General features: G+C 69.3%; 54 protein-coding genes, 3 tRNA genes and 2 pseudogenes (2 of these 59 cut by a window edge). 15 read left to right on the forward strand and 44 right to left on the reverse strand.

Going from position 1 to position 55,285, the window contains the following annotated elements; all coding sequences use genetic code 11:
- Positions 1-1,262: the 5' portion of a glycosyl hydrolase family 18 protein gene (locus ACFYMC_RS06335; RefSeq protein ID WP_388519627.1), read on the reverse strand. 421 nt of this gene lie to the left of the window's left edge; 1,262 of the gene's 1,683 nt are visible here — the first part of the coding sequence; the start codon lies at positions 1,260-1,262; its stop codon lies beyond the left edge, outside the window.
- 509 nt (positions 1,263-1,771) lie between these two features.
- Here ACFYMC_RS06335 and ACFYMC_RS06340 point away from each other — a divergent pair.
- On the forward strand, positions 1,772-2,530 hold the full coding sequence (locus tag ACFYMC_RS06340; protein WP_388519629.1) for an IclR family transcriptional regulator: 759 nt from the start codon (positions 1,772-1,774) through the stop codon (positions 2,528-2,530).
- Positions 2,531-2,736: 206 nt separating this feature from the next.
- Here the strand turns inward: ACFYMC_RS06340 and ACFYMC_RS06345 are convergent.
- The 4 genes from ACFYMC_RS06345 to ACFYMC_RS06360 all read right to left on the reverse strand — a co-directional run bounded on the left by ACFYMC_RS06345 (position 2,737) and on the right by ACFYMC_RS06360 (position 7,100).
- Positions 2,737-2,810: transfer RNA gene (locus ACFYMC_RS06345), tRNA-Lys, on the reverse strand.
- 262 nt (positions 2,811-3,072) lie between these two features.
- Positions 3,073-3,675 (reverse strand): lytic polysaccharide monooxygenase, encoded by a 603-nt coding sequence (locus tag ACFYMC_RS06350; RefSeq protein ID WP_388519632.1) that lies wholly within the window; start codon positions 3,673-3,675, stop codon positions 3,073-3,075.
- A gap of 189 nt (positions 3,676-3,864) precedes the next feature.
- Entirely contained in the window at positions 3,865-5,682 is a 1,818-nt protein-coding gene (locus tag ACFYMC_RS06355) for an SPFH domain-containing protein (protein WP_388519634.1), read from the reverse strand.
- Positions 5,683-5,693: 11 nt separating this feature from the next.
- On the reverse strand, positions 5,694-7,100 hold the full coding sequence (locus ACFYMC_RS06360) for a peptidoglycan-binding protein (RefSeq protein ID WP_388519637.1): 1,407 nt from the start codon (positions 7,098-7,100) through the stop codon (positions 5,694-5,696).
- 199 nt (positions 7,101-7,299) lie between these two features.
- On the opposite strand from ACFYMC_RS06360, the gene ACFYMC_RS06365 reads away from it, so the two are divergent.
- Positions 7,300-7,373 (forward strand) — tRNA-Lys (locus ACFYMC_RS06365).
- Positions 7,374-7,440: 67 nt separating this feature from the next.
- On the opposite strand, the gene ACFYMC_RS06370 is transcribed toward ACFYMC_RS06365, so the two are convergent.
- The 11 genes and pseudogenes from ACFYMC_RS06370 to ACFYMC_RS06420 form a co-directional block, all read right to left on the reverse strand.
- Positions 7,441-8,109 (reverse strand): class F sortase, encoded by a 669-nt coding sequence (locus ACFYMC_RS06370; protein WP_388519639.1) that lies wholly within the window; start codon positions 8,107-8,109, stop codon positions 7,441-7,443.
- Positions 8,106-8,693: a hypothetical protein gene (locus ACFYMC_RS06375; RefSeq protein WP_388519641.1), complete on the reverse strand. Its 588-nt coding sequence runs from the start codon at positions 8,691-8,693 to the stop codon at positions 8,106-8,108. The genes ACFYMC_RS06370 and ACFYMC_RS06375 overlap by 4 nt, the downstream gene beginning before the upstream one ends.
- A 116-nt stretch (positions 8,694-8,809) precedes the next feature.
- On the reverse strand, positions 8,810-9,589 hold the full coding sequence (locus tag ACFYMC_RS06380; protein WP_388519643.1) for an HAD-IIA family hydrolase: 780 nt from the start codon (positions 9,587-9,589) through the stop codon (positions 8,810-8,812).
- Positions 9,590-9,745: 156 nt separating this feature from the next.
- On the reverse strand, positions 9,746-11,290 hold the full coding sequence (locus tag ACFYMC_RS06385) for an alkaline phosphatase family protein (protein ID WP_388519645.1): 1,545 nt from the start codon (positions 11,288-11,290) through the stop codon (positions 9,746-9,748).
- 186 nt (positions 11,291-11,476) lie between these two features.
- Positions 11,477-11,731, reverse strand: a pseudogene (locus tag ACFYMC_RS06390) (2-aminoethylphosphonate ABC transporter substrate-binding protein); the annotation flags it as partial.
- Between the two features lie 2 nt (positions 11,732-11,733).
- Positions 11,734-12,523 (reverse strand): annotated as a pseudogene (locus ACFYMC_RS06395) (ABC transporter ATP-binding protein); the annotation flags it as partial.
- Entirely contained in the window at positions 12,520-13,233 is a 714-nt protein-coding gene (locus ACFYMC_RS06400; protein WP_388519821.1) for a phosphonatase-like hydrolase, read from the reverse strand. The gene ACFYMC_RS06400 and the pseudogene ACFYMC_RS06395, both read right to left, overlap by 4 nt.
- Positions 13,234-13,241: 8 nt before the next feature.
- Entirely contained in the window at positions 13,242-14,366 is a 1,125-nt protein-coding gene (locus ACFYMC_RS06405) for a TIGR03364 family FAD-dependent oxidoreductase (protein WP_388519648.1), read from the reverse strand.
- A 281-nt stretch (positions 14,367-14,647) separates the two neighbouring features.
- Positions 14,648-15,439, reverse strand: coding sequence for a GntR family transcriptional regulator (locus tag ACFYMC_RS06410; protein ID WP_388519651.1), 792 nt, complete (start codon positions 15,437-15,439; stop codon positions 14,648-14,650).
- 170 nt (positions 15,440-15,609) lie between these two features.
- Positions 15,610-16,584, reverse strand: coding sequence for a hypothetical protein (locus ACFYMC_RS06415; RefSeq protein ID WP_388519655.1), 975 nt, complete (start codon positions 16,582-16,584; stop codon positions 15,610-15,612).
- Between the two features lie 150 nt (positions 16,585-16,734).
- Positions 16,735-17,997, reverse strand: a complete 1,263-nt coding sequence (locus ACFYMC_RS06420; protein WP_388519657.1) for an ROK family protein — start codon at positions 17,995-17,997, stop codon at positions 16,735-16,737.
- A 55-nt stretch (positions 17,998-18,052) separates the two neighbouring features.
- Here ACFYMC_RS06420 and ACFYMC_RS06425 point away from each other — a divergent pair, with 55 nt between their 5' ends.
- The gene (locus tag ACFYMC_RS06425) at positions 18,053-19,150 is read left to right on the forward strand and encodes a Gfo/Idh/MocA family oxidoreductase (RefSeq protein WP_388519660.1); all 1,098 of its coding nucleotides are present in this window, start codon (positions 18,053-18,055) and stop codon (positions 19,148-19,150) included.
- 159 nt (positions 19,151-19,309) lie between these two features.
- Here ACFYMC_RS06425 and ACFYMC_RS06430 read toward each other — a convergent pair whose 3' ends face one another.
- The 3 genes from ACFYMC_RS06430 to ACFYMC_RS06440 all read right to left on the reverse strand — a co-directional run bounded on the left by ACFYMC_RS06430 (position 19,310) and on the right by ACFYMC_RS06440 (position 21,538).
- Positions 19,310-20,167 carry a fumarylacetoacetate hydrolase family protein gene (locus ACFYMC_RS06430; protein ID WP_388519824.1) on the reverse strand — a complete coding sequence of 286 codons (858 nt, stop codon included), beginning with the start codon at positions 20,165-20,167 and terminating at the stop codon, positions 19,310-19,312.
- Positions 20,168-20,290: 123 nt separating this feature from the next.
- Positions 20,291-21,097 carry a YidC/Oxa1 family membrane protein insertase gene (locus ACFYMC_RS06435; RefSeq protein WP_388519663.1) on the reverse strand — a complete coding sequence of 269 codons (807 nt, stop codon included), beginning with the start codon at positions 21,095-21,097 and terminating at the stop codon, positions 20,291-20,293.
- 159 nt (positions 21,098-21,256) lie between these two features.
- Entirely contained in the window at positions 21,257-21,538 is a 282-nt protein-coding gene (locus ACFYMC_RS06440; protein WP_388519827.1) for a DUF6412 domain-containing protein, read from the reverse strand.
- 271 nt (positions 21,539-21,809) lie between these two features.
- Between ACFYMC_RS06440 and ACFYMC_RS06445 the strand changes: the two genes are divergently transcribed.
- Positions 21,810-22,817 (forward strand): SEC-C metal-binding domain-containing protein, encoded by a 1,008-nt coding sequence (locus ACFYMC_RS06445; RefSeq protein WP_388519666.1) that lies wholly within the window; start codon positions 21,810-21,812, stop codon positions 22,815-22,817.
- Between the two features lie 303 nt (positions 22,818-23,120).
- Here the strand turns inward: ACFYMC_RS06445 and ACFYMC_RS06450 are convergent, their stop codons facing one another.
- Entirely contained in the window at positions 23,121-23,666 is a 546-nt protein-coding gene (locus ACFYMC_RS06450) for a GNAT family N-acetyltransferase (RefSeq protein WP_388519669.1), read from the reverse strand.
- 316 nt (positions 23,667-23,982) lie between these two features.
- Here ACFYMC_RS06450 and ACFYMC_RS06455 point away from each other — a divergent pair, with 316 nt between their 5' ends.
- Together ACFYMC_RS06455 and ACFYMC_RS06460 are read left to right on the forward strand one after the other, a co-directional pair.
- Complete coding sequence (locus ACFYMC_RS06455) at positions 23,983-24,423, forward strand: hypothetical protein (RefSeq protein WP_388519672.1); 441 nt, start codon at positions 23,983-23,985, stop codon at positions 24,421-24,423.
- Between the two features lie 12 nt (positions 24,424-24,435).
- Positions 24,436-24,705, forward strand: a complete 270-nt coding sequence (locus ACFYMC_RS06460; protein WP_388519674.1) for a hypothetical protein — start codon at positions 24,436-24,438, stop codon at positions 24,703-24,705.
- Positions 24,706-24,810: 105 nt separating this feature from the next.
- Here ACFYMC_RS06460 and ACFYMC_RS06465 read toward each other — a convergent pair whose 3' ends face one another.
- The 5 genes from ACFYMC_RS06465 to ACFYMC_RS06485 form a co-directional block, all read right to left on the reverse strand.
- A complete protein-coding gene (locus ACFYMC_RS06465) occupies positions 24,811-26,169 on the reverse strand; it encodes a DUF445 domain-containing protein (protein ID WP_388519830.1) in 1,359 nt (452 codons plus the stop codon).
- 129 nt (positions 26,170-26,298) lie between these two features.
- Positions 26,299-26,973 (reverse strand): DUF1707 domain-containing protein, encoded by a 675-nt coding sequence (locus ACFYMC_RS06470; RefSeq protein WP_388519677.1) that lies wholly within the window; start codon positions 26,971-26,973, stop codon positions 26,299-26,301.
- Between the two features lie 10 nt (positions 26,974-26,983).
- Positions 26,984-28,111 (reverse strand): ATP-binding cassette domain-containing protein, encoded by a 1,128-nt coding sequence (locus ACFYMC_RS06475; protein WP_388519679.1) that lies wholly within the window; start codon positions 28,109-28,111, stop codon positions 26,984-26,986.
- 25 nt (positions 28,112-28,136) lie between these two features.
- A complete protein-coding gene (locus ACFYMC_RS06480) occupies positions 28,137-28,901 on the reverse strand; it encodes an ABC transporter permease (RefSeq protein WP_388519832.1) in 765 nt (254 codons plus the stop codon).
- Between the two features lie 70 nt (positions 28,902-28,971).
- A complete protein-coding gene (locus ACFYMC_RS06485; protein WP_388519681.1) occupies positions 28,972-29,778 on the reverse strand; it encodes an ABC transporter permease in 807 nt (268 codons plus the stop codon).
- A 183-nt stretch (positions 29,779-29,961) separates the two neighbouring features.
- Here ACFYMC_RS06485 and ACFYMC_RS06490 point away from each other — a divergent pair, with 183 nt between their 5' ends.
- Positions 29,962-32,322, forward strand: coding sequence for a transglycosylase domain-containing protein (locus tag ACFYMC_RS06490; RefSeq protein ID WP_388519684.1), 2,361 nt, complete (start codon positions 29,962-29,964; stop codon positions 32,320-32,322).
- 253 nt (positions 32,323-32,575) lie between these two features.
- On the opposite strand, the gene ACFYMC_RS06495 is transcribed toward ACFYMC_RS06490, so the two are convergent.
- Together ACFYMC_RS06495 and ACFYMC_RS06500 are read right to left on the reverse strand one after the other, a co-directional pair.
- A complete protein-coding gene (locus ACFYMC_RS06495; protein WP_388519686.1) occupies positions 32,576-32,917 on the reverse strand; it encodes a GroES family chaperonin in 342 nt (113 codons plus the stop codon).
- 143 nt (positions 32,918-33,060) lie between these two features.
- Positions 33,061-33,378 carry a DUF3618 domain-containing protein gene (locus tag ACFYMC_RS06500; protein ID WP_388519689.1) on the reverse strand — a complete coding sequence of 106 codons (318 nt, stop codon included), beginning with the start codon at positions 33,376-33,378 and terminating at the stop codon, positions 33,061-33,063.
- A 123-nt stretch (positions 33,379-33,501) separates the two neighbouring features.
- Here ACFYMC_RS06500 and bcp point away from each other — a divergent pair, with 123 nt between their 5' ends.
- Both bcp and ACFYMC_RS06510 read left to right on the forward strand, forming a co-directional pair.
- Positions 33,502-33,969 (forward strand): thioredoxin-dependent thiol peroxidase, encoded by a 468-nt coding sequence (bcp, locus tag ACFYMC_RS06505; RefSeq protein ID WP_388519692.1) that lies wholly within the window; start codon positions 33,502-33,504, stop codon positions 33,967-33,969.
- A 417-nt stretch (positions 33,970-34,386) separates the two neighbouring features.
- Positions 34,387-34,459 (forward strand) — tRNA-Leu (locus tag ACFYMC_RS06510).
- A gap of 69 nt (positions 34,460-34,528) precedes the next feature.
- Here ACFYMC_RS06510 and rdgB read toward each other — a convergent pair.
- From rdgB to ACFYMC_RS06530, 4 genes are all read right to left on the reverse strand, one after another.
- Positions 34,529-35,131 carry an RdgB/HAM1 family non-canonical purine NTP pyrophosphatase gene (gene rdgB, locus ACFYMC_RS06515; protein ID WP_388519695.1) on the reverse strand — a complete coding sequence of 201 codons (603 nt, stop codon included), beginning with the start codon at positions 35,129-35,131 and terminating at the stop codon, positions 34,529-34,531.
- Between the two features lie 84 nt (positions 35,132-35,215).
- Positions 35,216-35,602 carry a hypothetical protein gene (locus ACFYMC_RS06520; protein ID WP_388519698.1) on the reverse strand — a complete coding sequence of 129 codons (387 nt, stop codon included), beginning with the start codon at positions 35,600-35,602 and terminating at the stop codon, positions 35,216-35,218.
- Positions 35,603-35,794: 192 nt separating this feature from the next.
- On the reverse strand, positions 35,795-36,520 hold the full coding sequence (gene rph, locus ACFYMC_RS06525; RefSeq protein WP_388519701.1) for a ribonuclease PH: 726 nt from the start codon (positions 36,518-36,520) through the stop codon (positions 35,795-35,797).
- A 110-nt stretch (positions 36,521-36,630) separates the two neighbouring features.
- The gene (locus tag ACFYMC_RS06530) at positions 36,631-36,864 is read right to left on the reverse strand and encodes a glucose PTS transporter subunit EIIB (protein WP_388519703.1); all 234 of its coding nucleotides are present in this window, start codon (positions 36,862-36,864) and stop codon (positions 36,631-36,633) included.
- A gap of 203 nt (positions 36,865-37,067) precedes the next feature.
- Here ACFYMC_RS06530 and ACFYMC_RS06535 point away from each other — a divergent pair, with 203 nt between their 5' ends.
- Both ACFYMC_RS06535 and ACFYMC_RS06540 read left to right on the forward strand, forming a co-directional pair.
- Positions 37,068-38,369 carry a PTS transporter subunit EIIC gene (locus ACFYMC_RS06535; RefSeq protein ID WP_388519705.1) on the forward strand — a complete coding sequence of 434 codons (1,302 nt, stop codon included), beginning with the start codon at positions 37,068-37,070 and terminating at the stop codon, positions 38,367-38,369.
- 319 nt (positions 38,370-38,688) lie between these two features.
- On the forward strand, positions 38,689-39,963 hold the full coding sequence (locus ACFYMC_RS06540; protein ID WP_388519708.1) for a PTS transporter subunit EIIC: 1,275 nt from the start codon (positions 38,689-38,691) through the stop codon (positions 39,961-39,963).
- 92 nt (positions 39,964-40,055) lie between these two features.
- Here ACFYMC_RS06540 and ACFYMC_RS06545 read toward each other — a convergent pair whose 3' ends face one another.
- The 8 genes from ACFYMC_RS06545 to clpS form a co-directional block, all read right to left on the reverse strand.
- Positions 40,056-40,808, reverse strand: a complete 753-nt coding sequence (locus ACFYMC_RS06545; protein WP_388519711.1) for an MBL fold metallo-hydrolase — start codon at positions 40,806-40,808, stop codon at positions 40,056-40,058.
- A gap of 441 nt (positions 40,809-41,249) precedes the next feature.
- Positions 41,250-42,200 (reverse strand): PLP-dependent cysteine synthase family protein, encoded by a 951-nt coding sequence (locus ACFYMC_RS06550; RefSeq protein WP_388519714.1) that lies wholly within the window; start codon positions 42,198-42,200, stop codon positions 41,250-41,252.
- Positions 42,200-42,487 carry a MoaD/ThiS family protein gene (locus ACFYMC_RS06555; protein WP_388519716.1) on the reverse strand — a complete coding sequence of 96 codons (288 nt, stop codon included), beginning with the start codon at positions 42,485-42,487 and terminating at the stop codon, positions 42,200-42,202. Before ACFYMC_RS06555 ends, ACFYMC_RS06550 begins: the two co-directional genes overlap by 1 nt.
- Positions 42,488-42,596: 109 nt before the next feature.
- A complete protein-coding gene (locus tag ACFYMC_RS06560; protein ID WP_388519719.1) occupies positions 42,597-42,704 on the reverse strand; it encodes a putative leader peptide in 108 nt (35 codons plus the stop codon).
- A gap of 88 nt (positions 42,705-42,792) precedes the next feature.
- Positions 42,793-43,215, reverse strand: a complete 423-nt coding sequence (locus tag ACFYMC_RS06565; protein WP_388519722.1) for a Mov34/MPN/PAD-1 family protein — start codon at positions 43,213-43,215, stop codon at positions 42,793-42,795.
- A gap of 114 nt (positions 43,216-43,329) precedes the next feature.
- Positions 43,330-44,775 carry an amino acid permease gene (locus ACFYMC_RS06570; protein ID WP_388519725.1) on the reverse strand — a complete coding sequence of 482 codons (1,446 nt, stop codon included), beginning with the start codon at positions 44,773-44,775 and terminating at the stop codon, positions 43,330-43,332.
- A gap of 475 nt (positions 44,776-45,250) precedes the next feature.
- Positions 45,251-45,862, reverse strand: a complete 612-nt coding sequence (locus tag ACFYMC_RS06575; protein ID WP_388519727.1) for a DUF2017 domain-containing protein — start codon at positions 45,860-45,862, stop codon at positions 45,251-45,253.
- Positions 45,862-46,176 (reverse strand): ATP-dependent Clp protease adapter ClpS, encoded by a 315-nt coding sequence (gene clpS, locus ACFYMC_RS06580; RefSeq protein WP_388519730.1) that lies wholly within the window; start codon positions 46,174-46,176, stop codon positions 45,862-45,864. The genes ACFYMC_RS06575 and clpS overlap by 1 nt, the downstream gene beginning before the upstream one ends.
- Before the next feature lie 79 nt (positions 46,177-46,255).
- On the opposite strand from clpS, the gene ACFYMC_RS06585 reads away from it, so the two are divergent.
- Complete coding sequence (locus tag ACFYMC_RS06585; protein WP_388519733.1) at positions 46,256-47,584, forward strand: nicotinate phosphoribosyltransferase; 1,329 nt, start codon at positions 46,256-46,258, stop codon at positions 47,582-47,584.
- Positions 47,585-47,777: 193 nt separating this feature from the next.
- Positions 47,778-48,377, forward strand: coding sequence for a nicotinamidase (locus ACFYMC_RS06590; RefSeq protein WP_388519736.1), 600 nt, complete (start codon positions 47,778-47,780; stop codon positions 48,375-48,377).
- A gap of 85 nt (positions 48,378-48,462) precedes the next feature.
- Here ACFYMC_RS06590 and ACFYMC_RS06595 read toward each other — a convergent pair whose 3' ends face one another.
- Positions 48,463-48,774 (reverse strand): hypothetical protein, encoded by a 312-nt coding sequence (locus tag ACFYMC_RS06595; RefSeq protein WP_388519739.1) that lies wholly within the window; start codon positions 48,772-48,774, stop codon positions 48,463-48,465.
- 136 nt (positions 48,775-48,910) lie between these two features.
- A complete protein-coding gene (locus tag ACFYMC_RS06600) occupies positions 48,911-51,310 on the reverse strand; it encodes an immune inhibitor A domain-containing protein (protein WP_388519742.1) in 2,400 nt (799 codons plus the stop codon).
- A 379-nt stretch (positions 51,311-51,689) separates the two neighbouring features.
- Between ACFYMC_RS06600 and ACFYMC_RS06605 the strand changes: the two genes are divergently transcribed.
- Positions 51,690-51,953, forward strand: coding sequence for a hypothetical protein (locus ACFYMC_RS06605; protein WP_388519745.1), 264 nt, complete (start codon positions 51,690-51,692; stop codon positions 51,951-51,953).
- 217 nt (positions 51,954-52,170) lie between these two features.
- Here ACFYMC_RS06605 and ACFYMC_RS06610 read toward each other — a convergent pair whose 3' ends face one another.
- On the reverse strand, positions 52,171-52,926 hold the full coding sequence (locus ACFYMC_RS06610) for an RDD family protein (protein ID WP_388519748.1): 756 nt from the start codon (positions 52,924-52,926) through the stop codon (positions 52,171-52,173).
- 159 nt (positions 52,927-53,085) lie between these two features.
- Positions 53,086-54,351: an RDD family protein gene (locus ACFYMC_RS06615; RefSeq protein WP_388519751.1), complete on the reverse strand. Its 1,266-nt coding sequence runs from the start codon at positions 54,349-54,351 to the stop codon at positions 53,086-53,088.
- A gap of 260 nt (positions 54,352-54,611) precedes the next feature.
- Here ACFYMC_RS06615 and ACFYMC_RS06620 point away from each other — a divergent pair, with 260 nt between their 5' ends.
- On the forward strand, positions 54,612-55,091 hold the full coding sequence (locus tag ACFYMC_RS06620) for an SsgA family sporulation/cell division regulator (RefSeq protein WP_388519754.1): 480 nt from the start codon (positions 54,612-54,614) through the stop codon (positions 55,089-55,091).
- 78 nt (positions 55,092-55,169) lie between these two features.
- Here the strand turns inward: ACFYMC_RS06620 and ACFYMC_RS06625 are convergent, their stop codons facing one another.
- Positions 55,170-55,285, reverse strand: partial view of an FAD-binding oxidoreductase gene (locus ACFYMC_RS06625; RefSeq protein WP_388519757.1) — the final stretch only. Its footprint extends 1,348 nt past the window's final position; only the last 116 of its 1,464 coding nucleotides appear in the window; its start codon lies beyond the right edge, outside the window; it ends in the stop codon at positions 55,170-55,172.

The following is a 55,285-nucleotide window of genomic DNA, read 5'->3' on the forward strand; positions in this document are numbered from 1 at the left end:
TCGTCGTCCCAGAAGGTGGTGGCGGGGTTGTCGACGATCCCGCCGAGCTCCTTGTAGTGGGCGATGCCGGCCTGCTGGCTGAGCGGGCGGGCGCCGGAGGCACCGGTGGCGGGCTGGGCCAGACCGTGCGAGGCACCCGCCGGGACCCCCTTCCAGCCGCGGTAGTAGAACTCGTACCCCAAGGTCAGCTTGTCCGCCGGGAAGCCGCCCGTGATGCCGTACGCGGGGTTGCCGTCGATCCAGGAGTCGATGGCACTGTCGATGCTGTACTTCTCGGTGCCGGGCGCGATCGGATCCGTCGGGTCGCCCGCCGACGGCTGGAGCGGCGACTGGTGGTAGGTCGGGCCGTCGCTGTCCCAGGCTCCGTGCATGTCGTACGTCATGATGTTCGCGTAGTCGAGGTACGCGCCGATCTTGTCCGTCTCGATGTACTTGATCTTGTCCTGTCCGGCCGGGAGCGCCGCGGTCAGCAGGTACTTCTTACCGCCGTTGGCCAGGCCCTCCGCGTCGAGCTGCTTGCGGAACTCCTTCAGCAGGAGGGTGAAGTTGGCCTTGTCCTCGGGACCGTAGTGGTTGCCGAGGTGACCACCGGAGGAACCGGGGTACTCCCAGTCGATGTCGATGCCGTCGAAGATGCCAGCGGCGCTGCCCGGGCCTCCGAAACCGCCCTCGACCGGCAGATCGCCCTTGATGTACTGCTTGATGCAGGAGGCGACGAGCTTCTTGCGCGAGGCGTCGGTCTTGGCCGCGTCATGGAAGTACTTCGAGTACGTCCACCCGCCCAGAGAGATGTTGATCTTCAGGTGCGGGTACTTCGCCTTCAGTTCCTTGAACTGGTTGAAGACACCGACGATCGGCTGGTCCCACTTGTCGGCGATGCCGTCCACGCTGTCCGCCGCGCCGAAGGACTTCTGGTAGTCGGCGAACGAGTCGCCCGCGCCGTCGCCGGCATTGGGGTTGTTGTCGTCACCGGCCGCCTTGTTGGCCTCGAAGCAGGTCAGGTCCGTGGGGTGGATGTTGCCGAACGAGTAGTTGAGGATGTCCAGTTTGCTGGCTATGCCTCGGGTGTCGAGGTGCTTGGGGTAGAAGGCGTTGCCGTACACGCTCCACTGGTCGTAGTAGGCGATCCTCACACCGCCGGAGGCGGGGGCGGTGGCGGCATCGGCCGCCTGGGCGGTACCGAGGCCGGCGAATGCGGCCAGCGCTCCGGCGGCGAGCGCGGCGGTCGTGACGGCCGCGATCAGCGGTTTACGGGTGGGCATGTACTGCCTCCGGATGTGGGAGGGATGGAGGTGCACCGGGGATGGTGAAGTGATAGCGATCTTTCAGACGTCGCGTCAATACTCTGTACACAATCAGGACTAGACCAATTTCCCGGTAATTTGCCTAGTCAGAGCCATGAGGCGCCATCAGCTCCCCGCGCCGACCCACGGTGACAAGCGGTTTCGGAGCCACCCCGGGTCACCCCGGGCGCCCATTGTTAAAGGAACCAGCCAATCTCGATTCCACGCCCCTTCACCCCCGAAGCGTGATTCACCGACCCCCCGCGCCCCACCGCGCCACCAGTGGCCAGACTCTCGAGCACCTCGACGAATGGCGCGAATGCGATGCCATCGGGCGCCCAGCCCGTGACAACGGCATATGCCCCTGGCCTGCCCCCTGGACAGGGGCATGATTCACGCCACCAATCTCCATAACAGCCGCCCCCACCAAGCTCCTTGATGGCTATCGTGGTAAGCGCAAGCGGTGACAACCTGGCTAGGGAGAGACCGTGGCGCTGAAGCCCGAGCCGACCGCGCCGTTCCACTCGGTGCAGTACGCCCTGCGCGTGCTGGAGGCGATCTCGCGGTATACCGGCGGCGTCACCGACGCCCAGATCACCCGCGAGACCGGCCTGCCGCTCGCCCATCTGACCCCATTGCTGATCATGCTGCGCCGCGAGGGATACGTGGTGCAGGTGTCCGACGGCGCCTACGCGATAGGCGACTCCCTGGTGTTGCTCGGCTCCGGCCTGGACCGCCAGCAGGCACTCCAGGCCAAGCTCCAGGACACCTTGGACCGTCTGCGCGACTCGGTCGGCGCAGCGGTCTACATCAGCCGCTACGTCGACGGTGAAGTGAGGATCACCCAGTGCGCCGACGGCCCCCGCACCCCCAAGGTGCACGAGTGGGTCGACTTCAGGTCTGCCGCACACGCCAGCGCCGTGGGCAAGTGCCTGCTCACCCAACTGGACCTGAACGGACGCCGCGACCACCTCTCGCGACACAAGACCGCACGGCTCACCTCCCGCACGATCACCAGCGAGCGCGTCCTGTTCTCCAAACTGGACGCCCAGCCGGCGACCGTTCCCGTACTCGACCTCCAGGAGTACGCCCTCGGTACGGTCTGTGCCGCCGTCCCGATCACGGCCGGCGCCGCGGTCGGCTGCCTCGCGCTCTCCCTCCCGATCGAGCACGCCCACCGCCTGCGCGCCGCCGCGGACACGCTGAACCGCAAGGCCGCACCGGTTCTGCTCTCCCTCGCGATCTGAGGGCCGCTTCGGGGGCGGTGCGCATGCTCGGCCCGCACCGGCTGGTGGGTTGGAGGCGGGGCCCCGCCGTGGCCGGCGTGCCCGGGCTCGCCAGGGGTGATCGCCCCCACTCAGCTCCCGCCCTGGTCGTCGAGCGTCATGTTCGACGACGGCGGCACCTGACATGACGGAAGCCCCCGCTTTCGCGAGGGCTTCCGTGGTGTCTGTGCGCCGCCAGGGACTCGAACCCCGGACCCGCTGATTAAGAGTCAGCTACTCTAACCAACTGAGCTAGCGGCGCCTGCTGACAGAGAAAATAGTACCTGGTCCGGTGGTGTGCTCGTGACCACCACCCGGCCGGGACGAAAGGGTCCCGACACGCCCTGGGGCCCACCCGCGGCAGGAGTCCACGAGTGGGCCCCGACGGGGCGGGTTCCGGTTCCGGAGCCCGACGGCGGCAGGGCGGACAGGGCCCGACCGCCGTCGGTCCAGAAGGGGTCGCATCCGTTCCCGGACCTCGCCGGACAAGGAGGTGGGGGCTCCGCCGCCCCCCGGTCGGGCGCTCAGAAGCGAACGTCCGAGCAGGCGTAGAAGGCCATCGGGGTGTCGTTGACCGTCCACACGGAGAGGATCAGGTGCCGGCCGGTCTTGCCGGCGGGCATGGTGCCCTGGTGGACGGTCGTCATGGACGGGCGGGCGCCGTTGTAGGCGACCGTCATGAAGGGCTGCGACTCCAGGTCAGCCCTGGTCAGCGGCTTCGTGGGGTCCCAGCCGTCACGGGTGATGTAGTACTTGAAGTCGGTGGTGGAGTGGTTGGCGGTGAACTGCCAGCGGAAGCTGTAGCTCTGGCCACTGGTGACGGCGGTGGCGGGCCAGGCGCCTCCACGGGGGTCGTCGAGCTGTGCGAACTGACTCAGGCCGCCGGAGCAGATCTTCCCGTCGGCCGGGCCGGCTGCGGGGAAGCCCTTGTACCCCTCCACGCTCTGCGGCTCCCACATGATGGGTCCGCAGTTGGAGACCGTCCGGTTTGCGCAGAGCTTCTGGCGGCTGATCGGGCTGTCCGTGTAGCCATGGCTGCTGGCAGTGGAGGAGCCGAGTAGGGATGCGCCGGCGACGAGGCCGAGGCCGACTACGGCCGCGCCGAGGCGGTGACGCGAAGTACGCATGGTGCGCTCCTTGGTGGGGGGAGTCCTGGGGTCAGTGCGCGCGCGAGAGCCCGGCGTCGGGTGAACGCCGTCAAGAGATCAGGTCTAGACCAAGTCCCAGGTTATTGACGGCAATTGGCCATGTCCAGACCAATGTGCGAACGGACGGTGGGCAGGGCCCACCGTCCGTCGACTCCGTCGAGGTGACCGTCAGCGCGTCGCGGCCTCTGCACGCCCCGTATAGAAGGCGACCGTGAGGTCCTTGACCAAGGCCCGACGCTCGTAGTCGTCGAGTTCCACCAGTCCTCGCGAGGTCAACCGCTGCACGGTGTCGTCGACCGCGTCGACCACCGCGGTCAGCACGCTGTCTCGGTGCTTGGCGTCCAGGGCGGCCACGCGCCGGCGCTGCATGGCCGCAGCGACCTCGGGGGCGTACTCGATCCGGGTCGGCTGGGCCGAGAACACCTGGACGCCCACCGGTTCGGCCTCCGCGCACAGCATCCGGGTGAGGGCGTCCCCGACCGCCTCGGCATTGCGCAGTGTGGGGGCGTCCTCGTGGAACGCGTCCGCGGGAAGCCGCGACAGGACCCGGGCCATCGCCGATTCCACCTGCTCGGCCAGGTACGTCCGGTGATCCTCGACGGCGAGGGCGGCCCGGGCCGTGTCCTTGATCCGCCACACCACGTGAACGACCACCTGTAGGGCGACGCCGTTGGCGTCCACGGCGGGCATCGGCTCACTGCGCCAATGCCGAAGGCGGACATCGACGCGTCGGCGCAGCAGCAGCGGGCTCACCCACACCAAGCCGGTGCGGCGGACACTGCCGCGGTACCGGCCGAACAGGGTCAACACCCAGGCATGGCCCACCCTGCCGCGGCCGAGCCCTCCGAAGGCGAACACCGCAAAGGCCGCGCCCAGCGCGAGGACCGGCCAGTCCTGGGCGCCGATCCCGCGATGGGGGCGCGGCGCCAGGCCGAGAGGGTGCAGCACTCGCTCCGGCAGGACTCCGGAACGCCACACCACCACGCCGCAGACGACCAACGCACATACGCCGAGCACGATCGCGATCCAGCCGGGGAGCGCCGGCCCTGGGCGCTCACTCAAGGCGGGGTCGACCGGGGGCGCGGGGCGCTGTCGGACGGTCGGGGCGGCGGGCGGTGCGGGGCTCCGGGGCCCGGACGGGGGGCGCACCGACCCTGCCGGGGCTACTGCCTGCGCCCGCTGCAACAGGCCCGCCGGGATCTCGGCGGGGCCGCGCCCGGGGCCGGATGTAGGCACGCTCTGGGGTCCGGGCACCCCGGCGGGTCGGGGACCCGGGGGCAGCGGGGTTCGTACACCGGCGGTCGGGACGCCACCGGAACCGGCTACCGGCAGGAGCCCGTTGTCGGACCGGTCGGCCAGCGGCGGGGCACCGTCCCGGGCCGCGGGCAGGAGGTCGCCGGGGCCGGTCGGCTGCGCTGCCGCGCTCTGGTCGGCCCGCTCCTTCGCCCCAGCGGACGCCGGATGAGGGAGGACCGAGGCCACGCCCTGCACCGATACCGGTGGCCGGTCGACCGCCGCCGGGGCCTCGTCGGTGATCGCCGGCGCGGTCCCGATCAGTACCGTCGCGTCTGCGGGCGGTCCGGGGCAGACCCCCTCCTGGCCGGAACCATGTGGCAGGGCCGGTGCCGGCAGGGACACCTCGCCCCGAGGTGGGGCGCAGCGGTCCGCCCCGGGCAGTAGCGGAGACCCCTGCGCCCCCGCGCGCGGGTCCGCGGTTCCCGGCTTCGGGTCGCCCGGTCCGGCTTCCCCTCTCGGCGGCAGGTGCAGGGTGCCCAGGCCGGTGACGGTGGGGGCCGCGGGGGCCAGCGCCGGCGCCGGGCGGCCGGCGAGCGCCTGAGCCAGGGCCGTGCCGGCGACGGTGGGCCCGTGCGGGCCCACCGCGGTGATGCGCGGCAGTTCTTGTGTGTCGTCGTCCTCGACGGGCAGCCGGGTCATGACGCCCGTGGCCGTCGTGGTCGGGGAGTGAGGGGGGTGGTGGGGTTTCATCCTTGCCTCCGTCAGGCGAACAGCCGTCGCCACGTCTCCGGACCCGGGTAGCCGTCCGCGGCTGCGCCGCGCCAGCCTTGTGCGCGCTGGAACGCCTCGACGTTCCGGCGGTCCGTCTCGTCCCAGTAGGGACCCGGCGTCGAGGGGTAGTGCTTACCGAAGCCCTTTTTCACCAGCTGCCGGGCGAGCACCTGGATCGCGGGGTGTGACGTACCCCGGCGGAAGACACCCCGGCCCGGGAAGGCGGGGATGGGTGTGGCCGCTCCGCCGCGAACGGAAGTGGTGGCCGACGGGGGAATGTCCTTGCCCTGTCGCTCCACCAGCAGCCGCCAGGTCTCGGGGCCGGGGAGCCCGTCGGCGTCAGTCCCGGTCCAGCCCTGCGCCCGCTGGAAGGCCTGGGTCGCCAGCCGGTCGGCCTCGCTCCATTCGGGTCCGGGATCCGACTGGTAGAACCGGCCCCCGCCGCGGGCGAGCAGCATCTGACGGAGCTGGGTGACGTACTGGTTGTTCGCTCCGGGGCCGAAGTACCCCGCGCCAGGGAAGGCGGCACCGCTGGCGGGACCCTGCCCACCGGAGCCGCCGGTCGGCGGCTGGGCGGGAGTGGCCGAGGGCTGCTCTCCGGTGGTGCCCGCGACCACACCGTTGAACCGGTAGGGCAGGTACTTGGTGGCGTTGGTCCAGTACCCGTAGGGGGTCGCCAGCTTGCGGGTGTGCGGCTTGGTCTGCTCGTAGGCCACGTAGTAGGTACGGGTATGGTCCGTCCAGCCTCCGAACAGGGTCACGTGGGATCCCTTGTTGGGGTCGGCCGGGTTGTGGAAGAGCAGCATGTCCCCGGGTTGCAGCTGCTCCTTGGTGATCCTGGTGGCGAATCGGTCCAGGCTTCCGGTCCACTCGTTCGAACCGAGGTTCCAGGCCATGGAGACGTAGCCGGAGCAGTCCTGGCGGTACCCGTCCGGCCAGTAGCTGGTCATGCTGTACGGGACCTTCGCATTGAGCCAGAGTTTGGCCCGGTTGATGATCGTCGCCCGGTCGATGGCCTTGATCGCCGGCACTGCTTCCGGGGACGCGCCGATCTGAGGGGGCGGCTCGGTGTCGGGTGGGGGCGCCGGAGTGCCCGCCGGGCCGTGCAGCGGGCCCTTCTTGCCTTGTGGGGTCGAAGGCTGCGCTTCCGGGCCGGGCTCCGCGACCGGGACGGGGGTCGCCCTTTCCAGGGCGAGCGCCGCGGCCAGGTCGTTGCTGCCTCCCAGGACCGCTCCGGCCGCGGTGACGAACACCATGGCACGGCGCGCACCGTGCGCGGCGGGGTGACCTCCGTCACGCGCCGACACGGCCCGGGCCAGGTCCCGGCGCTGTTGTGCGCATCCGCGACAGGCGCAGTCGCGCGCAGGCTCGAACTCTTCGAACACCGGCATAGTCATGCGTGGTCCGCTCCCCGTGAGGTGACATCTCACATCTGTCAGGGCGTCAGATCTGACGGCAGGGACATCATGCATCCCTCACACCCGAACTACCGCTAATCAGACAAAACCGGCGTGGCTTGTTCCAGAGGTGGGATGGCCGGAGAAGGGCTGGTCAACAGCACCCCGAGTGGTGGGGTAGAGTTTTCTTCGTCAGCAGGCGCCGCTAGCTCAGTTGGTTAGAGCAGCTGACTCTTAATCAGCGGGTCCGGGGTTCGAGTCCCTGGCGGCGCACAGACGAGAAGAAGGCCCTCGCGTAAGCGAGGGCCTTCTTCGTGCTCCGGCGCTCGACGCCCCGGGCTCAGACACCGGCAGCGGCAGCGCCCGCACTGCTCACACCCGTCAGATAGGCCGAGACCACCACATTGGCCGTGTACGACTTCGCCGCCCGGTCATAGGTCCCCCCACAGGTCACCAACCGCAGCTCCGCCCGGCCCGGCACCCGCGGCCCGTACACCCGGGCGGCGTCGAAACGGTCCCGCTCGTGCACCGAGACGTCCTCCACGGTGAACTCGGCGATGCTGCCGTCCGCCCGCACCACTCGGACCCGATCGCCCCGCTTCGCCGAGCTCAGGCCGTAGAAGACGGCCGGTTTGGACTGCGTGTCCACGTGCCCCACCAGCAGCGCGGCGCCCGCCGCACCCGGCTGGACCCCCGCCCCGTACCAACCGACCGTTCCCGGCTGTTCGTACGGCGGCGGATCGATCGCGCCATCCACATCCAGACCGCGGCTGACCACCGGCGCCTGCACGCCTATCGAGGGGATGTCCACGCGCTGCGGTGGCACCCCCGGCAGCGGACCACGAGCCGCCGGCAGGCCCAGGGCGAACAACGAGGCGGAACCGGAGCCGCTGCTCGGCACCTCGGTGATCTCCCGGCCCCAGAGCCACAGGCCGAGCAGCAGGACCGCCCACGCGACCCCTGCGACCAACCGTCCGCGCGCCGAGGTGCGGGGCTCCTCGGCGCTCACCCGCCGCTGCGGCGGCGGCGCACCCTCAGCGCCCGGCCCGCGACCGCCAGGCTCGCCGCGGCGGCGAGCAGTCCGCCGACCACGGCGTGCGAGAGCCCGGGCCCCTCGTCACCGGACCGGGCCGGCGAACTGGCGGCCAGCTGGGAGGACATACCACCGCCACCCGCATGGATCGGGGAAATCGGCGAGGGATGCGGGGCGGGCCGGTCGCCATGGTGGACGACCTCGACCGAGCCGGTGGCCTGGGTGCCCTTCCCGTCGCAGGTCACATGGACGGTGTGCCATCCCGGCTGCGCGTTGGAGCGGATCATGGCCTCGCCGTAGAGCGGGTTGCCCCGGCCGTCCCGACCCGAGAGATGGGCCTCGGAGACGAAGACCGTGGACTTGCCGTAGCCGGTCTTGCCCTCGCAGCCGGTGACGCGCAGCTCGACCTGCGCTCCCGGTGCGACCTTCGACGGGGTGACGGTCACCGACCCCCGGCCTTCTTCCTCGCCGGCGAAGGCGTCGGTGGCGGTGACCATGGGCGCGGCAGCCAACACGGTGGCGGCGGCGGCGACACGGAGAGCGAGCAGTGCAGAGCGCATCGTGAACCTCCTGGTACGTCTAGAGGTTCACGCGCCCGCCCCGCCCGCGCATCCCAGGACCCCGCTTTGTGATCCGATCGGGTGCACGTCTCCCCGCGACAGGGGGACGGGCCGACTCAGATGCGGTCGATGAGGTCCGCGATCGAGTCCACCGTCTGGGAGGGGCGGAACGGGTACTTGTCGATGTCCGCCGGGGTCGTCAGGCCGGTCAGCACCAAGAAGGTCTCCATGCCCGCCTCCAGTCCGGCCAGTACGTCGGTGTCCATCCGGTCGCCGATCATGGCGCTGGTCTCGGAGTGCGCGCCGATCGCGTTCAGCCCCGTTCGCATCATCAGCGGGTTCGGCTTGCCCGCGAAGTAGGGCTCCTTACCCGTCGCCTTCGTGATCAACGCGGCGACCGCACCAGTGGCCGGCAGCGGGCCCTCCACCGAGGGGCCGGTCTCGTCCGGGTTGGTGCAGATGAAACGGGCCCCGGCGTTGATCAGGCGGATGGCCTTGGTGAGCGCCTCGAAGCTGTATGTGCGGGTCTCCCCCAGAACCACGTAGTCGGGCTCGTGGTCAGTGAGCACGTAGCCGATGTCGTGGAGCGCAGTGGTCAGCCCCGCCTCGCCGATCACGTAGGCGGTGCCGCCGGGCCGCTGGTCGTCGAGGAACTTGGCAGTGGCCAGGGCCGAGGTCCAGATGTTCTCGACCGGCACGTCCAAGCCCATCCGCAACAGTCGGGCGTGCAGGTCGCGGGGCGTGTAGATCGAGTTGTTCGTCAGGACCAGGAAGGGCCTGCCGGATTCACGCAGCCGCTTGATGAAGAGTTCGGCGCCCGGGATGGGGGTTCCCTCGTGGATGAGGACCCCGTCCATGTCGGTGAGCCAGGATTCGATCGGCTTGCGCTCTGCCACTGATGTTTCTCCGCTCTGCGGTGCCTCTGACCTCGGTGGTCTGCGGTCTCTACCACCCTAGCCCGGACGGGCCGTGGACGTGGAGGGCGTCCACGGCCCGGACGATCAGCGGCGTGTGCCGGCCCCTGCGGTGATGGGCGCAGGGGCCGGCGGGGGTCACTGGAGGGTCACATCGTCCACCGTCCAGTACCAGTTGTTGTCTCCTCGGTAGCGGAAGTGGACCTGCACGTTCTGTGCGCCGGGCGGGACTTGGAAGCTGAGGGCCTCCGAGGTGGCGACTGCGTCGGAGGCGTAGTCCTTCAACACGGTCGCAGCCGCTCCGTCGAAGGAGACCAAGACCTGGGCGCTCTGCCCGGACTCCTGTCGGTAGTGGGTCCGGTAACGCAGCGTCTTCGTGCTGCTGCCGGCTACCGGCCAGGCAGGGGTGGTCAGAGTGGAGTCGAAGGTACCGAGGTGGCTCTTGTCATCCCACTCGTCGGAGTCCGCGACGGCGAACACGTCACGGGAACGGACGTTGAGCTCACGCCACTGGTCGCGCTGGGCCTGGCTCCAGAACTCGTCCGTGGTGAAGGCCCACCCACGCCATTCGCTGACACCGCCGGTGCCCATCTTGGAGTTGTCCACTGACCAGCCGACCGGCGGGGTGTGCGTGAATCCCTTCACCCCGGACCCGATGCCACCCTCGTCGACGCGGGGCTGCAATTGCGGGCGCAGGCTGTCGAACGGGTCGTCGTCCGGCGCGTCCAACGCGATGCCGTCGATGCCGTCCGTGGGGACGCCCAGGTGGTGCAGTGCTTCAGCGGCGATGTCGACCAGGCGGACGTCCTGGCGGACCGAACCGGGCGCGATACCGGCTCCCTTGGCGATCACGAAGGTGCCGCGTTCGGCGATCGAGGAACCGCCGTGACCACCGCGGCCGGTGTGCCCGTGGTCGGTTCCGACCAGGACCTTCCAGCTCTCCTGGGCATAGGTCGGGCGGGCGGCCACCGCCGTCAGCAGCTGGCCCACCAGCGCGTCCACCCGCGTGATGGCCTCCAGGTACTGGCGGCTGTCAGCGCCCCTGGAGTGGCCGGCGGCGTCCACCTCGCCGAGGTAGACGAAGGCGGCGTCCGGGTCCTGCTCGCGCAGTTCGGTGGCCGCCGCCGCGGCGACCTTCGGGTCCTCGTTGCGGTAGCCGTCACGGTCGCCCTTGAGGCTGAGCCGCTTGTCGACCTGAGAGGAGAAGATCGGCCCGTTCTGGTCGGTGGAGGTGATGGGCTCCCAGTCGGCCGCCGCATAGGTGTTCAGGTCCGGAGCGACGTTCTCGATGCGGGTAAGGAAGTCGGGGTGGGCCGAGTAGTTCTTGCCGACGAAGGAGTTGTCACGCACTCCGTGCTTGTCGGGCCAGACACCGGTGGCGATCGTCGACCAGCCCGGCCCGGAGGAGGTGGCGGCCATCGGCTGGGCGTAGAGGGTGCTACGTGCGGTCAGGCCCTGGGCCATCAGGCCTTGTAGGTGAGGGGCGTCGGCCTGCAACACGCGGTCCAGCACGACTCCGTCCAGACCGATGACCAACACCTTGTTGGTCAGAACTGGTTGAACGGAGGGAGTGCTGGCCGCGGGGGCGGCCTGAGCGAGAGCGGTGGCGGCCAGCGCGAAGGCGCCGGCGGTGGCGGCCACGCCGATGATGCGGCTGCGGCGACCTGGCGGGACAGTCGACACGTACTCCTCCGAGAGCAGAGAGCGGGAACGGGGCAGCACACGAGCAAGGTTCGCGGCCCGCAGGGAGCGGGCTGCGAATTCAGGTCCGGCCCATTTGGACCAGACCCGTTATCCAGGTGTCACTTTTCGGTGTGGTGGAGAGCCTGACGGCAACGGGTGGACGCGGGGTTACCGATCCGCTGCCGCTCAACTGCCGGTGGCCGACTTCCACGCGTCCACGTGGGCGCTGAGGTTCTCGTCGATCTGCTTCCAGTCCGGCTCGAAGACCTCCACGCCCCGCATCAGTTCGCCGAGTTCGACGGCATTGGCATCGGTGGGCTTGACGTCCGCGCGGGCCGGAAACCCACCACCGACCTCGCTCACCAGGGTCTACGCCCGATCACTGAGCAGGAAGTCCAGGAGCTTCTTGCCGTTCTCCTCGTGCGGGGCCTTGCTGATCAACGGCCCGCGAAGGACGCGGTGCCGCGGGCACCGACACTGACCGGCAGCAGGTTCGCGCTGCCGACGAACGAGGCGGTGAACCAGCTCCCGGGACTGCGGTAGAGGCCTTGGGGGGTCTGCAATCCTGGAGCCAGGCCCGGTCCATCACGGCGATCCGGTCCGCGAGGGTGAGCGCCTCCATCTGGTCGTGCGTCACGTAGAGGATGGACACCTCGGGTAGCTCCCGGTGCAATCTGGCGAGTTCGTTGAGCATCCCGGAACGGAGCTGGGCGTCCCGTGCCGAAAGCGGCTCGTCCAGCAGTAGCACGCCCGGGCGGATGTCCAGCGCACGCGCGATCGCCACCCGCTGCTGCTGGCCCCCCGAGAGCTCACACGGATAGCGCGCGGTGTAGCCGGCCATGCCGGGCAAGCCCAGCGCCTCCTCGACCCGGGCCGGGATCTCCCGGCGGGGCGTCCTGTGGGCCCGCAGGCCGAAGGCCACGTTCTCGGCGACGCGCAGGTGCGGGAAGAGCGCGTACTGCTGGACGATCACCCCAAGCCGCGCCGGTGCGGCGGCAGCACGGTGACGTCACGCCCACCGATCAGCACCCTTCCGCCAACCGGCCGGACGAAGCACGCCACCGCCCGCAGCGCAGTGGTCTTGCCCGAACCGGAGGGCCCGAGCAGCGCCATGACCTCGCCGGCTTCGACGGTCAGGTCAAGGCGATCCAGTACCGTGACGCCTTGGTAGGCGACCGAGACCCATTCGAAGCGGGTCCCGCCGCGCGGGGGCTCGCCCAACCGGCCGGTCATGCCCCGGCCTCCACCTCTGCCAGCAGTGCGGGCAGTTCGGCGACGGAGGCGAGCACACGGGTGGCGCCGGCTTCTTCGAGCATCGCCCGCTGGTGGGCACCGGTCAGCACGCCGGCGACGACGCCCGCGCCGGCACGGACACCGCTGAGCATGTCGTAGGCCGTGTCCCCGGCGACGGCGACATCACGGACGTCCTCGACCGCGCCGGTCCTCAGGAAGGCGGCGAGCACCATGTCGGGGAAGGGGCGGCCCCGACCGCCCGCGTCGGCCGGGCACAGCGTGAGGTCCGCCAGGTCGGACCAACCGAGGGCCCCGAGGATCGCGTCCTGCGTCACTCGGGCGAAGCCCGTGGTCAGGACCACGGTGCGGCCCTGCGAACGGAGTTCCTCGATGGCCTCACGAGCGCCGGGGAGCGCGGCGACCAGCCCGCCGTCGACCATTTCCCCGTAGGCCTGCTCGAAGGCCGTGTTGGCCTGCTGGGCGAGCTCGGGCGTGCCGAAGAGGTGCCGGAAGACGGAGATCTTGGACTCACCCATGGTGTCGCGCACGTATTGGAGTTGGGCGGCGCGATCAGCTGGGGTGGGCTCGATACCGAGCTGGTCGGCGGCCCTGAGGAAGGCCCTCTCCACGAGGCCGCCGTCAGCCACGGTCGTTCCGGCCATGTCGAGCACGACCAGGCGCTTGTGGTGTGCGGTGTCGTTCTGACCCATGAGAATGCTCACCAGCCCAGTTCGTTCGCGGTGGTTTCGGCGATGGCGGGCGAACACGTCATCCCACGCCCTCCCGGCCCGGTCACCAGCCAGACACCTTCGCGCAGTTGCTGGCGGTGAACGACCCGGGTGGTGTCGGTGCACTGTGCGTAGACCCCGGCCCAGCGCCGCCGGATCTTCGGCAACGGCCGTCCCAGGAATGCCTCGACCACCTCGGTGAGGTGGTCGTAAGGGTCCTCAAGGGCGTCGAAGGCGAAGGGGTGCTCGTACTCGTGGGTGTCGCCGATGGTCAAGGATCCGTCGCGGCGCTGCACCATCAGTAGTTGCATCCGGTGCTCCGCTGCCCTCTTCGCCTGCGGCTGTTGGGCGTTGAGCTCGTCGAGAGCGGCAGAGGCGTAGGCCGGGTAGTAACGGAAACTGTCCGCGTCGGCCACCGAGGTGGTGAGGGGCTCGCCGAGCGGATCGGTCTGCATCATCTGCAGGCGCACCCGCCGCACGGGCAGGGCGGGCCCGACCAGTTCCCGCACCAGGCCGCTCAACCAGGCTCCGGTGCACAGCAGGACGTGGTCGCCTCCGTGCAGGCTGCCGTGGTCGTCGCGGACCGCCCGCTCACCTACCACCTCCCGCACCTCGCGACCGCCGAGGAAGGTGTAGCGGCCCGAGGCGAGCAGTGCTTTGCGGAGCACCACTTGGGCGGTGCGCGGCTCGACCGCGCCGTCGCGTGCGCACCACAGGGCGGCGGTGAACTCGCCCCGCAGGGCCGGGTTGATCGCACGTGCCTCGGCAACGGTCAGCAGCCGGTAGCCACGTGCGCCAGCATCCGGGCGGGCCGTGGCGGCTTCGGCGACGGCGAGTTCAAGGGAGTTACGCACCAGCGTGAGCGATCCCGTGGCGCGGAAGCCCAGGTCCGGCAGTTCGCTTCCGATCAACTCCCACAACTCGCGTGAGCGCAGGGCGGTTTCAAGTTCCTCTCCCCCGGCGCGGCCACTGACCCACACCTGGCCGAAGTTGCGCAGGGAGGCGCCGCGCGCCTCGTTCTCCCGCTCGATCTGGACCACTTCGTGGCCCCGGTTGATGGCTTGCCAGGCGTGCATGGTGCCGACCACACCGCCTCCGACGACTATGACTCTCACTCCGCAAACGGTGGTGGCGGACCGTTGCCCGCCAGGGGCCGCCCGGCGACGTGGCGGTGAACAGCCCCCCAAGCTTGGACTAGACCCGTTATTTTTTCGTGATAGACACCGAGGCGGACGATGGCACCAAGGGTGGATCTGTCCGGGTTTTGGGACACCAGCAGAGCGCTCCCGCACCCCACTGCTCGGCGTGCGGGACGCAGGGCAGCGCTCCGCCCGACCCGCCGCGGCATCACGACCCGTGCGGCACACCGCCCCGCGGCACGGGGCGCCCCGGGGGGTCAGCCGGGCGTCTTTCCAGGGCTCAGTCGAGTCGTGAAGCTGAACCGATCACCGCGGTAGAGCGAACGGACCCGCTCCAGCGGCACCCCGCGCTGATCCCGCGAGACGCGCTGGATCAACAACATGGGCAGAGCGGGCGGAGTGCCGATCAGCAATGCCTCGCGCGGTGTGGCCAGCACCGTCTCAAGCCGCTCGTCGGCTTCTCCGATGCGCAGGTCGTACCGCTCACGGAGATAGGCGTAGAAGGACGAGTCAGGCTCGAACTCACTGTCCAGAAGAGGAAGTCGCGCAACCGCGATGTAGGTGCTCTCCAGCCCGACCCGCTCGTCGTCCGCGAGCAGCACCCGCTCCAGGTGCCAGACCGGATCACCGGTCTGGACGCCGATATCGCCGGCGAGGTCCGGGGGACAGGAGAACTGTTCGAGTCCGATGAGGTGCCGGCCCGGGTTCCGGCCCTGTCGCCGCACCCCCTCGGTGTAACTGGCCAACGAGAGCGGCTGCTCCAGTTTGGGCCCGGCCACTACCGTCCCGCGCCCGTGCCGCCGCAGCCGCCCCTCCAACAAGAGCTCACGCAGCGCTTGCCGGACCGTTTCACGCGCCACCTCGTACCGGATGGCGAGGTCACGTTCAGTGGGCAGCAGGCCGCCCTCCCCCAACTCGTCGACAAGCACGGCGATGCGCGCCTTGACGGCGTAGTACTTCGGAATGCGCCCGTGCTCGGGAATGCCCGAACGGATCGGCGATCCGGGTGAGAACGCGTGAAGTCGCGAGGTCGAGTGCGTGGGTTCCACACCTGGACTGTACGGGGTGGCGTTGCCCCTCTCGCCCAAAGACCGGAGAGCACCCAGCGGCGCAGCCACCCCGGGGCGCAGCACATATGACCGGCGCGCCCAGGCCCAAGCCGGGGACCGGAGCGGCCAGAGCAACGCCCCACCGGTCGGTGGAGGCGCAGACCGTCCACTCAGTGCCTGGTCTGCGCGCCGCTCCGTCGCACCCACCGGGAGCTGGCGACCATCAGCCCGCCCAGGCCCGTGAGCCCGACCGCAGCGACCGCGAAGGCGCGCAGCCTTGTGGCCCGCTCCTGCACGTGCAGCCGGGAGACCCCGCTCTGCGCGAGCACTTCGACCGAGCCGGGCTGCTCGGGGCTGGTGGGCTCCTCCACGGAGAAGCGGTAGCCGCCGGACTCGCCGGCCCAACTCCCGTCGTCGCCACGACGTTGGACCAGAGCGGCGTCGGCGAGGATCTCACCGGGTGGGGTGTCTGCGGTGAAGGCCAGCCTGACCGTGATCGTGAGCGAGCCGGCGGCCGGCACCCGAAAGCCTTCGAACTCCGTTCCCCTCCTGCGACCACGCCGGGACGCCGGGACGTGCTCGCCACGCGCGCCCCGGCCGTCGAAGATCGCGATGGTCTCGTCCCGGTCCGTCTGCTCGAAGGACACCGGCAACCGCCGGCCCGTGGTCCCGTCCAGGAAGTCCATGCGGAACTGTGCCGCGTTGAGCTGGTGGTCTCGGTCGGTGAAGACCACCACGGGGTGGATCGCCTCGCAGTCCTGCGCCGTGTTGTTGGTCAGGTCGAGGTACCAGCTCTGGTACCCGCCCCCGCTGCGGTACACCGTCGGCCCACCACGGATCCGGGCACCGAGCGGAAAGTCCGTGCTCTCGACCTCACCACAGGCGGGCTGGACGCGCGCGGGGGCTGCCGGCGCCGGGTTGGCGCCGCCACCGCGCGGGCCGGCCACGCTACCGGACAGGCTACGGCGCCCAGTTCCAGAACCGCCGTCACGTGGGGGGGTCAGCGGCTGTTGGTCACCGGCGACCGCCGGTGCCACGATCCCTGCCTGACGCGGGGCGGACAGGGCGAGAGCAGGCACGGTGAAGACTGCCGGGAGGATCGCAGCCGCCATCGCGGCAGGGACCAGGGCGTTGTGCAGTCGCATGAGGTGCCTTCGCTGCTCGCCGGACGATGATAAGACCAGGTGACAATCACCTCGCCGTGAGGCGAGACCCTAGCCACAAGGACGAGGCCGCCCGGACCGCCACGCGTCCGCCCTGTCGACCGGCCGTGCAAATACCCTCGAACAGCCCAGCTATTCCCGTGCCCCTCGGCCGAACAGCGGACCCAACAGCAACTGCGCCGCGCCCTCAGCGACCGGCCACCGCTCGGTGCCGGCACCCCCGAGCCCACCAACCCCCGGAGCACCTCCCGGCGCCGCGTACCCCTGGGCCAGCAGGACCGGTGGCACGACAGACGCTCCGGTCCGTCGGGCCTGCCCCGCAAGGACCCGGGCAACCTCGCGGAGGAACACCTGCGGCGCCGACTCGATCACTCGCCCGCCCAGCCACACCCGGTCCAGATCGAGCAAGGCCACCAGGTTCGCAGCACCCGCACCCAACAGGCGCGCTGCCCACGGCAGGTCCCGGGCGGCCACCGCGGCCAAGGTGAGCACCTCAAGACACCCCCGCTGACCGCACCCGCACACCGGACCGTCCAACTGCATCACCTGATGCCCGAACTCCCCAGCCATGGTGCGAGCGCCCCGGTGCAAAGCCCCGCCGAGAACCAGCCCGGCGCCCAGGCCCGACCCCAGGTGCAGGTAGGCGAACGAATCCGGCGACGGCTCGAAGCCCAGGGCGGCAGCGTTGGTGTCCTTGTCCAAGACCACCGGGACCCCCAGCCGGTCCGACAGATCGTCACGCAGCGTGACGCCCTCCCAGGCAGGCAAGCCTGTCACCCGCCCCAGGACCCCGGCCCGGTGATCAAGTGGACCGGGCGCGGCCACCCCCACCCCCAACAGGCGGGTGCCGCTCAAGCCCGCCGGTGCCACACCTGCCTCACGGGCTCCGGCGAGCAGCGCGGCCACTTCGAAGACCGCGAAATCCAGCAGAGCTTCAGGGTCGGGCCCGGACGGCGCCGCCAGGGCCGGCGGGGTGTCGGCGCCAGCGGCGTACTCCCTGGCGCGCGCGGCCAGCACCCGCCCGCTCAGGTCGACGAGCACCGCGGTGGACTCTTCACGGTCCAGGTGCAGCCCGACCGCGTACCCCGCCTGTGGAACCAGCCGCAGGAGCGTGCTGGGCTTCCCACCGGTCGAAGCGCGCCTCCCCGCCTCAGCCACCAGCCCCTGTTCCCGGAGCCGACTCGTGATCTTGCTGACGGCCTGTGGGGTCAACCCCGTACGGTCGGCCAACTCGGGTCGGCTGGTGCCCTGCGCTCCCGCCGCGCGCAGCAGGTCCAAAACCAGCGTCGCATTGTGGTCGCGCAGCGCCGGCAGGTTCACCCCCCGCCCGCTGCTCCGCACCGCCGCCCCGGGCACCACCACCTGACCCACGACTCCCCCGAACTCGGTGTCCACCCGCCCATTCTCTTCGATGCTTGCACTTAGGCAACAGTGTTGTTTAAGTGGGATCATGACGTCCACCCCGCCCGCCGCCAGCCCGCTGCGCGTCGCCCTCGTCGGGTACGGCCTCGCCGGCTCCGTCTTCCACGGCCCCCTGGTCGCCGCCACCGAAGGACTTACGCTCGACACCGTCGTCACCGCCAACGCCGAGCGGCAGGCTCGGGCACGCGGCGAGTTCCCGGACGTACGCATCGCCCACACCCCTGAGGAACTGTGGGACCGCGCCGCAGAACTCGACCTCGTCGTCATCGCCTCACCGAACCGCACCCATGTCCCGCTGGCCACGGCAGCCCTGGAAGCCGGCCTGTCCGTGGTGGTCGACAAGCCCGTGGCGGGCACCGCCGCACAGGCCCGGGAACTCGCGGCCCTCGCCGAAGGGCGCGGCCTGTTCCTGTCCGTCTTCCACAACCGCCGCTGGGACAACGACTTCCGCACCCTGCAACACCTCATCACCAACGGCGCCCTCGGCGAGGTGCAGCGCTTCGAGTCCCGCTTCGAACGGTGGAGACCACAGCTCAAGGGCGGCTGGCGCGAGTCAGGCGCGCCAGAGGAGATCGGCGGGCTGCTCTACGACCTCGGCAGCCACCTGGTCGACCAGGCGCTGGTCCTCTTCGGCCCGGTGGTACGGGTCTACGCGGAGAGCGACGTGCGCCGCCCGGGCGCCGAAGCCGACGACGACACCTTCATCGCCCTGACCCACACCAACGGTGTCCGCTCACACCTCTACGTCAGCGCCACCACGGCACAGCTCGGGCCACGCTTCAAAGTACTGGGCTCCAAGGCCGGATTCGTCAAGTACGGCCTCGACCCACAAGAGGCGGCGCTGCGCGAAGGCCAGCGCCCCCGCGGGGACATGGCCTGGGGCATGGAACCCGAATCGTCCTGGGGCAGGCTCGGCGCCGGGGAGTCGCCGCTCACCGGCGGCGGCGATCCCGTACCGACGCTGCCCGGGGACTATCCGGCGTACTACGCGGCCGTGGCCACCGCCCTACGCGAGGGCACCGCAGCACCGGTCACCGCAGCGCAGGCGGCAGCCTGCCTCGACGTGCTGGAAGCCGCCCGCCGCTCCGCCGAGTACGGAACGGTGGTCGACCTGCCCACGCGGTGATTTGCCACCCGCTCCCGCGGCGCCGGTACAGGCAGCCGCGAGGGCAGGGCGAGCCGGGGACACCGCACGAGCGACCTCGGCTCGCAGGAGCGAGGCGAGCCCTCAGCGCTGCCCGCGATGCACCCCGTCCGCGACCGCACAAGACTCAACGGTGTTTCGTCAGGCGCTCTTGAACTGCTGACGCTGACGGCCCAGCCCGTCGATCTCCAACTCGACCACGTCACCGGCCCGCAGGAACGGCTTCGGCTCCGGCTGTCCCATCGCCACCCCGGCCGGCGTACCGGTGAGGATGAGGTCCCCCGGGTGGAGCGTCATGAACTGACTCAGGTACCGCACCACTTCGCCGACGGCGAAGATCTGCCTGCCCGTGGAACCGTCCTGCCTCAACTCGCCGTTCACCCACAGCCGCACTCCGAGGTCCTGCGGGTCAGCGATCTCCTCGGTGGTCACCAGCCACGGGCCCAGCGGCGTGAACGTCTCACAGTTCTTCCCCTTGTCCCAGGTACCACCGCGCTCCATCTGGAACTCCCGCTCGGAAACGTCGTGCGCCAGCAGGTACCCCGCCACACAGCCAAGCCCTTCCTGCGCCGAATCCAGGTAACGGGCGGTCGCGCCGATGACCACGCCGAGCTCGGCCTCCCAGTCGGTCTTCGTGCTGCCGCGCGGAACGAGCACGGTGTCCTGAGGGCCGACCACGGTATCGGCGGCCTTGAGGAACATGATCGGCTCCACCGGAACCGCCGCCCCCACCTCGGCCGCATGATCGTGGTAGTTGAGCCCGATGCCCACGATCTTCCCGATCCGGGCGAGGGGCGCGCCGGTGCGCTGCCCCGCAGCATCGAGCACCGGGAGCCCACCCTCGGCTGCCGCAGCTCTTACCCGGGCCAGCGCACCCGGGTCGGCAAGCAGCGCGCCGTCGATGTCGGAGACGATCCCGGAGAGGTCGCGGTGCGTCCCGTCCTCGTCGAGTAGTGCGGGAACCTCAGCCCCCACCGGACCGATCCGCAGCAGCTTCATGAGCACTCTCCCGTGGTCGTGGTTGGTCGGCGCACGGCAGTTGCCGGGCGCCGGCCGATGGGATGCGGCCATCGGAGGATTGGCTGATCCTCCAAGGATTGCGTCCACTGTGCAAGACCCCGTTCACGGACTGGACCGCATCCCACCCTCCGCCAATGCCTGTCGGCGCCCCCAGAGCCACTGAAGCCAAGCCCGCTCCGCCACCGTCCAGGCGGTGGTCGTCAGCAGGTACAGGCCGGCGGCCAGCGGTACGATCGCGGCGGTCACCAACGTCCCGAAGGCGAGCAGCGGCAGCAGCCTCCCCACCCGCCGCGCCGCGTCGCCCGCGCCCCCGGACTTCACTGCCGCGGAACCACCCTCGGCTACCACCGCGCCCGTGGAGGCCGGGCCACTCGCCCCAGCGGTCCGCCGCGCCCTCACCACACTCCAGGTGGCGACGAGAGCGATCGCCGCGAACAGGCACAGGAAGACGAGCCCTTGCGAACCCCACGGGCCGCCCTCCCTCAGGGCGTCCACCCATCGAGAGCCCAACGGCGCCGCGGACAAACGCTGCCCCAAGAGGACATTGGGCTCACCCGAGAGCTGCCCGGAAGCGAACAAGCGGTACATCACAAAGAACACAGGCAGCTGCGCCAGCACCGGCAGGACCCCCGCCAGCGGGCTCACCTTCGCCTCCGCCTGCAATTCGAGCAGTGCCGCCCGCAAACGATCAGCGTCCTTCGGCCGGGCATAGCGTCGGCGAAGCTTCGCCACCCGCGGCGCGAGTGCCTGCCTGGCCCGCTCCCCACGGAAGGCGGCCCTGGACAGCGGATGCATCGCCGCCCGCACCAGCGCGGTGAACAGGACGACCGCAGCAGCACCCGCAGAGGCCGCGAAGACAGGCTGGAGCAATTGACTCAGGTAAAGAACAAGGACAGCAAAAAACGACATATGGGGCCCCGAGGGATCTCGTCCTGCCGCCGGCCGCACCGATGGGCACAGCGGCACCGAAAGGTGCATTCCGGATTGACGAGCTACGAGAGGGCTTCCGCATCACGACACATCTGATCAGCGCCGGACCACAGACAACAGCCTCAGCTGGAGAACGCCCTACGCAGCCGTCTGGGCAAGACGGCCCGGCGCCCTAGGCCTCGACCGGCCGGCGGCATCCGGATCACGCTGCGGCAGAAAGGCCGTACGTCGTTCGCGGTCCCTGAACGCGGTGCGTATTCGGGCCGGAGGAATCGGCCACACCGCCCACGCGACCAGGGCGGAGGCCACCACCAACAGGACAACACCCATGGCAGCGCTGGCAGCTAGCGTCATGGAGCCGGCCAGGACACCGAGCCCGCCCTCGCCAAGAAGTAGGACGATGAACAGCAAGAACGCCATGCCGATCCGCGGGCGCAAGGAAGCCCACACCCGACTCCAGCTCGCTCCACCCATCAGGCACCCCTCCCCGCACTAGCGTCGCCACTTCCCCCTCACCCTTGTCAACGCAGCCGCGCCGTCAGCGGTTCCCCTCGCTCTCCTCAACTTCCGCGCGCCCCAACCAACCAGAACCGAACACCCCATCCCGACCCTTCTCGTCAACAACTGACGATCCTTGATCGACCACGCAACAACGTAGGACCGACTCACCCACCGCAGTACGGTGTTGACCATGCGCCCCGACACCCCTGCCGAGCACGCGGACCACATCGCCGAAGCCGAGCGCCTGCTGCGCACGGCGACCCGTTACCCCGAGGACGCCGAACCCCTCCTCCTCCAGGCAGCCGCCCACCTGGAGCTGGCCGACGAACGAGGCCGCGCCTCCGCCCTCTACGACCGCCTCCTGGCCGGCACCCCCACCAACCCGCACCTGATCAAATCCCTCCAAGCCGCCAACCTCTGGGAATACGGGCACGAGGCGGAAGCCCGCGCCCTGATCACCGGAGTCCGCACGGCTGCCCCCCACGACGCCGCGGTCTGGGAAACCATCGCCGAGACGCTGGAGGCCCACGACGAGCTCGAAGCCGCCCACGAGTGCTTCACCCAAGGCGCCAAGCTACTGATCCGCCCCGACGAGGACATCTCGCTCGCCACCGCGGCGCTCCTCACCGGACGCCACCGCGTCCGTCGCATGCTCGGCGCACCGCACGACGACTGGGACATGGTCGCCGACACCCGCCACACCGGCGGCATCCCACTCGACGAACTCCACGACCCCAAGAGACTCTGGGCACTCGGCTCGGACAACCCGGCCGAACTGCGCGCCGAGATCGCCCGCCTACGCGCCGAACTCGGAGAACGCCGCGCCGCCTTGTCCCGACCGTTCCCGGTCGCGGTCCTCCACTGGCCAACCAGCGAGCTCGCCGAGCTACTGGCCGCCTACCCCACCCTCACCTCCGAATACCCCTCCCACGCCGAGCACCTCGACGCCATCGAGGCATCCCTGCGCGACCTCGCGACCTCCGGCACACCGAACCTCGGAATCGTCACCGCAAGCGTCCCGTCCTACGAGGCCTTCGCCGCCTCAGAACGCGCGACCCCGTCCTCGCCCTCGCTCCTCGCCGAGTACGCCACCACCCTGGCCGCCCGCGGGAAAGCCGCCCCCTGGCCCCCCACGCGCAGCGAACCATGCTGGTGCGGCTCCACCAAGCCCTACGTGGACTGCCACGGCACGCCCTGACACCACGCCGGGGCCCACCGCTCCCGGTCGCCGCCACCCCGACGCACCGATCCACGTCGGTGCCGGCTTCCGCTCCCTGCCCCAAGGGCGCTCGCGTGGTCCGCGTTGGATCAGCACGCGGCATCAGATGCGGTACCTCGCCAGGCGGAGGGGCGTCCTCCCACCGGCGTGTTCGGACGGCTCGGCGACGCGACGAGGCCGCGCATCGCTCCACGCGCACCCGCCACACCGTCCCCCACGGGAGCGGCGGACCTGGAAGGACTCGGGCGGGCGATCACCGCAGCACGCCAGACGCGACCGCCATCAGGCCGCGGACGCGTCTGGATGGTCAGGGCTGAGAAAGACGATCAAGTCCCTTGACGCACCAGGCAAAGCCGACACCTCGTGCCAGCCCAAACGCCGATAGGTGGCGACGGCATCGCCCGCCTTACGAGCCATGATCAGCCAAGCGCGCGCATCCGGAGCGTCCGCAACGATCTCCGCAAGGAGCATCCGCCCCACACCCTGCCGCCGGGCGTACTGACGGACGGCGAGCTCGTCTATCTCCAACGCTCCGAGAAGGAGCTGCTCCACCCGCTCCTTCCCCAGCTGAGCGGATACCCGCGCGCGACCGCGCCCCGAGGCAAAGGGCCTACGCGTGATCCATCCGGTCGCAAACCCGTCCACCCCGACGGAAGACTGGGCGAACGCGGCACGGAACCCCTGCCTGCGGATGTCGCCCTGAAGTCGGGCAGCGAACCGACGAATGGTTTCTTCATCCTCGTTCCAAGGCGGCCGAGAGAAGACGTCGGCGTAAGCGTCGACAAGTTCCTCGGCCAGGTCGTGAACGGCATGGCCGTAGCAAATCACTCGCGAGCCCCCTGCAGGCAGATCGGTCAGCTTGGGTCGTATCCCCCCTTCCGAGACCGAATCTACGCCCCGACGGTTCCGCCACCGCATCAGCCGCGGATCCGGAGAGTGTGAGACAAATCCGGCCACCACACACGCTGTTACGCCCACGTGACAGTAAGGGTTCTGCCTCACTCACCTCAGTGAGGTTCCGTCACCGGACGGTCACAGCCCGTGCACACCACACCGCTCTTGGGGTTGCAGACAACGTAAGTGATCAGGCGCACAGACCAGTTGAAGGGCAAGCACGATGCGAACAGCAAGGCGAGGCCTACAGGTGTTGGCAGCCATCACAGGGCTGATGGCCATGACAGCCCAGCCAGCGGCCGCAAGCGCCGTGGGATACGCGAAGGTGATTGGCTTCTGCCACGACTTCCGTGGCATCGAAGCGTGTGTGCCTCTCACAACGCTGGGCCACTACATCAAGGGCTCCGGGCGGAATATCACACGGCAAGAGGCATCCGTACAGGACGCTGCTGGCGCCGACAGCGCAGGCGGCCGTTGGTGCAATTGGCGAATCGACTGGCGATACTCGGATGACAAGGGTCGCACCTACTCCACCAGCAAGGGCGCTTCTCACTACAGGTGTGACTGGCTGGAATCGATCGGCCGTATCGACAAGTCGCGACGCACGTTGAAGCATTACGGCAAAGCGTGCGCCGACTTCTATGTGGGTGGAGCGAAGCGGGCATCGCAGTGCCACTACATCACCAAGTAGCAAAGGGATGCCATGGCTGACCAACTGCTCAATTCGCGCCAGTCACGTGTTCTGCGATGGATCGTCATGATCACCGCAGGGACAATTACTGCCGCACTGATCGTACCCATTGCCTTGGGGATGATCCTGCCGACAGATACATACCGAAAGCTCCCCGAGACCCTGTTGTTCTGGCTTGTCGTAGGTGTTGCAGCTGCCATGTGTGTGGTGGTCGCTGTTCGCACGCGACGCACCGGCGCCCGAGAGGCGGAGGGCGGTCGTACCGAAGGTGAAGCGCCGTGAACCGTTGCAGCATGGCTGGTCACCAACGTCAGCCGAGGTAGCTACCTGGTGGGAGGGGCCACTCACCGGGTGGTAGTCCCCGATTGGGTCTCGTGCAATAGCTGGCTAGCCCGTAAGTGCCTGCGAGATCGTGTAGATGAGCAGCCCGGCGAGGGCTCCCACGACCGTGCCGTTGATGCGGATGAACTGGAGGTCGCGGCCGATGTGTGCCTCGATCTTGCGGGAGGTGTGTTCCGCGTCCCACCCTGCCACCGTGTCGGTGATCAGGGAGGTGATCTCGGTGCGGTAGGTCGTTACGACGTAGACCAGTGCGCTCTCGATCCAGCTCTCGACCTTCGCCTGGAGTCGGCCGTCGGTGGCCAGGCGTGAGCCGAGGGAGATGAGGGATGAGCGGACGCGGAGGCGCAGTTCGCTGCGTTCGTCCTCTGCCGCTGCGATGATCATGGTGCGGATGGCGGACCAGGCTGAGGCGATGACGTCCTGGACTTCGCCCCGGCCTAGGATCTCGGACTTCAGGCGCTCGACGCGTTCGCGGGTCTCGCCGTCGGACTGGAGGTCGGCTGCGAAATCGGTGAGGAACCGGTCCACGGCTCCGCGGGCGGGATGTGAGGGCATGTCGCGCATCTCGGTGATGAACCGGAGCAGTTCCTTGTAGACGCGCTCGCCGACCTTGCGGTCGACGAAACGGGGCGTCCAGCCGGGTGCTCCCCCTTGTACCGCGTCCATGACTGATGTCCCGTGGGTGATCAGCCAGTCGTGGGCCTTGACGCATACGAGGTCGACGATTCGGCGGTGGCCGCCGTCCGCGACGACCTTTTCGAGGGCCTTCCCGATGCCGGGGGCGACTTCCACGGCCTCGGCGCGACGGGTGATCGCCTCACCGACCACGGCTTGGACGTCGGAGTCCCTCAGGACGGTCAGGGCGCCGCGAAGCGCGGTGGCGAGCTCGGCGGTCACGCGGTCCGCGTGCGCAGGTTCCGCCAGCCAGGAGCCGAGACGGCCGCCGATTCCCAACGAGTGGAGTCGGGCGCGAACCACTTCGGGGGAGAGGAAGTTCTCGCCCACGAACTCCCCGAGCGAGGCTCCGAGCTGGTCCTTCTTCGTGGGAATGATCGCGGTGTGGGGGATGGGTAGGCCGAGCGGGTGGCGGAAGAGTGCCGTGACGGCGAACCAGTCGGCCAACGCGCCGACCATTCCGGCTTCGGCTGCTGCGGCAAGGTAGCCCGCCCAGCCACCCGCTCCTGAGCTCTGCGCCCATTTGGCGAGGACGTAGAGGAGGGCGACGAAGAGCAGGAGCCCGGTCGCGGTGGTCTTCATACGGCGAACGCCACGGCGCCGCTCCTGGTCAGCGAGATTTTCGCCGCCAGGCCCGGGAGCAGTCACGCTCGGGCCGCCGGCTCGCCCGGATGCGGGTCCGGTCGGGCCGGGCCGCTGTGCCTGCTCCGTTTCTTCCATCCGGTCCATCGTCACGTCTGTGCCTCCCCCGTGCACCCCCTGCCGTCTACATGACCGACTCCCGGGAGGTGCCCGAAGTTCCCGGCGGGCGGGTTCGTCACCGGCCCCGCAAAGGGCGCTCGCATCTCGCCGGGCGGCTCAGAGTTCCTTGGGGTGGTCGGCGCCCTTGATGTGGGAGCGCTCTTCCTTGCTCAGCTTGCGCTTCTTGCGCTCCTTGCGTTCGGTGCCGACTCCTCCCCAGAAGGCGAAACCGGTCACGATCACCCGGGGGGCTCCGGGGTCGCCAGGTTCGCCGCTCGCGCTCTGGTCGAAGCCGCCCATGAAGCCGAAACCGCGGACCTGGACTTCCACGCCCGGCGGAACGATCACATGGACCCCTCCCATGATCGCGATGCAGTTGATCACGACTTCCCGGTCGGCGAACCGTGCCTCGCGCAGGTCGATCTCGCCGCCGCCCCAGAACGCGAAGGCGTTGAAGCGCTTGGGTACGGTCCAGCGTCCGGCGCGCTGGAAGCCCGACATGACCGCCACGGCACCCGAGGACGTCGCCTCGCCGCCGATCCGGGCGGGCCAGTCGTCGCCCTCGACCTCTTTGCCCAGGGAGACGGGCGGTCGGACGCCGGCGGACGCCGGGAGGTCACGGGTGAGCGGTTCCAGTTCGGCATATGTACGGGAGGTGTACGCCGCCTCCATCCGCTCTTCGAACTCGCTCATGTCCAGTCGCCCCTCGGCGACGGCGTCGCGCAGGCGCTCCACCACTCGCTCACGGTCGGCGTCCGAAGCCCGCAGCTCCGGCAGCTGCTCGTCACTCATGTGGCCCACCTTATGCAGTGACCCCGCCTGGTTCGACGGTTTCGGAGGGTGGATCCTGGTCACCGGGTCGGGCCTTCGGGTCCTGACCCGCTGGCTGCGGTTCGGGACCTGCCCCTTCCGGGCACCGGTCCGAAGGCGAGGCATGGCCGGTGGCGTACATCCGCGCGATGACGTCCTCGATGTCCGGTTCGCGCACCGACAGGTCGCGGAGCGGGTACTCGGCCGCCACTGCGGCCACCAGTGGGGCGGCCGACTCCGTAGCCGGGAAGGCCAGCCACTGGCGTGAGCCCTGCGTTTTGACGGTGCGGGCGCCGGCGACGGCGATCGGGGCGAGCTCCCGCTCCAGGTCCACCACCAGCATGCGTTCGCTCGGGGCACCGCCGGCGCCGTGGAGACCGGCGAGCGGTCCGTCGTACATGAGCCGACCGTGATCGATGACCATCACTCGTTCGCAGAGCTGCTCGATGTCCTGGAGGTCGTGGGTGGTCAGCAGGACCGTGGTGCCGCGTTCCTGGTTCAGCTGGCGCAGGAAGCCGCGGACCCGTGCCTTGCTGACGATGTCCAGGCCGATCGTCGGCTCGTCGAGGTAGAGGACCTCCGGATCGTGGAGGAGGGCGGCGGCGATGTCACCGCGCATCCGTTGGCCGAGCGAGAGCTGCCGTACCGGGACTTCCAGGAACCGGGCCAGGTCGAGCAGTTCCACGCACCGGTCGAGGTTGGAGCGAAAGCGTGCCCGGGGGATCCGGTACAGCCGGCGCATCAGCGCATAGGAGTCGCGCAGCGGCAGGTCCCACCACAGGGTGGTGCGTTGGCCGAAGACCACGCCGATGCGGCTGGCCAGCCGGGTCCGCTCGACCGCGGGGTCGACTCCGGCCACGCGTAGCCGGCCGCCGCTCGGGGTCAGGATGCCGGTGAGCATCTTGATCGTGGTGGACTTGCCGGCCCCGTTCGGGCCGATGTAGCCGACCATCTCACCCGCGGCAACCTGGAAGGTCATCCCGTCGACCGCTTTGACCAGGTGCTTCTCACGACGGAACACGCCCGCTCGGCGGCGTACGACGAAGGTCTTCGCCACGTCGTCCAGTTCGATGAAGCCGTCCACTTCGTCGCCGTCTCCTTCTGAGCTTCGTGCGCCCACTTCTCGAACGCCCTCGTCCGTTTCCTCAGCTGCCGGTGCTGCGGTACCGCCGCAGCCCCGCCCGCCAAGCCAGCCCCGCCGGAGCCAGCAAGGCCAGGGCCACCAACGGGCTCAGCCAGGCAGCCCACGCCGGCAGGCCCAGCACGTCGGAGCGCCCCAGGACGTACAGGGCCGGAACCCAGTTGACGAAGGCCAGTGGCACCACGTAGATGACGCCCCGCACCAGTTCCTTGGCGAACACCGTCGGCGGGTACTGGAGCATGGTGTTCCCGCCATAGGTGAAGGAGTTCTGCACCTCGGCAGCGTCACCCGCCACGAACTGGAACGCAGCACCCGCCACGAGCACCGCCGCGAAGATCGCTGCGCCGGCCAGCACCATCACCGGCACCAGCAGCACCCGGGCGATCGTCCAGTCCACTTCCAGGACCACCAGTGCCCACACCAGTACCACCAGCCCCTGGAGCACCCGGCCGAGCCGCCGCAGCGCGAAGCGGTCGGCTGCGACCTGAGCCAGTACGGGCACGGGGCGCACCAGCATGACGTCCAGGGAGCCGTCGCGGATCCGGGAGCCGATCCGTTCCGTGTTTCCCATCAGGAGGCCGGTCAGACCGTGGGAGGTGGCCGTGGCCCCGTACAGGAGGGCGACTTCTTGCAGTGAGAAGCCGCCCAGCACCCCGGTGTGCCGGAACATGATGAAGATCGCCACGAAGTCCAGGGCGCTGCCGGCGCAGTTGCCCAGGGCCGTCAGGAGGAAGGAGGTGCGGTAGGTGAGCGTGGAACGCACCCACATCGCCACGATCAGCCGGTAGCCACGCAGTCCGCCCCGCGACCATGCGCGCTCATGCCAGCGGAGGGCCCCCTCAGCCACCCTGAACCACTACCTTCCGACTCGCCGCCGCCTGCAACAGCCTGCCGGCGCCGAGCAGCAGCGCCGTCCACATCAGCTGGAACCCGAAGGTCTGCGCCACCCCCGCGGGCGTGTCCGCCCGGGTGCCCAGCAGGACGTCCACCGGCACCTGCAAGATCGCGGCCCAGGGAAGCATCCGGACGAACTCCCCGAAGGCCCCGGGGAAGACCGTCAGTGGAAGCAGGGCCCCGGAGAAGAAGGTCGTCGCGAGCGTGGCCATCGTGTTCAGTCCCGCACCGTCCAGGAGCCAGAACGCCCCCAGGGCGACCAGGTAGCGCAGTGCGAAGCTCACCACCAGCCCGATCCACACCGACAGCAGGAACAGTGCCCACACGTAGGGGTCTGCCGGCAGCGCGAGGTCGAAGGCGAGCGCCCCGGCGAGCAGGGGTAACACGCCGCGGCCCAGCAACTGGAAGGCCGCTCGCCCGAGGTCTGCCGCCAGCCACCACAGTTGGAGGTCCGCCGGCCGGTACAGGTCCACCGCCACGTCTCCGGTGCGGATCCGCTCCTGGAGTTCCTCCTGGAAGCCGCCGCCGAGGAGTGCAGCCGCCGCGAGCAGCGACTGGCTGATCCAGACGAAGGTCAGTGCCTGTGACTGGTCGTACCCCCCGAGACCGGGGCGCTCGTCCCAGAGCGCGAGGTAGGTGGCGGCCACGATGAAGCCGAAGACGGTGTTGGTGAACACTCCCGCCGCCGTGGCCACCCGGTACGTGGCGTGGCGCCGGAACCCAGCCCGGGCGACCGCCGCGTAAAGCCTCATGGATCCTGCCTTCTGACTCCGTCTCGGCACACGGGCCCACCGGCCAGAACGCACGAGCGTAGTTCCGTGGGGCGAACCGCGCGAACGAATATCGGGAATGCGACGGTCCGCGGTGTTCTACTGGGTCCCGGACAGCCGAAGGACATATCGCCCGTCGAGGAGTGTCGAGGAGCCCGGGGAACAATGAGCGACCCTTCACCGCGACCGCGCTGGGCCCCCCGCGACCCGGACGGTGTACCGAGCGGCCCCGCCCCGGCGGCGGGGCCCCGGGGGCGCCGGCCCGCCCGCCGGCGACGCCTGCTGGGCGGCCTGCTGCTGTGCACCGCCCTTCCCGTCGGCGGGTTCGCCGCCGGCTACCTCCTCGTGGACATCCCGCCCGCGAACGCGGCGGCACTCGCCCAGTCCAACGAGTACTTCTACGCGGACGGGACGCTGTTGGCACGTGACGGCAAGGTGGACCGGCAGAACGTCCGGCTTGGCCAAGTGCCCGAGCCCGTGCGGGAAGCCGTACTCGCCGCCGAGGACCGCGACTTCTACCGGGCGCAGGCCGTCGATCCCAAGGCGATGCTGCGCGCCTCCTGGAACACGCTCAGGGGCAGGGGCCGCCAGTCCGGCTCCACCATCACCCAGCAGTACGTCAAGAACCACTACCTGGCGCAGGAACAGACCATCAGCCGCAAGGTCAAGGAGTTCTTCATCTCCATCAAGCTCGGCCGGGAGGAGTCGAAGGACTCGATCCTCCAGGGCTATCTGAACACCAGTTATTTCGGGCGCAACGCCTACGGAATCCAGGCCGCCGCCCAGGCGTACTACGGCAAGGACGTGGAGCGGCTCAGCACCGCTGAGGGTGCCTACCTCGCCGCCCTCCTCAACTCCCCCAGTTCCCTCGACGTCGTCAGCCACCCGCAGAACCGCGCCCGTGCACTCGCCCGCTGGAACTACGTGCTGGACGGCATGGTCAGCAAGAAGTGGCTGGCCGCCGAAGACCGGGCCGGCTTCGTGTTCCCCGAACCGGGTCAGGTGCGTCCGCGATCGGGGCTGTCCGGTCAACGCGGTTACCTCGTCGAGGCCGTCCGCAACCACCTGACCGAGCGCAAGATCGTCGACGAGCGCACCCTCGCCGCCGGCGGCTACCGGATCACGACCACCATCGACAAGAAGCGTCAGGACGACTTCGTGGAGGCAGTGCGGGAACAACTCACCGGCTTCCTCTCCATCACCCGCCCCAAGGACCGTCTGGTACGGGTCGGCGGAGCCTCCATCGACCCGGCCAGCGGTAAGGTCGTCGCGCTCTACGGAGGGGTCGACTTCACGCAGCAGTACGTCAACAACTCCACCCGCAGGGACTACCAGATCGGTTCCGCCTTCAAGCCGTTCGTCTTCGCCGCGGCGGTGGAGAATCGTTCCCGTACGCAGGACGGGGAGGTGATCACCCCGCACACCCGTTACAACGGCGACAACGGACGACCCGTCACCGGCAGCCCCATCTCCTACTCCCCCGGGAACGAGGACGAGGTCAGCTACGGCGACATCACCGTCCAACAAGCCACCGATCAATCCGTCAACGCCGTCTACGCCCAGATGGCCGTGGACGTCGGCCCGGCCCGCGTCAAGAAGACCGCGATCGACCTCGGCCTGCCCGCGGATGCCCCCGCCTTCCAACCGGTACCCGCCATCGCCCTCGGCGTCGTCCAAGCCAGTGTCCTCGACCTGACCCAGGCGTACGCGACACTCGCTGCCCACGGCCGGCACACCCCCCACACCCTGGTCGAGAACGTCTCCCGCAACGGCGCGGACCTCACCCTCCCGGAACGCGCCCCCCGGCAAGCGGTCAGTCGTGAAGCAGCCGACACCACCACCGCGATGCTGACGGGCGTGGTCGAGAACGGCACCGGGGCCGCCGCCCAGAAGACCGGCCGTCCTACCGCCGGCAAGACCGGTACCGCCGAACTGGACCGCGCCGCCTGGTTCGCCGGGTACACCCCCGAACTCGCCACCGTGGTCGCGGTCATGGGCCAGGACCCCGACACCGGCACCCAGCAGTCCCTGTACGGTGCACTCGGTCTGCAAAGGCTCGGCGGCGCCGGCTTCCCCGCACGCATCTGGACCGCCTACACCAGGGCCGCCCTCACCGGAACCCCGCACCGGGAGTTCGACCTGAGGCTCCAGCCCGGATCGCAGTCCCCCCTCACGCCACCGTTCCCGCGACGCCGTGGAACCGATCAGCCCGGCGGAACGTGGCGCGAGCACGACCCGAACCGGTTCACCCGCCGAGAGCGCCCCTTGCCCGCCGGACCCACCGGAAGCGGCCGTGCCCCGGACCTCAACACCACCGGGACCGCACGCCCGAACGGCCCCGACGGGTCGAGCGCCCCGGACATCAGCCCCCACGACGGCGAGGCGGCGGGCCCGCGATCACCGCAGGAGCAGCCGGGAGACTCCACCGCGTTCCCGGAGCAACGCCCGGACGGGCCTCCCGCCCCGGAAGTGCGCAACAGCGTCAGCGAACCGGAGCCGAGCCCGCCGCAGACCGACGGGGACTGACCCCGTGGGGCCCCTGGGGGCGGGCCGGGGCGGCCACGGCACCGTCCCCGCCTTCCGGGAGAGCCGCGCGGCTAAAGGGTGTGTTGCGAAAGTCCCGCCCGTCCTCCGGGCGGACGGCGCTACCTTCGCAACACGCCTAGAAGCGTCCTGAAGATCTTGAAATCACGCCCGGCTTGTACCGGTTCATGGCGATTGATATTAGCGGGCAATCCGGGGCGAGCCGGGCAGTCGAAGCAAGATCTTCATCGGTCTTCTAGAGGTAGAGGCCCGTGGAATCCTCCGACCCCTCCAGCCGTTCGGCGGCCACCGCGTGCAGGTCCCGCTCCCTCATCAGCACGTAGGCCACGCCCCGCACCTCGACCTCGGCGCGGTCCTCGGGGTCGTACAGGACCCGGTCCCCGGGTTCCACGGTCCGTACGCTCTGGCCGACCGCGACCACCTCCGCCCAGGCCAGCCTCTTGCCCACCGCCGCAGTCGCGGGGATGAGGATGCCGCCGCCGGAGCGGCGCTCGCCCTCAGGCGTGTCGGACCGGACCAGTACACGATCGTGCAGCATCCGGATGGGCAGCTTGTCGTGGTGGGTGTTCTCGCTCACGACTCGAACCTACCTGCCCGAGCGCCTGCTGTACCGGCGAGGGTCGAACCGGCGGCCATCGAGCCCGTCGAACCCACCCGACTGGAGCGCGCCGAGCTCCATCCGCACCGTTGCGAGCGGGCAACCTCGGGGCGGACGCAGGCTCAGCCCCGCCGGCGCCGCGCCGAGACGGCCAGCCCGACCAAGCCCGCCGCCAGGAGCGCGAGCGGCAAGATGCGCTCCAGTCGCGGTGCGCCGTCCTCGTCCTGCAACCCGGCCTTCACGTCGTTGACCGCACGGTTCACGGCCACGAAGGCCCGGCCCGCGGTGTGGTCGACGGTCGAGGCGACGCGCGCCTTGGCATCGCCGATGATCGTCTGCGGGTGCATCCGAATGCCGATCTCGTCGAGCGTCTCGGCGAGCTGCTCGCGGCGGCGAACGATGTCCGCCTCGATCTGGGCAGGGGTCCTGGCCTCCGACACCGAGGTGCCTCCGTCGTCGTCTGTGCGGTGGTGAGCGGGCGGGCGTCCTTCGTGGACGGACTGTCAGCTTACGCTCGTGCTGTAACGAAGCACTGCCGAACCCTCTTCGAGGAGGCCCCAGAGATGAGCGAGCGACTCCAGCCCGGTGACACCGCCCCGGCCTTCACCCTGCCCGATGCGGACGGCAACGAGGTATCGCTCGCCGACCACCGGGGGCGCAAGGTGATCGTGTACTTCTACCCCGCCGCGCTCACGCCCGGCTGCACCAAGCAGGCCTGCGATTTCACGGACAACCTCGAACTGTTGGCGGGTGCGGGCTACGACGTGATCGGTGTCTCCCCGGACAAGCCCGAGAAGCTGGCGAAGTTCCGCGAGAAGGAGCACCTGGCGGTCACCCTCGTCGGCGACCCGGACAAGCAGGTACTGGAGGCCTACGGGGCCTTCGGTGAGAAGAAGCTCTACGGCAAGACCGTCATGGGTGTGATCCGTTCCACGATCGTCGTGGACGAGGAGGGGAAGGTCGAACGGGCCATGTACAACGTCAGGGCCACCGGCCATGTCGCGAAGATCATCAAGGATCTCGGCATCTGACCACCCCCGACGGGTCCCCAAGCGGGCCCGACCACGACCGCATGGAGGCCTGCCCCGAGCGCTCGGCGCAAACCGTTCGGCTTTCCGGCGGAATCTTCGGACCGCGCCGGCTCGTTGCTCCATACGGGCGCGAGGGGCGGCCGGACGGCACACCGGTGGCGAGAACGCCTCCCGGGTCTCGGGGCAGCCGCTGCGGCTGCGGCGGCGCTCCTCAGCGACGGGGTGCTTCCCGTGGCGGTGCGAGGACCCTTCCTGGCCTTCGCGGGGTGGGCAGCGGAACACACGCTGCCTCTGCGCGCATCGCCCCAACTGCCGCGCCGTTGCAGGCCGGCGGTGTCCACGGAGCCACCGCCGGCCTGCAACGGCGTACGGATCGACACCACCGGGAGAGGACGCAGTACAGTAGTGCACGGTCCGGCGCCCGTACTCCAACGGAAGAGAGAATGGCTTTAGGTGCCATGTGTTGTCGGTTCGAATCCGACCGGGCGTACCGATAGTGCGGCCCTTTCCCCTTCGATTCGACGGGGAAAGGGCCGCACTGTTGTGTCGGGGAACCGCTTCACCCGAGGAGTTCGCGCACCACGGGAACCAGGGCGCGGAAGGCCTGGCCGCGGTGGGAGATGGCGTTCTTCTCGGCCGGGGTGAGTTCCGCGCAGGTACGGGTGTCGCCCTCGGGCTGGAGGATCGGGTCATAACCGAAGCCCCCGGCGCCGGTGGGGGCGTAGCGCAGCGTTCCCCTGAGGCGCCCCTCGACGACGCGCTCCGTGCCGTCAGGCAGAGCCAGTGCGGCGGCACAGGCGAAGTGGGCACCGCGGTGCGCGGGGGCGATGTCCGCCAGTTGGGACAGGAGCAGGGTCAGGTTGGCGGCGTCGTCACCGTGCCGGCCGGCCCAGCGGGCGGAGAAGATGCCCGGGGCGCCGTTGAGGACGTCGACGCAGAGGCCGGAGTCGTCGGCGACGGCGGGCAGGCCGGTAGCTCGGGCCAGGGCGTGTGCCTTGAGGAGGGCGTTCTCGGCGAAGGTGGTGCCGGTCTCCTTGACGTCGGGGACCTCGGGATAGCTCTCGGCCCCCACGAGTTCGTGGGGCAGTCCGGAGTCGGAGAGGATGCTGCGGAGTTCGGCGATCTTGCCCGCGTTGCGGGTCGCGAGGATCAGGCGGGTCATGGGGGAGATTATTCCGCCCCGACGGCGGCCGTCCCGCGCCGCACCCGGATCGCCGGTGGGGTGGGCGCGGGAGTGCGCGAGCTGTCAACCCGGCGTGCAGACCTTGCTGAGCTCGGAGGCGGCGTCGGAGACGGGGCTGATGTCGGGGGTGGGGTTGCCCTGCTCGATGGCGGAGCTGACGTTCTTGACCGCGTCGGTGAGGGAGCGGACGGCTTTGCTGAGGTCGGCGTTATCGGTGTTGTCACCGACCTGGCTCAGGCTCTGTTCGATCTGGTTGAGCGCGTTCTGCGCCTCTTGGGGGCTGTTGCCGGCCTGGGAGACGGCCTGCTGGAGGTCATTGGCCGCGTCGGTGATGGCCACGGCGGTCTGTGCGCAGTCCATGGCCGTGTCGATCGCGGAACAGGCCGCTATGCCGGGCAGGGCGAGGACGGCGGCGGCAACGAGCGCCGTCGTGCGGCGGCGGGTGGTCATGCGGGTCCCCCTGGGGTCGAATGTGCGGACGGGCGCACAGCCTGGAGCTGTGCGCCCATGTCCGTTACGACGTCGGGGCGATGGGGGGAGTTCCCGTCGGCTCTCGTTGCCCTGGGTTCGGTCCGGACCCCGCGGGCAGATCGGTACCGCCTGGGGCGCCAGAACGGGTTCGGACGGCCTTGGCGGGACGGCTCAGAGCTCCAGCGCCTTGCGCTGGAGCTCTTCGAGGTCGGCGCAGCCACCGGCGGCGAGGTCGAGGAGGGCGTTGAGTTCCTTGCGGTCGAACGGCTCGCCTTCGGCGGTTCCCTGGACCTCGACGAAACGGCCGTCACCGGTGCAGACGACGTTCATGTCGGTCTCGGCTCGGACATCCTCCTCGTAGCAGAGGTCGAGGAGGGGCGTGCCGTCGACGATGCCCACGCTGACTGCGGCGACGGTACCGGTGAGCGGTTTGCGGCCGGCCTTGATGAGCTTCTTGCTCTGACCCCAGGAGACGGCGTCGGCGAGTGCCACGTAGGCGCCGGTGACGGCTGCGGTGCGGGTGCCTCCATCGGCTTGGAGGACGTCGCAGTCGAGGACGATGGTGTTCTCGCCCAGGGCCTTGTAGTCGATGACGGCACGAAGGGAGCGGCCGATGAGACGGGAGATCTCGTGGGTGCGTCCACCGATCTTGCCGCGGACGGACTCGCGGTCGCCGCGGGTGTTGGTGGAGCGGGGCAGCATCGAGTACTCGCCGGTGACCCAGCCTTCGCCGCTGCCCTTGCGCCAGCGCGGGACGCCTTCGGTGAAGGATGCGGTGCAGAAGACCTTGGTGTCGCCGAAGGAGATGAGGACGGAGCCCTCTGCGTGCTTGCTCCACCCTCGTTCGATGGTGACGGGGCGGAGCTGGTCGGGGGTGCGGCCGTCGATGCGAGACATGGGTTGAGCCTATCGCTGCACGACGAAGCCCCGCTCCGCTGGTCCGGACGTGGTGGGCCGTCCGTGTGGAGGGGCGGGGTCTTCGTGGGTGCGGACGGCCGCGGGTGGCGCTACATCATGTCCTCGATATCGGCGGCGATGGGGTCGGCGTCGGTGCCGATGACGACCTGGATGGCCGTGCCCATCTTGACCACTCCGTGGGCGCCGGCGGCCTTGAGCGCGGCCTCGTCGACGAGACTCGGGTCCACGACCTCGGTGCGCAGGCGGGTGATGCAGCCTTCGACCTCTTCGATGTTCTTGATTCCGCCGAGCCCGGCGACGATCTTCTCAGCCTTGCTGGCCATGTCTATCTCCCTGTTCTTTCAAGGAACGAGTCTCGGCGTACCGTCGCGACGGTCCGCTTTGTCACGGTAACGCACGGTTGGCCCATCTACCCGAGCGCGCGTAGCGGTTCTACCGAATGATGACGATCAGCGGAGACCGCATCGAAGACTGGTCTACACCAGTGCGCGGCCTGCGCCAAACCAGCCGGCAGAGGGAGGGAACGTTGGGCGCCGACGCTACCGCCGCGGCACCACGAAAGCAGTGGTGGCACGGGCTCTTCCAGGGGCTGCAGAAAATGGGGCGCAGCCTCCAACTGCCCATCGCCGTCCTACCCGCGGCGGGAATCCTCAACCGACTCGGCCAGCCGGACGTGTTCGGAGCGGACGGACTCGGCTGGACGGATGTCGCCAAGGTCATGGCGGGCGCTGGCGGCGCGCTGCTCGACCCTGATATCGGGCTTCCCCTGCTGTTCTGCATCGGCGTGGCCATCGGCATGGCGAAGAAGGCGGACGGTTCCACGGCGCTGGCGGCGGTGGCCGGCTTCCTCGTCTACTTCAACGTGCTGCGCCAGTTCCCCAAGCCCTGCCCCGCGGACACCGAGCAGATCGCGCTCGGCTGCCAGGCCGACGACGGTTCGGTGGTGGCGCTCACCTTCCAGAACCCGGGGGTGTTCGGGGGGATCCTGATGGGCCTGATGGCCGCCTGGTTCTGGCAGCGCTACCACCGTGTGAAGCTGGTGGACTGGCTCGGCTTCTTCAACGGGCGGCGACTGGTTCCGATCATCATGTCCTTCGTCGGCATCGCGTTCGCGGCGCTGTGCCTGTGGATCTGGCCGCCGATCGGTGACGGACTGGAGGGCTTCAGTGACTGGCTGACCAGCCTCGGCGCTTGGGGGGCCGGGATCTTCGGGGTCGCCAACCGGGCTCTGCTGGTGATCGGCCTGCACCAGTTCCTGAACGTGCCGGTGTGGTTCCAGTTCGGCAGCTACACCAAGCCGGACGGGCAGGTGGTGCACGGTGACATCAGCCGCTTCCTGGCCGGCGACCCCACGGCGGGCCAGTTCACCACGGGCTTCTTCCCGATCATGATGTTCGCGCTACCCGCGGCGGCGCTGGCGATCACACACTGCGCCAAGCCCGGGCGCCGCAAGGAGGTCGGCGGCCTGATGCTGTCGGTGGGCCTGACCTCCTTCATCACGGGGATCACCGAGCCACTGGAGTACTCCTTCTTGTTCGTGGCACCGGCGCTGTACGTGATCCACGCACTGCTGACGGGCGTGTCGATGGCGGTCAGTTGGGGGCTGGGCGTCAAGGACGGGTTCAGTTTCTCGGCCGGACTGATCGACTACGTGATCAACTGGGGGCTCGCCACCAAGCCCTGGATGATCATCCCGATCGGACTGGCTTTCGGGGTGGTCTACTACGTGATCTTCAGGTTCTCGATCACCTACTTCAAGATCCCGACGCCGGGCAACGAGCCGGAGGAGGTGTTCCAAGAGCTAGAGGATGAAGCGGTCAAACCCTGACCCGGCCACCGACACTTTCCGGCCACTCCTTGTCGCCACCCCCAGACCCCCAGGTCAGCCCGGAAACGCGAAGATCACACCCCGACAGACCCCCCGACCATCACGGTCGGGGGGTCTGCCGCTTCCCGGGAATTCTCCAAGACTCCTTGAGAATGACGGGTTCCTTACGTGACCCCGACCGTGTTAAAACTGGTCTACACCACCAAGTGGTGTAGACCATGCGCGCTCCCCCGGCGCGCGTGACCCCCTTTTTCAAGACGCCGCCGACCCCCGTGCTCTCCATGCCCTCCGGCGGCGACTTGGCTCACCGGAGGAAGTTATGAGTACGGCTACCGCCACTACGGCGCCGCCCGCCAAGAAGTGGGGCCAAGGCCTGATCCAGGGCCTGCAGAAGGTCGGCCGAAGCCTTCAGCTACCGATCGCGGTCCTGCCCGCGGCGGGCATCCTGCTGCGCCTGGGCCAGCCGGACGTCTTCGGTAAGGACGGCCTCGGCTGGGACAAGGTCGCCTCGGTGTTCGCCACCGCCGGTGACGCGGTCTTCGCCAACCTGCCCCTGCTGTTCTGCATCGGCGTCGCCATCGGCTTCGCGAAGAAGGCCGACGGCTCGACCGCGCTGGCGGCGCTCGTCGGGTTCCTGGTCTACAAGAACGTCCTCACCGCCTTCCCCGTGACCGAGGCCGTGGTCAACACAACCGAGAACAAGGGTGTGGACGTCGCCGCGACGTACAACAACCCCGGCGTTCTCGGCGGCATCGTGATGGGCCTGCTGGCCGCCATGCTGTGGCAGCGCTACCACCGCACCAAGCTGGTGGACTGGCTCGGCTTCTTCAACGGCCGCCGACTCGTCCCGATCATCATGGCCTTCGTCGGCGTCATCGCCGGTGTCTTCTTCGGCCTGGCCTGGGGGCCGGTCGGCGACGTCATCTCCAACTTCGGTGAGTGGATGACCGGTCTCGGCGCGGCTGGCGCCGGCCTCTTCGGTGCCATCAACCGCGCGCTGATCCCGATCGGCATGCACCAGTTCGTGAACACCGTCGCCTGGTTCCAGATCGGCGACTTCACCAACGCCGCCGGCGAGGTCATCCACGGTGACCTCAACCGGTTCTTCGCCGGTGACCCGGATGCCGGCCTCTTCATGACCGGCTTCTTCCCGATCATGATGTTCGGTCTGCCGGCCGCGGCCCTGGCCATCGCGCACGCCGCCCGGCCCGAGCGCCGCAAGGCCGTGACGGGCATGATGCTCTCGCTCGCCCTGACCTCCTTCGTCACCGGCGTGACGGAGCCCATCGAGTTCTCCTTCATGTTCATCGCGCCGCTGCTCTACGCGCTGCACGCCGTGCTGACCGCCCTGTCCATGGCCGTCACCTGGGCCCTGGGCGTCCATGCCGGCTTCACCTTCTCCGCGGGTCTGATCGACTTCTCGCTGGGGTGGAGCAACGCAACCAAGCCCTGGCTGATCATCCCGGTCGGCCTGGTCTTCGCCGCGCTGTACTACGTGGTCTTCCGCTTCGCGATCGTCAAGTTCAACCTGCCCACCCCGGGCCGGGAGACGGACGAGGAGATCGCCGAGATGGAGAAGGCCGACGCCAAGTAGGCACCGACCCCAAACTGGAAGCCCCCGCCTGCGCCCGTCTGATTTCCGACGGGCGCAGGCGGGGGCTCCTGCGTGAATCCGTGGTCCCGGGGCTACAGCTCGTAGACGGCGCCGGCCCGGGCCAGTTCGGCCGGACCTCCGTAGACCTCCGCCGCATGTGCCAGGTTCAAGGCGGCGTCCGTCCACGGCGGAATGTGCGTGAGCACCAGCCGGCGGGCACCCGCCGCGGAAGCCACCTGACCGGCCTCGCGGCCATTGAGGTGGAGCGCCGGGATGTCCTCCTTGCCATGGGTGAAGGAGGCCTCGCACAGGAAGAGGTCGGCATCGGCGGCCAGCTCGTCGAGGGCCGCGCAGGGTCCCGTGTCACCCGAGTACGTCAACACGCTCCCGCCGTGCTCGATCCGGATGCCGTATGCCTCGACGGGGTGCCGGACCCGTTCCGTGCGCACCTGGAAGGGGCCGATCTCGAAGGCGGCCGACTTCAGGGTCCGGAAGTCGAACACCTCGCGCATCGCCTGCTCGTCGGGAACGTCCTCATAGGCGGTGACCATCCGCCGCTCGGTGCCCTCCGGCCCGTACACCGGGATCGGTCCGCAGCGCCCGCCCTCGTGCCGGTAGTAGCGGGCCACGAAGTAGGCACACATGTCGATGCAGTGGTCGGCGTGCAGATGGCTCAGGAAGATCGCATCGAGATCGTAGAGACCGATGTGGCGCTGCAGTTCGCCAAGGGCACCGTTGCCCATGTCGAGGAGCAGCCGAAAGCCGTCGGCCTCTACGAGGTAGCTCGAACAGGCCGATTCCGCGGAGGGAAACGACCCGGAGCAGCCGACGACGGTGAGCTTCATGGAGCAGGAACCTCCGTGTGCGGTCCGGGGACGGGGACAGAGGGGCGTCGGGGGTCGTGCGTGGATCGAGCGTAAGGCGCGAAAGGGCTGGTCGCTCCTCAACGGCTGGCCGTTGTGGGGGAACTCACCTGCGGTGTCACCCGCTGGAGCGATGGCCCGCACCGGTGTCGCCCCGCTCTGGATACTCGCCGATGCGCCTCGCGGGCGTCATGCCTTGAACACGCCCCGGTGGCCAGCGCCGAAACGGCGTCCGAAAGGGAGGGGCCGGTGGGGGTTCCCGGAGACCGATGCACCTCGGTACGTCCCGGTGCGGGACTTCGTCTCGACGGGTGGTGGTGGACCTGGCCACACGGGCCTGGATCCGCCACCACCCGTCGAAACCCGCGGCCCGAGGCGCGGGGCGCCACCGGAAGACCGCCGGCGCGGTGGGGCTTGCGGGGCTCAGGCCCAGAGCTGGCCCTGGAGCGTGGCGATGGCCTCTTCGGTGGTGGCGGCGGTGTAGACACCGGTGGAGAGGTACTTCCATCCACCGTCGGCGACGACGAAGACGATGTCGGCGCTCTCGCCCGCCCTGAGTGCCTTGTTGCCGACGCCGATCGCGGCGTGCAGGGCGGCTCCGGTGGACACCCCGGCGAAGATCCCCTCCTGCTGGAGGAGGTCGCGGGTGCGGGTGACGGCGTCCGCCGATCCCACCGAGAAACGGGTGGTCAGCACGGAGGCGTCGTACAGCTCGGGAACGAAGCCCTCGTCGAGGTTGCGCAGCCCGTAGACGAGATCGTCGTACCGCGGCTCAGCAGCCACGATCTTGATGTCCGGCTTGTGCTCACGGAGGTAGCGGCCGGCACCCATCAGGGTGCCGGTGGTGCCGAGCCCGGCCACGAAGTGGGTGATCGAGGGGAGGTCGGCGAGGATCTCGGGGCCGGTGCCGGCGTAGTGGGCACCGGCGTTGTCCGGGTTGCCGTACTGGTAGAGCATCACCCAGTCGGGGTGTTGTTCAGCCAACTCCTTGGCCACGCGTACGGCGGTGTTGGAGCCGCCCGCAGCGGGCGAGGAGATGATCTGCGCGCCCCACATGGCGAGCAGGTCCCGGCGCTCCTGGCTGGTGTTCTCCGGCATGACGCAGACGATTCGGTAGCCCTTGAGCTTCGCCGCCATCGCCAGGGAGATGCCGGTGTTGCCGGAGGTCGGCTCCAAGATGGTGCAGCCCGGGGCGAGGCGGCCGGCCTTCTCAGCCTGCTCGATCATGTGGAGCGCCGGGCGGTCCTTGATCGAGCCGGTGGGGTTGCGGTCCTCCAGCTTGGCCCAGATGCGGACGTCCTCCGACGGAGAGAGCCGGGGCAGCCGCACCAGCGGGGTGTTGCCGACTGCCGCCAGCGGGGAGTCGTACCGCATCAGCGGGCGCCGCCGGCCACAGCCGGGAGGATGGTGACGTTGTCGCCGTCGCTGAGCTTGGTGGAGATCCCGTCGAGGAAGCGGACGTCCTCGTCGTTGAGGTAGACGTTCACGAAGCGGCGCAGCTGACCGCCGGACGCGGCGTCCACGATGCGCTCCTCGATGCCCTTGTGGCGCGTCTCCAGGTCCGCGAACAGTTCGGCGAGGGTCGCGCCGCTGCCCTGGACGGCCTTCTCGCCGTCGGTGTAGGTGCGGAGGATGGTCGGGATGCGGACCTCGATGGCCATGGTTGGGTTCCTGTCGTCAAGAGGCTTCGTGCGTAAGGGCGGGGGGTGCGCGCGGCCCGGGGCCCGCGCGCAGGGGAGCTGTGGTGCTGCGGAGCGCGGGCGGCGCCGCTCAGGCGGCGGAACAGATGGCGCTGGCGAGGCGGCACAGGTCGACGTGCAGCCGCGCCACCAGCAGCAGGGTGCTGGGCGTCTCGTTGCTCACGTCGTGGGAAACCATGCGGTCATCGTATCGATTCCCACTCCTTCGACTGGAGTGTGATCTCACCTGTCGGACCCGTACCGCTCACCAGATGGTCAGGTGGGACCTAGTAAGCGGCCACGACCTGCACTTCTTCCTCCGTGACGACCCCGTCCACGATGCGGTACGAACGGAACTGGAACTCGCCCGCGCCCTCGCTGTCGGCCGTGGAGACGAGCACGTAGTGGGCGTCGGGCTCGTTGGCGTAGGTGATGTCGGTGCGCGAGGGGTACGCCTCGGTCGCGGTGTGCGAGTGGTAGATGATGACCGGCTCTTCGTCCCGGTCGTCCATCTCGCGGTAGAGCCGCAGCAGGTCGGCCGAGTCGAACTCGTAGAAGGTGGGCGAGCGTGCCGCGTTGAGCATCGGGATGAACCGCTCGGGCCGGCCGGAACCCGCCGGACCAGCGACCACCCCGCAGGCCTCGTCGGGGTGGTCCTTGCGGGAGTGCTCGACGATCTGGTCGTACAGCTCCTGGGTGAGGGTCAGCATGAGCGACAGGATAAGCATGCGGGCCGGCCCGTACCGAAGCTCAGTACGAACCGGCCCGCATGCTGGACGGCGCCGTGGACACGGCTCCGTCCGCGGAAGGTGGACCGCCACCGTTCAGCGCCGGCCGGAGGCCACCCTCTCGGCGTTGCGGCGCCCCAGCACCAGATAGCTCACGCCCAGTGCTGCGCCCCACAGTGGAGCGCAGTAGAGCGAGATCCGAGCGTCCTCGTCCACTCCCATGAGCACGATGACCAGGGCGATGAACACGAGGGCGAACCAACTGCTGTACGGCGCCCCGGGCGCGCGGAACGGCGACTTCGGCAGTTCGCCCCGATCGGATCTGGCCCGGTACCGGATCTGCGAGACCAGGATCATGATCCAGGCCCACATGCCGGAGATGGTGGCGAAGGAGACCACGTAGTCGAAGGCCTTGCCCGGCGCCACGTAGTTGATCCAGACACCGACCAGCATCAGCGAGGCGGAGAAGCTGGTGCCGAGCAGGGGAGTGCCGTTCTTGGTCAGCCTGGTGAAGACCCGCGGTCCCTGGCGGTTGAGGGCGAGGTCGCGCAGCATCCGCCCGGTGGAGTACATGCCCGAGTTGCAGGAGGACAGCGCGGCGGTCAGCACCACGAAGTTGACGATGGCCGCCCCGATCCCCAGGCCCATCTTCTCGAAGGCCGCGACGAAGGGGCTGACTCCGGGCTGGAACTCCGACCACGGAACCACCGAGAGGATCATGATCAGGGCGCCGACGTAGAAGATGGCGATGCGCCACGGCACCGTGTTGATCGCCTTGGGCAGCACCTTCTCCGGATCCTTGGACTCCCCGGCGGTGACCCCGACGAGTTCCACGGCGAGGAAGGCGAACATCACGATCTGAAGGGTCATCAAGGTGCCGCCGAGCCCCTTGGGGAAGAACCCGCCGTCGCTCCAGAGGTTGCTCACCGAGGCGGTGGCCGCCGCGTCGGAGAAGCCGATGGTGAGGATGCCCGCACAGATGAGGATCATGCCGACGATGGCGGTGACCTTCACCATCGAGAACCAGAACTCCATCTCCGCGAAGAGCTTCACGGAGATCAGGTTGGCGCCGTAGAGGACCACCGTGAAGATCAGCGCATAGGTCCACTGCGGGAACGAGTCACCCGTCCAGTAGGTCATGTACTGCGCGGCAGCGGTGACTTCGGTGATGCCCGTGACCACCCAGAAGAGCCAGTAGGTCCAGCCGGTGACGAACCCCGCGAAGGGGCCTACGAACTCCCGGGCGTACTCCGAGAAGGAGCCCGACACGGGCCGGTACATCAGCAGTTCGCCCAGCGCCCGCATGATGAAGAAGATGACCAGGCCCGCCAGGGCGTAGGCCAGGATCAGACTGGGACCTGCCTTGGAGATGGCCTTGCCCGCCCCGAGGAACAGGCCGGTGCCGATCGCGCCACCGATGGCGATCATCTGGATCTGACGGGCGCCGAGCGCCCGGTGGTACCCCTCGCCCGGCTCGGTGGCCACGGCGCCGCCGGGCCTCCCGGCATCGGGGTCCTGCTGCTCGACCTGCAGCGAGGTCATGTCTGGTGCGCCTTTCTCCATGCCGACCCGCGCCGCGAGGCGGCTGCGGATCGGGTCTCGATCCCCCCGGATATGGATGGAGTGCACGCCGGCGGTCCGCCGGCCTTGAGCTACGCCGACGGACAGGGGTGTCGTCGCGCCGGAGATCTTGAAGATCTATCACGGCGCGATCACCGACCGGCGGACAGAACTGTGACGCGGACCACCGGGAAAACCGGATGATTCACCCACTCGATGACAATTGAGCGAATCCGGTTCATCAGATCGTTATTCGGATTTGAGACTCCCATGAGAGTGCATTTCGGCACTGCACCGGGATCGCGCCTGCCACGCCCCGCTGGATCAGCGCGCGGCGTCAGGCACGGCAGCACCACGAAGCGATCGCACCCCGCGTACGGGGTGCGATCGGGTGATCCGGCAACGCTGCGCCGCGGCCGTCGCCGAATCGCCGCCAGGGACGCGCAGAGGGGCACCCTTAGCCCATCAGGGTCTCCACCAAGGTCTCCTGGAGGCCACCGAGCCACAGGTACGCCATCACCATGGGCTTGCGCGGATCACTGTCCGGAAGCCGGAACAGCCGAGCCCCCTCGTCGTCCTCGGCGATCTCCAGCCGGGAGGCGATGGTCAGCCGCAGGTCGTTCAGCGCGCCCAACCAGCGCTGCGGCAGCTCGCCGCGCAACTCCAGCACCGCCGCCCCGTCGCCGCCGGGCGTGAGCGCGTCCAACGAACGGACGACCGCGAGCACGTCCTCCCGCTTGCGGGTGCGCAGGTCCGACTCCGTGAACCGGCGGAACTCCGCGGACCAGTCGCGCAGCTCCTGCGGGTCCCCGACCTCATCACCACCCGGACCGGCGCCGTAGGCGTCCGGGAACAGCCGGGCCAGCGCCGGATCGCTGGGCGGCTCACTGGGCCCCTCGGCGAAGAGCGCGGCCAGCGGGTCCTCGCCCGCCTTGGGCTCGTCACCGGGACCGATCAGCTCCAGGAGTTGGACCGCAAGGGAGCGCAGGATGGAGATTTCGACCTCATCGAGGGCGACAGCCGCGCCGCCGCCCTCCAGCGGCACGAAGGTGCCGGGGTGCGCGGCCATCAGCCGCGGTCCTGCGAGAGGGTCGCCCAGAGTCCGTATCCGTGCATGGCCTGTACGTCGCGCTCCATCTCTTCGCGGGTGCCTCTGGAGACGACCGCCCGCCCCTTGTGGTGGACGTCCATCATCAGCCTGTGCGCCTTGTCCTTGGAGTAGCCGAAGTAGGCCTGGAAGACATACGTCACATAGCTCATCAGGTTGACCGGGTCGTTGTGAACCAGCGTGACCCAGGGGACGTCCGGTTCGGGGACCGCGGAGGTCTCCTCCGCCTGCTGGGTGCGTTCGATCTCGATGGGAGCAACACTCACCCTGCCCATGCTGCCACTGTGACGGGCTCGTCGCACAAACCGAGGTAGATCTCGTCAGACTGACGAGATGTGGAGTAGCATCCCAGCCATGAACCCTGCGGACCTGGGCCTGCCGGTGGACGTCCCGTCGACAGCGCTCTTCACCGACCACTACGAGCTCACGATGCTTCAGGCCGCGCTGCGCAACGGCACCGCCGAACGCCGCTCGGTCTTCGAGGTCTTCACCCGCAGACTGCCCGAAGGTCGACGCTACGGCGTCGTCGCGGGCATCGGCCGGGTCCTGGACGCCGTGGAGAACTTCCGCTTCGACCACGCCGTGCTGGACTTCCTGCGCGAGCGCGCGGTGGTCGACATGCGCACCCTCGACTGGCTGTCCTCCTACCGCTTCGGTGGGGACATCTGGGGATACCCCGAGGGCGAGGCCTACTTCCCCGGCTCCCCGATCCTGCGCGTCGAGGGCAGCTTCGCCGAATGCGTGCTGCTGGAGACGGTGATCCTCTCCATCCTGAACCATGACTCGGCGATCGCCGCCGCGGCCTCCCGGATGGCGGCTGCCGCCGGTGAACGGCCCCTGATCGAGATGGGCGCCCGCCGGACCCACGAACTGGCGGCCGTGGCCGCGGCGCGTGCGGCCTACGTGGGCGGCTTCTCCTCCACCTCCTGCCTGGCGGCCGGCTTCCGCTACGGCATCCCCACCGTAGGCACGAGCGCGCACGCCTTCACCCTGGTGCACGACAGTGAGCGGGACGCCTTCGTCGCCCAGGTGGCCTCGCTGGGCGGCGCCACCACTTTGCTCGTGGACACCTACGACGTGGCCGAAGCAGTGCGCACCGCCGTCGAGGTGGCGGGCACCGGTCTGGGTGCCGTCCGCATCGACTCCGGCGACCTGCTGCTGGTCGCCCACCGGGTCCGTCAGCAGTTGGACGAACTCGGGGCGACCGGCACCCGGATCGTGGTCACCTCCGACCTCGACGAGTACGCCATCGCCTCGCTGGCCGCCGCGCCCGTGGACGCCTACGGGGTGGGCACCCAGCTGGTCACCGGTAGCGGCCACCCGACCTGCTCCATGGTCTACAAGCTGGTCGCCCGCGCCGCGTCCGCGGACCCCAAGGCCCCGTTGCTCCCGGTGGCCAAGAAGTCCCTGGGCGGCAAGACCTCCCACGGGGGTCGCAAATGGGCCGCGCGCCGACGTGACGACGAGGGGATCGCCGTCGCGGAGGTGATCGGCACCGGCCCGGTACCGCCCGAGCTCGCAGGTCAGCAGCTCGCGGTGGAGCTCGTCAAGGGCGGGGAGGTCGTGGCCAGGGAGCCGCTCGAAGCAGCCCGGGACCGCCACCGGGCAACCCGTGGTCGACTGCCGATGTCCGCGGTCCAGCTCTCCCGCGGCGAAGCTGTCATCCCCACGGAATACCTCTGAACGGCGGCGGGCAGGCGCACGTGTGACGAGTAGGCATGAACGCCGGGCGGCCGGGCATCCAAGGGGCATCGTCCCGCCGCCACACGATCAGCGCCACCGCGCCACAGACCAGATCAGGCCCGGCCCGAGCACCGGGCCCCCGCCCCGCACCGTCCGGGCCGACCAGGCCCGGCCCGACCAAAGGACAGCCGCCATGCACCGCGCGTTGATCGTCGTGGACGTTCAGAACGACTTCTGCGAGGGCGGCAGCCTCGCCGTGAAGGGCGGCGCGGACGTGGCCGCCGCCATCACCGAGCTGATCGGCCAGTCCTCGGCCGGCTACCGGCACGTCGTGGCCACCCGCGACCACCACATCGACCCGGGTGACCACTTCGCCCGCCCGCCGGCCGAGCCGGACTTCCAGCGCAGCTGGCCGGTGCACTGCGTGGCCGGCACCGAGGGCGTGGGCTTCCACCCGAATTTCGCCCCCGCCGTGGCCTCCGGCGCCATCGCCGCAGTCTTCGACAAGGGCGCCTACAGCGCTGCCTACAGCGGCTTCGAAGGACAGGACGAGAACGCCGTCGCTCTGGCCCGGTGGCTGCGCGAGCGCGAGGTGAACGCCGTGGACGTGGTCGGCATCGCCACCGACCACTGCGTGCGGGCCACGGCCCTGGACGCCGCGGCCGAGGGGCTGACCACCCGCGTCCTGCTGGACCTCACCGCAGGCGTGGCCCCGCACACCACGGCCCGTGCCCTGGAGGAGCTGCGCGCCGCGGGGGTGGAGCTGTCCGGCACCCCGGTGGTCCTCGGCTGACGGCCGGCGGGGCCGGCTGCGGCGCCCCCGACGTTCCCGGCCCTCCAGCCGGGAGACGGTGCGGCCCCGACGGGCCCCGGAGCGGTCATCCCAGCAGGGCCCGGATGGGGTGCCACAGCTCGGCAGTGCGGTCCGGCGCGGTCCGCCAGAGCAGGCCGTCGGGGTGGTGCAGTACGGCGGTGATCTCATCCGGGGTGGGTGGTTCGGCATTGCCCCGCAGGTAGACGGCGCGCATTCCGAGGTTGCGCAGCCTGGTCAGGGCGCGGGCCCGGTTCACTGCGTGCACGAGTACGCGCACCTTGCCGTTGCCACCGGTGCCGTCCGGACACGGCCTCGGCAGGGTCAGGGCGACCACCACCGTGCCGTTGGGCAGCTTGATGAATCCTCCGCCTGGCATGCCTCTCACTTCCCCCGTGAGTCCGGTACGCGACCGGTATGTCAATAACGACTTCGCACCACGCATCTAAACGCGATCGGCCGCCGCCCGCTAGTGGGCGACGGCCGATCATGCTTTGACCTGTGGTGATGCGAGACTATCGAACGGAGGGGGCGACCCGGATGGTCATGTTCGAACCGTCCTTGGCCTCACGGAGGATCGAGATCCGGGTGTTGGTGTCAGCGGTCTTGACACTGCCGGTCGGGTTCTCCGCGTAGTAGTACTTGCCCTTGTGGTCATCGAAGACCGACACGCCGCGCTTGGACGGGATGCGCAGCGCCTTGCCGGCGTTGTGCAGCGTGAAACCGTCGGTCCGGTACTTGCTGAACGGCGCGTCGAACGGCTGGATCTTGTTACGGACCAGCGAGCCGTCGGACCACTTCAGCGGCTTGGCGTGGGCGTCGATCGGCAGGATCAGACCCGAGCCGGGGTGCGCGCTGACGTTGTTGTCCTTCTGGGAGGTGTCCCAGAGCCAGAGCATCAGACCGTTCTGGTAGGGGTAGTGCTCGACCCAGTCGGGGCGGGTGTTCGAGAAGCCGAAGTTGTACGGGCCGACCTTGAGGGTCCTGTCGTACGAGACGTACTGGCGGTTCTCGGCCAGGTAGTACTGCTTGTACTTCTTGGTGAAGCTCTCGCCCACCCGGGAGAAGCCCTTGGCCGTCCAGCCCTCGGCAGCCGTCTCGGCACCGTCGGTGAAGATGGCCGCGCCATCAGCGGTGATCTTCAGCGCGTCGGCGGTGAAGCCCTTGCCGCCGGCGCCGCCGTCGGTCTGGTAGCGGAAGCGCAGATCGATCTTCTTGCCGGCGTAGGCGTCGAGCGGGAAGTTCAGGTCCTTCCAGTCGCCGGAGACGTCGGTCAGAGCGGGCTTGTCGGCGGCGTCGCGCGGCAGGGCCTGACCGTTCGCGGTGCCGTCGAGGGCGGTCCACTGGCTGCCACCGTCGGTGGACACCTCGGTGTAGAGGTAGTCGTAGTCCTTCTCGATGTCCCACCAGCCCTTGAGGGACAGTGCGGCGGAGGACTTGCCGGTCAGGTCCACGGAGCGGGTGAGGGTGTTCTTGAGGTCGTCACCCATGTTGCTCCACCACTGCATCGTGCCCTCGGCGGGCGCCGTGACGGTGGTGGTGACGGACTTCTTCGGCAGTTCGACGACCAGCGCCTGCTTCTTGCGGGTGTTGTACGCCGAGACGCCCAGCTTGTGCGTGGACTTGGTGGCGGCCTTGGCCTTGTCGTAGTTCAGCCAGCCCAGTTGGAGCTTGTCCCAGGCAGTCATGTCGCCCGGCATGTCACCGATGGACTGCTTGCCGGTGCCCAGCCAGGAGCCTGCCGACATCAGGGACCAGAAACCGACCGAGTTCTCGCCACCGCCGGAGGTGTCGTACAGGTCCGGCAGGCCGAGGTCGTGGCCGTACTCGTGGGCGAAGACACCGAGGCCGCCGTTCTCCGGCTGCATGGTGTAGTCGCCGACCCAGATGCCGGACTTGCCGATCTGGGTACCACCGGCCTTGTTGTCCTTCGGGCCGGTCTGTCCCGCGTTGGTTCCGTAGGCGTACCAGCGGTGGGCCCACAGAGCGTCGCCGCCCTGCGCACCGCCACCAGCCGACTCGTCCTCGCCCGCGTGGACGATCTGGAAGTGGTCGATGTAGCCGTCGGGCTCGTTGAAGTTGCCGTCGCCGTCGTAGTCGTAGCGGTCCCAGGCGTCGTACTTCGCCAGGGTGGCCTTGATCTGCTTGTCGGTCTTGCCGGCCTTCTTCTGGGCCTTGACCCAGGCGTTGACGCCGTCACGGACGGTGTCCCACACATTGGCGCAGTTGGACTGGCCGCAGTAGTTGGAACCGTAACGGGCCTCGTTGTAGGGGACCTTGACCCAGTCGGAGACGGTGCCGTCGACCGAGTAGCGGCCGGAGGAGGTCTTCTCGTAGTAGGTCTTGAGCGAGTGCTCGCCCTTGCCCGTGGCGAAGTACAGGTCCTGGAAGTGCTTGCGGTTGTAATCCGCCTTCCAGGCCGTGCTGTTGTCCTTCTTGCGATCGGGCTTGGCTATCTTGTTGTGCAGCGGGCCGGGCGTGCCGGCGTACTTCTTGATGGGCGGCTTCGGCCCGTCGCCGTCCGGGTCGAACATGGTCGTGTTGTCGACCTTGTCGCCGAACTCGACGAGGATGGTGAAGATCTTGTCGGCCTTCTCCCGGGCAAGCTCGACGTACTTCTTGTTGGCGAGCTTCACCACCTTGGAGCCGTTGCGCTGCTGCACACCGGCCTTGCCTGAGATGACCTGTTCCAGGGCGGCCTCGCGGGCCTGCGCCTGCTGCTTGCTGAACGGGCCTTCGAGGTCGTGCTCGACATGCGTCTTCGCGGGCGCCGGGTCGTGGCGGTCTACCGCCACGTCGGTCGGGGCGCTCTGGGCAGAAGCAGTGGAGAAGGCCGAGATACTGGCGGCGCAGGCAGCCATGGCCACCGTCACCGCGGCAGTGCGCAGCACTCGTCGGCCGCGCGGATTCTTCATGCTCACTTGATGTTGTTCCCCTCCCGCGGCCACCCGGCCGAAAACCGAGGATGGGGGGTTCCGGGGCAGCACGCGTCTCAAGTGAACGACATTCGATCGGATGAGAGCCAGAAAAGACAGACCTTGACATGGTCCGAGCAAGTGCACTATGCGGGCGGCCGGTTCCGCATTACGGACACTGTTGGTGATGTCAACAGGCGCGCACTTCTTCCGCATTGGTGCACGTGAAACGCGTGTGCGCCCCCCATGCACCGGCACAGGGGGTTAGGTCGTGCTTACCAGCCGTTCCCTTCGGGCATCCACCGTCGTAGAGTCGGTTGCCGTGCGCCCGAGTTGAGCCGACTCCTCCCCCTACGAAGCCTCCAGGACGGAACCCGCCATGCCGCGCCCGACTGCCGCACAGCTTGCCTACGGCTCCGCCACGGTCGTCGTCTCAACCCTCGCCATGCTGCTGCTGTCCCAGACCCGCAGCGGGATCGGCGTGGCGATCATCACCCTGGCCGCCCTCGCCCTCGGTATCCTCGTCTCCCTCTCGGTGCCGCTCCCGAAGCAGGCGAGCGCCAGCGCCCCGGCTTCGCGCCCGGCAACCCCGGCAGCACAGACCCGTCCCGCCGAGCGTCCAGCCCAGCCGGTACACCACTGATCCGACCGGCCCCCCGCACCCGAGATCGCGCGTCCGCTCTTCCACCAACGCCGCGACGGTCCGGGTTCGGTGAACACGAAGCACAAACGGCCGGCCCGACCCCGACAAAGGGGATCGGACCGGCCTCGGCTGCTTGCACAGCTCCAGGCACGACGACCGGAAGGGTCCACCGGGTTCGCGGCACTCGGGCGACCCCGTCCCCCAGGCCAGACGGCGCTCAGGCCACGACCGTGACCACGACCGTCTTGCCCACCTTGTCGTGCAGACCCTGCCGGTAGGGGCGGTCCGCCAGGATCGTGATGATCAGCACCAACTCCCAGATGCACGGACAGCACAGGAGCGCCGGCAGCCACAACATGGCGGCACGGGAGAGCGAGGCGTTCGTCGGGGGAACGGTGCCGTCATTGAGCATCGCCACGCGCAGGCCCAACCACCGCTTACCGAGGGTCTGTCCGTTCCGTTTGACCATCAGGGTGTCGTAACCGATGTAGGCGACGATGGCGATCAGCGTCCAGAGCAGCCCACTGCCGTTGTAGGCCCGTGTGAAGACCTCCGTGGCGTCCTCGCCGTTGTTCGACTCAATCACGAAGCGGTTGCCCTCGAAAGGCAGTTGGATCAGATAGAGGGGAATGGCGATCAGCAGGACATCAATGATCCGGGCCAACAGCCGCTTGCCGAAATGAGCCAACGGCGGCATCCCCGCCAGCGGGTCAGGAGCACCGTAGGAGCCGGGGCCGCCACCATACGGGTCGCCCCCGTACGGACCACCGCCGGGCGGCGGGGGCGGCGGCGGGGGGAAGCCGCCGCCCGCGCCCCCACCCGAGGCCGGCCCCGCCGGTCCGCCGGGCGGCGGTGTACCGGGAGGCGGAGAGCCGTAGGGCGAGCCGCCGGACGGGGGCGTCTGGTCCGGCGGCTTCTTGAGGAACGGATCGTCTTCTGGCGACTCTCCCGGGCGCGGCTGATCGGTACTCATGGCCGTAGTCGAACCCGGGCCGGGACACCTCGCAACGGGAGCCGATCCGTTAGGGGGAAGGCAGGCGCGCCCGGTACGGCAACCGGCTGACGCGGACCGACGACGCGGCGAGGCACCGCAGCTGTCGTCGCACACCCGCCGGGTATCGGGGGACAGGCCTCAGCGCCCCACGAAAGTGCCGGCCGCCTTGTCGTGCCATCCCTGCCGCCACGGCCGATCGAACAGGCACCAGGCCGCGCCCAACACCCCGACGCCCAGCGAACCCAGCACCCCGTAGGTCAGCCAACGGCGCAGCGAGGCCCCGAACGAAGGGGGTTGTTGAGCGGTCGTGTCACGGACCCGCAGCCCCAACAGTCTCTTGCCCAGCGTGGCACCCCACTTGGCGGTCGGCAACGCCTCGTACACAACGCCGAAGAGCAGCAGGGTGGCCAGCACCAGACCTAGATGGCCGGCGGTGGTGGCGTCCAACAACCACACCGTGACCGTCCTGCCCTGGAGCTTGGCCGCATCGATCTTCGCCTCCAGGTGCGCAGTGGTCCTCGGAAGCAGCGGCACCGCGACGGCGACGGCCACCGCCGCGTAGACGACGGAGTCGAGGAGGCGGGCGGCCAAGCGGCGTCCCAACCCGGCGGGGCGGGCGGAGTTCTCGGCCATCTGCTGGAAGACGTCTGCCGGTGGCGGCCTCCAGTCCTCACCGGGCCGGGCCAGTTGCTGCACCTGCTGTTCCCAGGCCTGGGCGGCGACCGGCCCGGGCTGCGCCGGAACCAACGGGGCGGACTCTTGCGCCACCGCCCGTGGCTGGGCCGCCGGGGTGCTCTCCTCCGCCTCAGGGGCGGCCGGCTCCCCGGGCAGGGGGGCGGGTTCGGGTGCCGGAGCAGGAAGGCGGGGGTCGCGCACGGCTGCTCCGGCGGACCCCACGGGGGCGGCATAGGGATCGCGCGAGGACGCTTCGGCCGCAGGTGCTCCCAGATGGGGACGAGCCGGTGCTACTGGGTCGGCCGGGCGGGCGGGCACCCGCGGGTCGGGCGCGCTGCCACCCCAGGAGACCCGCTGGTCGTGGTCACCGCCGAACCCGGACTGGCGAGCGGCGTCGGCCTGCCAAGCGGAGGCCGGCTCAACGCGCGGTACCGGGACCGCGTCCGCAGGCTCGATCCCGGGGCGGGCCTGGGAGGCATGTGCGACCTCCGAGTCGGTGGGGGTGACGGGGTCCGTCGGGATTTCGGGGTCCTCGTCCAGGAAGACCGGACCGGTTTCCTCGGTGGTGCCCGCCGGCCCGGACGCGGAGAGCTCCCCCGGCTTCGCGGGGCGGCTGGTGCCGGGTGCCCAGGCCTGGCCGTTCCAGTACCGGACGAAGCCGGGGACAGAAGGATCGGGGTAGAAACCCTCTCGGGCCATGTTCCCGCCGTCGTCCGGAGCATCCGTCATCTGTCTTCCAACTCCGATCATGAACATCCGCGTCGTCTGTCCCAGGGAGGACACTAACGAAGAACGCGTGGGCCGCAGGAAGGAGTCGGGGCAACGGGTCCGGTTCGACCTGGCGAGCGAACGGCGGCGTCCGGCGCCGGGTCCCCCACCGGGCCGCTGAAGAAAATTCCTGCCCGAAAGTCGCGTCATGAAAGGCGCCCTGGGCGCTCTCTACCTTTCGAGGCCGGGTATCCGGCCAGGCACAAGAGGAAGGGACGCCGATGTCGCACACCGTGGTGGAACGCGAACTGGAACTCAAACTGGTGCTGTCGCCGGAGCGCAGCATCCCGGTACCCGCCCGGCTGACCTACCGCACCGAAGACCCCTACGCCGTCCACATCACCTTCCACACCGGTTCGATGTCCCCGGTCGAGTGGACGTTCGCCAGGGAGCTCCTGGTGGAGGGGGTGTTCCGACCTTGTGGCCAGGGAGACGTCCGGGTGTGGCCGACGAAGGTGGGGGGACAGAGCGTGATCTGCATGGCGCTCAGCTCCCCGGACGGCGATGCCCTGTTGGAGTGCCCCTCGACCGTGGTTTCGGCCTGGATCGAGCGGACCTTGCAGTTGGTTCCACCCGGCGCGGAGGGGGACCGGCTGGGGCTGGAAGCGGCCCTGGCCCGACTCCTCGCCCCTACACCGGCGGACGAGCTGTGGCTGCGCGACCCCTGGCCCTCCGACGAATCGGCGGAAGGGGAGGCATGAGCCGACCACCGGACCGGGGCCCTTCCCCGCGACGCGGAGGACGCGGGGAAGGTGCCCTCGGCGCGGGGGCGGGTGCCTTCAAAAGAGCTTGCCCGGGTTGAGCAGGCCCTGTGGGTCGAAGGCGTGCTTGACTGCGCGCTGCACCTCGACGCCCACTGGGCCGAGCTCACGGGCGAGCCATTCCTTCTTGAGGA

Source organism: Streptomyces sp. NPDC006879, from assembly GCF_042869595.1.
Lineage (GTDB): Bacteria > Actinomycetota > Actinomycetes > Streptomycetales > Streptomycetaceae > Streptomyces.

What these genes read in the sequence shown, in the direction of transcription:
- ACFYMC_RS06350 (WP_388519632.1), bottom strand. Translation starts at nt 3,675, where the DNA reads ATGCGTACTTCGCGTCACCGCCTCGGCGCGGCCGTAGTCGGCCTCGGC.
- ACFYMC_RS06355 (WP_388519634.1), bottom strand. Translation starts at nt 5,682, where the DNA reads ATGAAACCCCACCACCCCCCTCACTCCCCGACCACGACGGCCACGGGC.
- ACFYMC_RS06360 (WP_388519637.1), bottom strand. Translation starts at nt 7,100, where the DNA reads ATGACTATGCCGGTGTTCGAAGAGTTCGAGCCTGCGCGCGACTGCGCC.
- ACFYMC_RS06375 (WP_388519641.1), bottom strand. Translation starts at nt 8,693, where the DNA reads ATGCGCTCTGCACTGCTCGCTCTCCGTGTCGCCGCCGCCGCCACCGTG.
- ACFYMC_RS06400 (WP_388519821.1), bottom strand. Translation starts at nt 13,233, where the DNA reads ATGGGTCAGAACGACACCGCACACCACAAGCGCCTGGTCGTGCTCGAC.
- ACFYMC_RS06415 (WP_388519655.1), bottom strand. Translation starts at nt 16,584, where the DNA reads ATGCGACTGCACAACGCCCTGGTCCCTGCCGCGATGGCGGCTGCGATC.
- ACFYMC_RS06425 (WP_388519660.1), top strand. Translation starts at nt 18,053, where the DNA reads ATGACGTCCACCCCGCCCGCCGCCAGCCCGCTGCGCGTCGCCCTCGTC.
- ACFYMC_RS06430 (WP_388519824.1), bottom strand. Translation starts at nt 20,167, where the DNA reads ATGAAGCTGCTGCGGATCGGTCCGGTGGGGGCTGAGGTTCCCGCACTA.
- ACFYMC_RS06435 (WP_388519663.1), bottom strand. Translation starts at nt 21,097, where the DNA reads ATGTCGTTTTTTGCTGTCCTTGTTCTTTACCTGAGTCAATTGCTCCAG.
- ACFYMC_RS06440 (WP_388519827.1), bottom strand. Translation starts at nt 21,538, where the DNA reads ATGGCGTTCTTGCTGTTCATCGTCCTACTTCTTGGCGAGGGCGGGCTC.
- ACFYMC_RS06445 (WP_388519666.1), top strand. Translation starts at nt 21,810, where the DNA reads ATGCGCCCCGACACCCCTGCCGAGCACGCGGACCACATCGCCGAAGCC.
- ACFYMC_RS06460 (WP_388519674.1), top strand. Translation starts at nt 24,436, where the DNA reads ATGGCTGACCAACTGCTCAATTCGCGCCAGTCACGTGTTCTGCGATGG.
- ACFYMC_RS06465 (WP_388519830.1), bottom strand. Translation starts at nt 26,169, where the DNA reads ATGGACCGGATGGAAGAAACGGAGCAGGCACAGCGGCCCGGCCCGACC.
- ACFYMC_RS06470 (WP_388519677.1), bottom strand. Translation starts at nt 26,973, where the DNA reads ATGAGTGACGAGCAGCTGCCGGAGCTGCGGGCTTCGGACGCCGACCGT.
- ACFYMC_RS06480 (WP_388519832.1), bottom strand. Translation starts at nt 28,901, where the DNA reads ATGTGGGTGCGTTCCACGCTCACCTACCGCACCTCCTTCCTCCTGACG.
- ACFYMC_RS06485 (WP_388519681.1), bottom strand. Translation starts at nt 29,778, where the DNA reads ATGAGGCTTTACGCGGCGGTCGCCCGGGCTGGGTTCCGGCGCCACGCC.
- ACFYMC_RS06490 (WP_388519684.1), top strand. Translation starts at nt 29,962, where the DNA reads ATGAGCGACCCTTCACCGCGACCGCGCTGGGCCCCCCGCGACCCGGAC.
- bcp (WP_388519692.1), top strand. Translation starts at nt 33,502, where the DNA reads ATGAGCGAGCGACTCCAGCCCGGTGACACCGCCCCGGCCTTCACCCTG.
- rdgB (WP_388519695.1), bottom strand. Translation starts at nt 35,131, where the DNA reads ATGACCCGCCTGATCCTCGCGACCCGCAACGCGGGCAAGATCGCCGAA.
- ACFYMC_RS06520 (WP_388519698.1), bottom strand. Translation starts at nt 35,602, where the DNA reads ATGACCACCCGCCGCCGCACGACGGCGCTCGTTGCCGCCGCCGTCCTC.
- rph (WP_388519701.1), bottom strand. Translation starts at nt 36,520, where the DNA reads ATGTCTCGCATCGACGGCCGCACCCCCGACCAGCTCCGCCCCGTCACC.
- ACFYMC_RS06530 (WP_388519703.1), bottom strand. Translation starts at nt 36,864, where the DNA reads ATGGCCAGCAAGGCTGAGAAGATCGTCGCCGGGCTCGGCGGAATCAAG.
- ACFYMC_RS06540 (WP_388519708.1), top strand. Translation starts at nt 38,689, where the DNA reads ATGAGTACGGCTACCGCCACTACGGCGCCGCCCGCCAAGAAGTGGGGC.
- ACFYMC_RS06545 (WP_388519711.1), bottom strand. Translation starts at nt 40,808, where the DNA reads ATGAAGCTCACCGTCGTCGGCTGCTCCGGGTCGTTTCCCTCCGCGGAA.
- ACFYMC_RS06550 (WP_388519714.1), bottom strand. Translation starts at nt 42,200, where the DNA reads ATGCGGTACGACTCCCCGCTGGCGGCAGTCGGCAACACCCCGCTGGTG.
- ACFYMC_RS06555 (WP_388519716.1), bottom strand. Translation starts at nt 42,487, where the DNA reads ATGGCCATCGAGGTCCGCATCCCGACCATCCTCCGCACCTACACCGAC.
- ACFYMC_RS06560 (WP_388519719.1), bottom strand. Translation starts at nt 42,704, where the DNA reads ATGGTTTCCCACGACGTGAGCAACGAGACGCCCAGCACCCTGCTGCTG.
- ACFYMC_RS06565 (WP_388519722.1), bottom strand. Translation starts at nt 43,215, where the DNA reads ATGCTGACCCTCACCCAGGAGCTGTACGACCAGATCGTCGAGCACTCC.
- ACFYMC_RS06570 (WP_388519725.1), bottom strand. Translation starts at nt 44,775, where the DNA reads ATGACCTCGCTGCAGGTCGAGCAGCAGGACCCCGATGCCGGGAGGCCC.
- ACFYMC_RS06575 (WP_388519727.1), bottom strand. Translation starts at nt 45,862, where the DNA reads ATGGCCGCGCACCCCGGCACCTTCGTGCCGCTGGAGGGCGGCGGCGCG.
- clpS (WP_388519730.1), bottom strand. Translation starts at nt 46,176, where the DNA reads ATGGGCAGGGTGAGTGTTGCTCCCATCGAGATCGAACGCACCCAGCAG.
- ACFYMC_RS06585 (WP_388519733.1), top strand. Translation starts at nt 46,256, where the DNA reads ATGAACCCTGCGGACCTGGGCCTGCCGGTGGACGTCCCGTCGACAGCG.
- ACFYMC_RS06590 (WP_388519736.1), top strand. Translation starts at nt 47,778, where the DNA reads ATGCACCGCGCGTTGATCGTCGTGGACGTTCAGAACGACTTCTGCGAG.
- ACFYMC_RS06595 (WP_388519739.1), bottom strand. Translation starts at nt 48,774, where the DNA reads ATGCCAGGCGGAGGATTCATCAAGCTGCCCAACGGCACGGTGGTGGTC.
- ACFYMC_RS06600 (WP_388519742.1), bottom strand. Translation starts at nt 51,310, where the DNA reads ATGAAGAATCCGCGCGGCCGACGAGTGCTGCGCACTGCCGCGGTGACG.
- ACFYMC_RS06605 (WP_388519745.1), top strand. Translation starts at nt 51,690, where the DNA reads ATGCCGCGCCCGACTGCCGCACAGCTTGCCTACGGCTCCGCCACGGTC.
- ACFYMC_RS06610 (WP_388519748.1), bottom strand. Translation starts at nt 52,926, where the DNA reads ATGAGTACCGATCAGCCGCGCCCGGGAGAGTCGCCAGAAGACGATCCG.
- ACFYMC_RS06615 (WP_388519751.1), bottom strand. Translation starts at nt 54,351, where the DNA reads ATGACGGATGCTCCGGACGACGGCGGGAACATGGCCCGAGAGGGTTTC.
- ACFYMC_RS06620 (WP_388519754.1), top strand. Translation starts at nt 54,612, where the DNA reads ATGTCGCACACCGTGGTGGAACGCGAACTGGAACTCAAACTGGTGCTG.